Genomic DNA, 56,987 nt, shown 5'->3' with positions numbered 1-56,987 from the left:
CCAGCGCAGAGGAAAAAGAAATCTTCAATGGCAAGGACCTCACCGGCTGGGAAGGCAACAAGGACCTCTGGAGCGTGCAGGACGGCGCCATCACCGGCAGGACGCCCGCGGCCCCTGCCGACCCTGAGAAACCCGACGCCCCGGTCAAGAGCATCCTCAAGCACAACACCTTCCTCATCTGGAAAGGCGGCACCGTGGGCGACTTCGAGCTCACGTTTCAGTACCGCATCGAAAAGGGAAACTCCGGTGTGCAGTACCGCAGCAAGGAACTCCCTGCCGGCGAAAACGGCCCCATCATCAGCGGCTATCAGGCCGACTTCGAGGCCGGCAAGACCTACAGCGGCATCCTCTATGAGGAGCGCGGTCGCGGCATCCTCGCCAAGCGCGGTGAAAAAACCGTGATCAAGCCCGCCGCAGACGGCGGCAAGAAAGCCGTGGTGGAAGTCACCGGCAGCGTGGGCGAAAGCGACGCCATCCAGGCCAGCATCAAATCCGAAGACTGGAACGAGTATCGCATCGTCGCCAAGGGCAACCACGTGCAGCATTTCATCAACGGCATGCAGACCATCGACGTCACCGACGAAGACGCAGCCAACGCCCCCAAGGAAGGCCTGCTGGCCCTGCAGATCCACGCCGGCCCGCCGATGGTGGTGCAGTTCAAAAACTTCAAGCTCGTCGAAACGAAGTAGCCGTGCTTAGTTGCCCGCCGTCATGACCCGACTGCTCCTCTCCACGTTTTTCCTCCTCATCACCTGCGGCTTCGCCACCAAGGCCGCCGCAGAAACCGAATACCTCGTCGTCAGCGGCGGGCCTGCGGTGCGTGAGTTTGAAGACCTGCGCAAACCCGGGGAGCAGCATGACCGCTGGTGGGGAAACTTCATCCGCACCGCCCGTGTGCGCATGCAGGAGATCCACCAGACCGCCCCTGCGGGCACACGCATCACCTGGCTGGTGTATCGGGACGCCTACGTCCGCCGCGCCGCCTCCGAGCACCAGCCTCTGATGCAGAACGTGGAGTCCGTGACCAAGGCCTACCCCTACATCAATCTCGTCTGGTTCCGCAGCACGGACGAACTCATCCGCTACATCAATCACGGAGGCGCGGCAGGCCGCAGCGGCCTGAAGATCTCCGGCTTCGAGTACTTCGGCCACTCCAACAAGTACAGCTTCATGTTTGACTACAGCTCGGACGTCTACGCCACCTCCACCGCCTGGCTGCATGAGAACGACCTGCGCAAGATCAGCCGCTGGGCCTTCAGCGGCAAGGCCTACTGCCAGAGCTGGGGCTGCCACACCGCCGAAAGCTTCAGCAAAGCTTGGAAACGCGCCACCGGCACCAAAATGGTGGGCGCCCAGGGCAAGACCGACTACTCCGACATGCACCTGCGCAACTGGCACGTGGGCCTCTCCAGCGGCGCACGCTGGGTGCGCTAGGACAAGCCTTAGACTTGGTAGCTGGGCCACAATTCCTCCCTGGCGTTCTCCTCTGGGACAAACGCTCACCGGAACCCCTTTGTTGATCCACCAGTGGGGCGCTTCGTTAGGCAGGCCGGGCACAAGTGCAGAAGCCCCCTCCCGTCCCTTCTTGCGGATGACATGGGCAGTCATGATTCTCCCCGTTCGCTGGCAGTCCCGACCTGCACGATGAACGTCTCCCCCACTCGGCGGCACCTGATGCCATAATACCACGAGCTGTTGAAAACAGGTCAACGCTGATCCGTGGCGGCTGGACAAACAACCGCCACGCACGCACAGAGCGGCTTACTTGCCGCTCCACACAAACGTCACCGGCTTGTCGATGTCCGGATGCACGCTGTGGTGCACAGGGCAGCCGAGGGCGGTGGCTTCCAGAAGCTTGCGGTCCGGATGATCTTCCGGCAGCGGGATCTCGATGGTGATGGGCAGGCGCACGATGCGGCGCGGGCTGTCCTCGCTCATGTGCTTCTCCACGCTCACCTTCATGCCCGCGATGTCATAGCCCTTTTGCTGGGCCTTGATGCCGATGACGGTGGCCATGCAGGAGGCCAGCGCCGTGGCCACCAGATCGGTGGGGCTGAAGGACTCCCCCTTCCCGTGGTTGTCCACAGGGGCGTCGGTGATGAACTGGTTCTGGGATGGGCCATGCGTGGCCCGGCAGCGCAGGCCGCCTTCGTAATCGACACTGATGGAGACGGCCATGGCTGTAAGGAAAAGCTGAGGCTTACTGCACGGTGATGACGCCGTTCATCAGCATGAAGTGGCCGGGGAAAGTGCAGAAGAAGGGGTACTCACCGGCGGCTGGCACGGTGAACTCGATGCTCTCGCTCTGGCCGGGCTGCACCAGCTTGGTGTGGGCGAGGATGTCCGGGGAGTCGGGGATGAAGCCCTTGTCCGGGATGGTCATGCCGGCGGTGGCGATCGCGGACATCTTGTCCTTGGTGCCCGCCTTGCCGATCACCACATTGTGCGGCAGCGGCAGCGGGTGCGTGTTGTTGAAGGTCAGCTTGATCTTCTGACCCGCCTTCGCGCTGATGGTTTTGGTGTCAAAAGCCATGCCGCTGGGGCCTTCTGGCTTCAGGGTCACCTCCAGCACAGCCAGGCCGGCGGCAGGGGCTGCGGCTGGCGCGGCAGCAGCCGCAGGTGCGGCGGCGGCAGGCGCAGCAGCCGGTGCAGCAGCCGGTGCAGCAGCGGCGGCTGGCGCAGCCTCGGCTTTCGGCTTCGGACGCAGGGAGCCCAGGCCATCGAATACAAAAGCCAGCACCCAGAGCAGCACACCACCACCGATGGCAGATCCGATGATCACGTTGAGAACAGACCAGATGGAGGAGGATTTTTCCGAGGAATGGGAGTGCGCAGACATGGGCTTGGGGTGGGGATTGAGCGCTCATCAGAGCACAGCAGCGCCTGAAAGCAACCACCGTCTGATTGCGGGAAAATTCAGCCCGCTGCCAGCTCTGGCGGCACGGGGAAAAGGAGGCCCGCCGGGGGGCGCAAAAGCCCCGTTATTTCACCTGCGCCGGCTGCTGCCTGGGCGTTTCCCCGGTCACCTTCGCCATTGCCAGCCCGACCTGGGGGGAGATCAGGTCCAGCAGGTCGTTGTGGTGACCGCCCGGCACAGCTTGAAAGGTCACCATTTTCGGGTGGGCCGCCGCCAGCTCGGCCCCCATTCGCACCGGGATCACCTCATCCTCAGCCCCGTGGAATATCACAAATCTCGCCCCTGCGCGTGCGGCCATCTCTTCCAGTGTCTGGCGGTTGTTGAACCGGTGCATGTTCAGGTGGCACAGCGGCCAGCCCAGCACGATCCGGCCCATGTCCGTCATCGTGGTGAAGGGAGAGAGCAGCACACCGCGCCGGATGTCGAGATCCGCCGCCGCCATCAGGGCCGCCGCAGCGCCCAGGGAATGTCCCAGCACAGCCAGCCGCGGCTGCAGCTCAGACATGGAGGTGTGCAGGTGCACGGCCAGCGCCTCCACCGCAGCCTTGCCGCTCTCGCGGATCCGCGCCGGAGTCGGGTGGCCCTCGCACTCACCGTAGCTCGGGTAGTCCACCAGCAGGTAGGCATAGCTCGCGTCCCATTGGTCGGCCTCATACAGCCAGTCCAGCGCCAGGGCCCCGTTCCCTCCAAAGCACAGCCAGACCGTCCGCGGCAGCCCTCTCTCCGGCGCACGCGGGGGTATGTAAAACGCCGTCTGCCCCCCCTGGGAGGTCTCAAACCTCACACGCTGCCCGTGCGCGCTCTCCAGCATGGCCTCATGCTCCACCTGGTAGGCATTCGGGTGGTAGATCAGGCCGGACTGGCAGCTGAGCAGAAAAATCACAGGCACAAGGAGGAAAAGGACGGTCAGACGCACAAGGCGTTTCCAGAGCGGCATGGCATTCAGTCGGGGGAGTAGGTCTTGGACTTCAGCTTGCCCTCTTTGAAAGCCAAAATGATGCCTTCGCAATTGGGTTCTGCTGCATTTTCCGGATCCATGAAAAAAGTCAGGCTCCTGTCATCCTCGATCATGAGCAGGGGCCTCTTCCGTCCTCCCTCCGCAGGGTACTTCCGCGCCTGCCAGTCCATGATTTCTGCACGGGTCATCCCGAGCTCAATACCTTCGTAAAACTCCTTGTAGGTCCGCAGCCTCTCATCCGTCCACTCCGGATGCAGCGCCAGCAGCAGCAGTCCCGCAGGCGCCAGCGTCACGACGGAGATCAGCACCAGCAGCAGTTTCAGTCCGGCACGCCGCACCTTGCACGCCGTGATCAGCATGATCACCGTCGCCACACAGCCCAGCGCAGCCAGAACAAACAGAGGATGAGGGGAGGAACTCATGCCCGCACATGCTGAAGGGTGCCGCTGGGAAAGGCGATCAAAATCTCCACACTGCCCCGGAGCCTGGCGGCAAAAAGCCTGCCGTCGGCGCAGCACTCAGGCCCCCACCACAAAGAGGGAGGTCACCAGCCTGCGCGTGCTCACCTTTTCTGGCTTCGCGCCCCCCGCCTCCAGGCGGAAGACCCCCGAGCCATTCGAAAAAAAGATCGTCCCACCCGCGCCCACCGCATAGGCCATCACACCTTCGCAGACCACCTTCGCGTCCTCCCCGGGCACATGGCGCATCAGCTGCCAGTTGCGTGGCACCAGGTTGCTCAGCTCTTCCTGCGCCGCCTTGCGCATCGCCTTCTCCATGCTGACCCACCGCCCGTGCAGAAACACCGCCTTCGGGTCTGCCGCCTGCGGCTGCGGAGGCTTGCCCGCCGTTTGCAAAGGCTTGCCCGTAAACAGCATCGAAAACACATTCAAAAAGCCAAACACAGCCCGCACCAGCCGGAAAGGAAACAGCACGATGTCCTTCAGGATGCCCCAAAACGAAGGCGTATGGAAAGGCTCATACGGCCTGCGCAGGTAGTACAGCACCCCCTCCGGCGAAAAGGCGGGGCAGAGAAAGTCAAACCGCTCATCCTCAGCCACCGTCTCCATCGCGCGGGTGTCCAGATTCAGCCGGTGCAGAGCCGCAGGCCCCAGCCCCGCCCACTCACTCGTCCGCGCATGACGGCCGATCCCGCACGTCTGATACACCAGCGCCCGCTGCTCCCCAGGCTCCCACACTGGAAAAGTGTCCAGCGAATCCCCCTCCGTCAGCTCCACCAGACCTCCGCCCGCTTCCGGCCTGAAAAGACAGACGCGGCTCACCCCATGGTCCTGCGCCGCCGCCAGCAGCCATTCAGGCCCGTCCTCGCTCCGCCGTGTCGAGATCGACGTAAACCGGTGCTTCGGGCCATGCAGCAGGCGGCGCTCATACTTCTCTTCAGGCTGGTATTCGAACAGCGCACGCACACCGTCCGCATCGATCGCGTAGCAGACCGCCTCCCCCTGGCTCCCAGCGCACGAAAACTCACTGTGAAAAGTGTCCTCCACGCTCACCCCCTCCGCAGACGGCAGCCCCCCGCGCAGAAAGCTGGCACCACTGCCGCCGCCCCGGAAGCTCTGCCGGTCCTGCACGCTCTGCAGCCGCTTTTTCAGCTGGCTGGCAAATTCAGACACGATCTCCACCTCACCGCCATCCCTCGGTTTCAGATAAAGTCTGCCATTGGAGATGTAGCCGATTTGTCCGCTCATAAAATAAAGGCTCGAATTTCCCGCCCTCAGAAAAAATCTGCAAGCAAACATCCAGAAAAGTACACCCCCCAACCTTTTTGCACCCACCGTTTCACAAGGCTTGCCCGCAGGGCCGTTCTCTGAAACATTGCCCCTGTGAACCCTGACCCGGCCCAACCTGCACCCACCCCCTCGGACGACACGGATGCGAAGTTCATGCCGCCCGAAGAAACACCCACCGGCATGGTCACCATGGGGCCCGAGGATGTCACCATCGCCATCCCCAATCTCAAGCCAGGCAGGCCGCCCTCACCCGCGCAGAGCACTCCCCCGCCCCCCCAGGAGATCCTCACCGGCATGGTCACCCTGGGCCCGGAAGATCAGACCATCGCCATCCCCAATCCCAGCCGCACCCTCCCGGCGGCCACCATGGGGTCCGCCCCCCAGCCTCCGCCCTCCCTCGCCACCGGCAGCATCACCCTCGGCCCGGAGGATCAGACCATCGCCATCCCCACCGGAAAGCCCCGGACACTCCCAGGCGCAGCCACCCTCCCCGGTGCCGCCACCCTGCCCAGCCACGGCGGCCTCCCCGCCGCCACCGCAGCCTCCATGGCCTCCATGGGCAGCACCTCCAAGCCGAGGTCGCACATGGAGTCCCTCACCGGCAATGACGGCTGGATCGGCGACCGCTACCGCCTCCTCGACAAGCTCGGCGAAGGCGGCTTCGGCGTCGTTTACCGCGCCGAGCAGGTCAAGCCCATCCACCGCATCGTCGCCATCAAGATCGTCAAGGCAGGCGTCACCTCCTCAGACATCCTCGGCCGCTTCGCCATCGAGCAGCGCACCCTCGCCATCATGGAGCACCCCAACATCGCCCGCATCCTCGATGCCGGCGAGACGGACATCGGCGCCCCCTACTTCGTCATGGAGATGGTCAAAGGCCGCTCCATCACCAGCTACTGCAAGCAAAACGACCTCGACCTCCGCCAGCGCCTCGCACTCTTCATCCCCGTCTGCCGCGCCGTCAATCACGCCCACCAGAAGGGCATCATCCACCGCGACATCAAGCCGGGCAACATCATGGTCATGGACGAAGCCGGCAAGGCCGTCCCCAAGGTCATCGACTTCGGCATCGCCAAGGTCCTCGAAGGCGAAGGCTCCGGCCACACCATCGCCACCGGCGTCGACCAGCTCGTCGGCACCCCCGGCTACATCAGCCCCGAGCAGATCGAAAACGGCAGCTCCCACGTCGACACCCGCTCAGACGTCTACGCCCTCGGCGGCGTCTTCTTTGAGCTCATCTGCGGCAAGCCCCTCATCACCCCGGCGGACATCGCCTCCAAGCCCGTCCACATCCTCCTCCGCGACCTCGCGGAGAAAGATCCCCCCAAGCCCTCCTCCATCGAGCCCACCGTCCAGGGAGACCTCGACTGGATCGCCCTCAAGGCCCTCGAGCGCGACCCCAACCGCCGCTACGGCAGCGCAGACGATCTCGCCGACGACATCACCCGCTACCTCAGCTTCCAGCCCATCACCGCCCGCCCCCCCAGCAGAAGCTACCTCATCACCAAGTTCGTCCGCCGTCATCGCGTCGGCGTCGCCGCCGCCATCGCCATCGCCCTCGCCGTCCTCATCGGCGGCATCACCAGCACCGCCCTCTACTTCAAGGCCGAGCGCAACCGCGCCGAAGCCGAGCTCGGCCGCGAAAACCTCAAAAAATCCTTCAGCCGCTCCGACGAGCAGATGGCACGCCAGTTCACCGAGCGCGGCCAGTACAACGACGCCGTCGCCTACCTCACACGCTCCCTCCGCACAGACCCCTCCAACGAGCTCGCCTCCGTCAATCTCCTCTCCCTCCTCGCCAACGTCCACCTCATCCGCCCGGACACCGCCCCGCTCACCCTGCCCGAAGGTGCCGCAGAAGCCTCCAAAGTCGCCATCAGCCGCGAGACCGGCAAAGTCCTGGCCGCCTCCTTCATCCGACCCGCCGTCCAGCCCTCCGCCCCTCCGCCCCCCCGCCGCCAGGTCATTTCCGTCTGGAACACCAAAACCGGCGAGCGCACCGACCACCCCGTCCCCCCCGGCGTCGAAATCACCTGCCTCGACGTCACCCCCGACGGCCAGCACGCCGTCATCGCCCGCGACGACGGCAACGTCGAGCTCTGGACCCTCCAGGACGGCAGGCGCCGCAATCTCCAGCCGCGCATGCCCAGCATCGTCACCTGCATCACCTTCTCCGGCAACGGCACCAAACTCCTCGCAGGCAGCGAAGTGGACGCCAGCGACATGGGCTCCATCCACCTCTGGGACCTCCGCCAGCCCCAGCAGCCCGCCGTCGTCATGAAGCAGAAAGGCGCCGTCGGCGAGATCGCCGTGGACAACGACGGCGTCTTCGCCACCTCCATCTTCAGCGGCAGCCTCATCGACCCCACCGGCCCCGACGGCGCCGCCACCACCTGGGACCTCCGCCTCGGCCAGCCCGTCGGCGACCCCGTCGAGGTGGACAAAGGCCTCCTCCACGTCGCCATCGAGCCCGCCAAAGAGCTCATCGCCCTCGGCATGAACAACGGCGAAGTCTTCGTCGGCAGCTTCCGCAACGGCGGCGAAGTCGTCAAGCCCTTCACCCACCCCTCCTCCATCACCTCCCTCGCCTTCAGCGCAGACGGCCAGAGCATCGTCGTCGGCGACGGCGGCGGCTACGTCCACATCTGGAACCTCAACGACGGCCACCTCCGCTTCCCCACCCGCAAGCACGACGGCGAAATCATCAAAGCCACCCCCGCCGCAGACACCAGCCTCATCACCACCCTCTCCAGGCACGGCGACGTCAGCGTCTTCGACATCCAGACCGGAGCCCTCCTCTCCTCCCACATCGAATACTCCGTCAAAGACGCCCGCATCACCCGCGACGGCTCCTACCTCGTTCTCGCCCCCCGCGGCGTCCCCTCCATCCAGGTCTGGGACATTCACGAGCGCATGTCCCGCCGCAAATTCGTCGACGTCCTCGACAAAAACCTCATCACCCGCATCAAAGGCCCGGACAACTCCCCCGAGCAGCTCCGCTTCTCCGAAGCCGGCGGCGCCAACCGCCAGAAATCCCTCTACGCCGCCGCCGACCCCGACGGCACCGTCTTCATCTACGACGCCAAAACCCTCAAACCCCTCGGCAAGCCCTTCCACCATCCCCCCGCCGTCGGCGCCGTCACCCTCACCCAGGACGGAAAACTCCTCATCACCTCCGGGCGCGACCGCGCCGTCCGCGTCTGGGACATCGCCACCCGCCAGAACATCGTCACCATGCCACATCACTCCTATGTGCCGGTCCTCGCCCTCAGCCCCGACGACCAGCGCCTCGTCACCGTCACCGACGAAGGCGAACTCCGCGTCTGGGAGCTCCGCAGCGGCAACTGCCTCACCCCCGGCATCCGCGACACCCCCCGCACCACCGACGAAGAAGAAGGCATCGTCGTCGCCCGCGTCTCCGACGACGGCACCCAGGTCCTCTTCCGCGTCTCCGGCCACGGCTTCTTCAGCGCCGCCATGCCCCCCCAGGGCACCACCCTCCCCGAGTGGTTCCTCAGGCTCGCCGAAGGCCTCGCCCGCCTCCGCCTCAATCCCTCAGGCAACATCGAAGAAGTCTCCCTCGAAGACTTCCAGGCCGCCGTCGCCGCCATTCCCCAGACCCCCGCCAAAGGCGAAGAAACCGCCCACACCTGGGCCCGCTGGCTCCTCGCCACCGCCGCCACCCGCCCCATCTCCCCCCTCGAGCGCCAGTCCTTCTCAGACTACCTCACCTCCCTCAAGCAGCAGGGCTCCCCCGCCGCCGCCCGCGAGCTCCTCCGCTACCGCCCCCGCGACAAAGACGCCGCCGATCGCGCCAAGCTCCTCGTCCCCGCCCTGCCAAAGTAGCTCAGTTGCGCCGCAACTGATCCGGGAACCAATCATTCGCTCATCACATTCCCACTCACCCAGCGCGAAGTCGTCCGCACTCTCCGAGTGCGGCTCCCAGCAGTCTCAAGCAGCAGGGCTCCCCCGCCCGCCAAAGTAGCTCAGTTGCGCCGCAACTGATCCGGGAACCAATCATTCGCTCATCACGTTCCCACTCACCCAGCGCGAAGTCGTCCACACTCTCCGAGTGCGGCTCCCAGCAGTCTCAAGCAGCAGGGCTCCTCCGCCCGCCAAAGTAGCTCAGTTGCGCCGCAACTGATACGGGAACCAATCATTCGCTCATCACATTCCCACTCACCCAGCGCGAAGTCGTCCGCACTCTCCGAGTGCGGCTCCCAGCAGTCTCAAGCAGCAGGGCTCCTCCGCCCGCCAAAGTAGCTCAGTTGCGCCGCAACTGATACGGGAACCAATCATTCGCTCATCACGTTCCCACTCACCCAGCGCGAAGTCGTCCGCACTCTCCGAGTGCGGCTCCCAGCAGTCTCAAGCAGCAGGGCTCCTCCGCCCGCCAAAGTAGCTCAGTTGCGCCGCAACTGATCCGGGAACCAATCACTCGCTCGTCACGTTCCCACTCACCCAGCGCGAAGTCGTCCACACTCTCCGAGTGCGGCTCCCAGCAGTCAGCAGACTGCCCGTACGACGGGTGTGGCGACAGCCCGCCCGTCCCCGAGCGTGTCCAAAAACACTCAAAGTTAGGCCTCCCCCATTTGGACTGCGGCCGCGCAGCGAGGCACGAGCGCAGCCACCGCTTTCCGCAGGCCGCATCCGCTTACGCCCTCCACGCACCCCTCGAACGCTACCCTCGAACGCACCACCTCGCCAGCCAGCTCTCGAAGGCCAACGGCCTTCCGTATTTCAGCCCAAGGATGCCGAGCTTTAGCAAGCGCTCCCCTGCGCAAGCACGCTCCCCCAAGTACGATGGACACTCCTTGTATGATGGGGTTGTTCTGCAATCGTGATTGCGGCTAAGCTGGCCGCAGGCTGGATGCTGCGGCAGGCTGGCCCTTTACACCAACCTGCCGCAGAGCGTTCCGGGGAGCCTGCGGGCACTCAAGGCCCTTGGAGGCCGTCGGACAGCAAAGCACCCGGGACGCCAGAACAGACGGTAACTCGAACAGTTGAAAGAGCCTCCGCTTGACCTTGGTCCCGTGGAGAAGCTCGCATTGGCAAGGAAGAGTCCTCATAACCATCCATCCCATCCATCGTCATGAATGATGTCCATCCCCCGTCCGTTGTCTACGTCGGCGTTGATGTCAGCGCCAAGCATCTCGATCTCGCCGGACTATCCCGGCTCAAGCAGGTGCCTAACACTCCAGCAGGCCACCAGCGGCTGCTGCACAGCCTCCCTGCCAACGCCCACGTCATCGTAGAGGCCAGCGGTGCCTGCGAGCATGCGCTGTGGATCACTCTGCTCAAAGCCGCCGTGAAAGTCAGCCGTGTCAATCCCGCCAAGGTGCGCCACTACGCACGGGCCAATGGTCGCCTGGCCAAGACTGACGCATTGGATGCGCAGCTGCTGGTTCTCTTTGGCCAGGGGCTCTCACCGCAGCCTGACGTGCTGCCTTCGGAACAGATGCTGGAGCTGCAAAGCCTTGTCAGCCGCCGCGAACAGCTTGTCGCCGTGCATGCCACCCAGCAGGTCCAGCACCAGCAGCTGCAAAATGATGCGCTCAAAACTCAGGCCAGGCAGCTCATGGACTTCATGGAGCAGCAGATCAAGGCACTGGAAAAGAACATGGCCGTCCTGGTGAACTCAGCGGAACTGCGGGAGCGGTCTCAGCGCATGCAGCAGCTGCCCGGGGTCGGCACGGTCACCAGCGCCACCTTGCTGGCCTTGATGCCGGAACTCGGCCTGCACAGCGACGCTCGCATCTGCGCTCTGGCAGGCCTTGCACCGCATCCCTATGACAGCGGTCCGATGAAGGGCCAGCGCCACATCCAGGGTGGTCGCTGGAGAGTCAGGCGCGTGCTCTACATGACGGCCATCTGCTCCCTGAGCCACAACCCCATCCTCAAAGAACACTACAAACGTCTACGTCAACGCGGCAAACCTGCGAAGGTCGCCATCACAGCTCTCATGCGCAAAATCCTCTGCGTGCTCAACAAACTCCTCACCCAACCCAACTTCACACTTGCGTCGTAACACAGTTGCTGTCCGTCGGTCAGCGTCCCCGCAAACACCACCAGCCCCCGTGCTTACCCGCAGGCCTCTAACCCGCAGGCCTCTAACCCGCAGGCCTCTAACCCGCAGGCCTCTAGAGTAGTCCGCACACCGCGCAGCGAGCCCGAGGCCATCCTCTGCGCGGCTCGCCACCACCCCGCCCATCGCCCCACTTACGGAGCTCCGGGCAACCACCGCCAACAACCGCCAACGGCCCTCCGGGCCGCCTACCCCGCCACCACCGCCGCACGCGCATTCTCCTCCGCGCCCGTCTTCTGCAGGTAGTAGTCATAGTCCCCCGAGTACGCCTGCACCTTCCCCTCCGTGATGTGCAGCACCTTCGTCGCCAGAGACCGGATGAAATGCACGTCATGGCTGATGAACACCAACGTCCCCTCAAACTTCTGCAGCGCCAGGATCAGCCCCTCGATCGCCCAGATGTCCAGGTGCGTCGTCGGCTCGTCCATCAGCAGCAGGTTCGGCGGATCCACCAGAAACTTCACCAAATTGACACGGCTCTTCTCACCACCGCTCAGCACCCGGCACTTCTTGTGCACATCCTCACGCTTGAACAGGAACGATCCCAGAATGCTCCGCGCCTCATCCTCACGCAGCTCCGGCGCCACACGCTTCAGCTCCTCCAGCACACTGCAGTCCGGGTCCAAAGTATCCGCCCGGTGCTGCGAAAAATACCCCAGCTTCACATTCGTCCCCAGCCTCCGCTCACCCTTCTGAAACGGCACCTCGCCCGCCAGAATCTTGATCAGCGTGCTCTTGCCTGCCCCGTTCGGCCCCACCAGCACCGTCCGCTCTCCACGCTCGATCTCCAGGTCCAGGCCCTTGTACACCTGCTTCGTCCCATACGCCTGATGAATGTCCGTCAGCGCGATCAGGCGCTGCCCGCTGCGCTGCGGCTGCGGGAAGTTGAAGCGGAAGCCCTTCCGCAGCGGCTTCGGCTTCTCCAGCTTCTCCATCTTCGCCAGCTGCTTCTCACGGCTCTGCGCCTGCGACGCCTTCGACGCCACCGACCGGAACCGGTCAATGAAATCCTGGATCTGCTCGATCTCCTTCTGCTGATTCTTGTACGCCTGCATCGCCCGCTCGTAGTTCTCCTCCCGCTGCTTCAGGTAGTCACTGTAGTTCCCCTGGTAGGAAAGCAGCTTGCTCTCCTCGATCTCATACACCTGCTGCACCAGCTCATCCATGAAGTCACGGTCGTGCGAGATGATCAGCAGCGCCCCCGGGTAGTTTTTCAGGTAATTCCGGAACCACATCAGCGACAGCAGGTCCAGGTGGTTCGTCGGCTCATCCAGCAGCAGCAGATCCGGCTCCATCACCAGCAGCCGCGTCATGTGCGCACGCATGATCCACCCCCCGCTAAACTCCCGCGCAGGCCGGTCAAAATCCCCCTCCTTGTAGCCCAGTCCCTTCAGAATGCGCTTCGCCTTCGCCTCCGTCTGCGGGTCCTGCAGCGCATCATGCTTCGCATGCGCCTCAAAATACTCCGGGCTCGAAACATCCCCCGCCGCCTCAAAGGCGCTCAGCGCCTTCTCCAGCGCCTCAATCTCCCCCGCCTTCCCCGTCGCCACCTCCAGCACCGTCTCATCCCCCACCGGCTCGCTCTCCTGCGGCAGAAATCCCACCGTCGTCCACTCATCCCGGATCACCTCCCCCGAATCAGGAGTATCCTCCTTCAGGATCAGCGAAAACAGCGTCGATTTCCCCGCCCCGTTCGGCCCCACCAGCGCCACGCGCTCTCCATAGTTGATGGTCATGGATGCCGCGCTGAACAGCGTGCGGGCATTGAAAGTCTTGGTGACGTCGCGAATGGTAAGCATGGGGGCAGATCAGCTACCTCACCCCACGCCACTTGCAAGGCCAACCATGCCGCGGCGCGGCATGGTTGGCCTTGCCCTTCGTAGCTTTAGCGAAGTAGGGTCCGGCCTGCCACCCCGGCCCACCAACCACCACCGCTCTACCCTCAAGCTTCTCCACAAATAAGAGGCCAAGCATGCCCCACCCCTGCGACTCCCAGCGCCTGCGCACAGCGTGAAAGTAGGGCGGTTGGTCCCCCAACCGCCGTCGAACGTCCCCGCGCGCCCTATTCGCAAATCAGTTTCGGAATTCGCTTGGGCCAGTCAGCGCTCAAAAAAGAGACTTAGGCTCTGCAAAGCCCAGCATGCAGTGGTCCGCACATTCCATGTGCGGTTGGCTCCAACGGCGCGCCCTTTTGCAGCCCATGGCAACGAGTCGGGTGCATCCATCACCCCTTCCGAAAGATGACGGGCTCCCGAGTCAAATAATGGCCAACGGTGACCCACGATCCACCTAAATGTCTTGACGTTATTAAACACATTAATACATTTATATACTAATATGTTTAAAGAAAAGATCATCCAAAGGCATGTCGAAAATTTAATAAAGAAGGAGGGCTTTTTCGAAGCAATTCACGGTGTGGAAAGTGCGGATGCTTCAATGTACTCTATTGAAAATGAGTCCTTCATTCCCAACTTTCCAATCGATTATCTAATGAGAAAGCGTTGCCTTGAGGCAGCCGAACACGTTTTAGGACAATTAAGTTCGCTCCAGATAGTCTCAGCAAGTGCCAACAACATTTCATTGCATGTCGGAGAGAGATTGTTTCCAGACGTGATTTGCTGTGATGTCGAAAGTGGATCACTTGTTTTGATAGAAATTAAACGAAGCAAAAAAACAGAGCGTGAAACGGCAACTGAAATACTTGCTTACGAGCATGAAGTCCGTAATCATTTTCCATTTTTGTCTAATTTAGATATTTGCCATGTAATTATTGCATCTAATTTCGACTCTTTATTAGATCATTCAGTGGCTGGCATGATCACTTGGGGTGGAAAGCAAATTCTATGTCTGCGAGCCAGTTACAAGGGCGGAAAACTAGATTTGTCTGTCCACATCCCAAATGTTTGGACTTCAATAGGGCAGAAGCCAATTCCAGAAGTAGCTCTTGTAACTGTAGATCTCTATCTTTACCCTCTTCTTGAGAAAGAAAACCCAAGTCCTCGTGATATATTACGTGTAGCGGAGACGGCGCTGAATCTTTTTGCGCGAGATGGAGACCGGTACCAATCTCATGGGTTCGTTATGCTTTGGCAAGATCTCTTACAGTCAAGAGAGAATAAGGACCGGCTAGCTTTGACCATAGGCTTTATCAATCCTTACCACTTCATGGGATCGGCACTTGCTAGCAACTTTGTTAAAGCAGGTAGAACGAAGTTGGTAGATTATATAAGCAAGGCGCTCACGGACTTTAATATCTGCCCAACCGACTCGGTATTGGGAATGGTCTGCAAGCAGGGGAAATCTATTCTTGAAGAAGTTAGTGACCCCTGTTGGGAAACCTTCTCGACATGGCAGGAAATACGAACTCCAATACTTGATCCGAATGCAAGAATGCAGGGATTACATTATAGAGCACTACCAATTCAGTTCGAATTTTGGGGGGCTATTGGAGATTTTGCCCGCCAGTATATAACAATGCCCGCCGTTCGGCAGTCCTTCAATCCGTTGATTGGAAAAAGAAAATTAGATTGGCGCGATCCTATCATCGCAATTGAAATACTTGATCGCCTCATAGGTTCTGAAGTCGTCAAAAATGGACGATTCACATGTTCAGCTATGTTTTGGGTAGGTATTGAGCTGGGGTCATTTGCAACTATCGTATCAACCATCCAGCACAATACTGAAGAGGGATTGTCTGCTGGGAACATGCCCGCGCTGTTGACCTGGTACGGTGCCTCATTCGCGTCGGCAATGCGAGAGTTTGGTTTTCGTTGGGAATCAATCGTGGACGATATGCCAGCTCCGCCGACTGTAAAAGTATCAGAAGAAGGACTTGCGAAAGTGGAAGAGATAACGGCCTTAGCAAACTGGATTTGCGCGGTATTTCTTGAGGGTAATGACCTTCATCAAAATTCCTTCAATATAGGACTCCAAGCGCATGCATTGCTGAATCCGTACTTTGTGACAGGTGTCGATGAAGAGACCGCATATTCGGTAAATAAGTCCATTGTAGACTATGGTCGTGCAGCTCTTAATTGCGGTGCTAAATATTACAATGAAGCTCTTAAATCTGGCTACGAGATCACTGAACTGCAAAGAGCCTTGGAGTCCTTTGGAGTAAAAAGAAATACACGGGGATTCAATATAAGCCGTTTTGACGAGGTAACAGATTCTCAGATCATCGAAAGCCTTACAACCCACATAATCGACATTTTCGACCGCGTTAGCCATCCAGTGGCACATCACTTGGCAAGTATCGCCAAAGTTGAAGTAGATTGGGAATGGATGAAGTCACAGGCCAAAGAGATGAGATTGAAAGGGTGGCATCCCGCTGTCCTACTAACTGGAGATGGCGGATTTTCCGTGCACGATGCTGGCGTAATTGGAGCTATGTTTTCCTACGACACTGAGACGGAGATTATTTTTACTAATGAGATAGGAGGTTCGATGCCACTCACCATTGTGACAACTTGGGATAAACTTATGGAGAACATGGGGGATATTGAGCAATTATTTACAAAGTAGTGACTGCCAAATATTCCCGTGAGCATATAGCCTCAATAAAATCATGAAAGTATTGAAATGCCTCGCTATCTCGATTGTCATATTAGCGTTTTTGCTAACTCCACTTTTGCCTTTTATCCCCGAAGAGTGGAGCTTTCAACTCCCATGGGTGCCATTGTGGGGAAATGTGCTAAAGCTGGAGCAAGCTGGCATATATGGCGATTTCGTGGGTGGGTTCATCGGAACGATTGCCTTCATGGTGAGCGTGGTCATCTTGTTTATCTCTTATCAAAACCAGAAAGAGACCAATAGACAAAACTTGGATGACCAGAGGCAGTCTAGCAAACAGACTGTATTCGATGTTCGCTTTTACGATATGCTCAAGTGTCACAGGGAAAACACTGCTGAGCTTGAAATTGAAGGAAAAGTAGGGAGGCGTGTCTTTGTCTCCTTTATTCGAGAATTTCGAAAGGCGCTTAGCATCGTTAACGCGCTCCCGGAAACCGATTCTGCTCAGCAACTGACTACCACGTCAAAAATCGATCTTGCTTATTTGGCTTTTTATTATGGGGTTGGGCCAAATTCGACACGTTTATTAAGAGCTGCTACAGACCATCTTCCAAAAGCGAGCGTCGAAAAGGTGATTCTTGAAATGGGGGGCGCGCAAGTCGCGTATAGAGAGCTACTTAAAAAGCCAGAAGACAAAGGAGACTTGGCTTCGCGGTATCTTGCCAATTTGAGCAAAGCGGAATGGGAGTTAGTACGAATTACGTATCAGCCGTTTGATGGGCATCAGTCACGCCTAGGGCACTATTACAGACATCTCTACCAGATGATGAAATTTGTAGACTCACATCCTGATAAAAAGATGCGACGCAGTTACGCAGCATTAGTGCGAGCGCAGCTTTCTAATCATGAACAAGCTCTTTTGTGCCTTAACTCTATTTCAAAAATTGGATCGGCATGGAGTGGCGAAAACGGATTCCTGCAAATGTACTCAATGATTAAGAACATACCGAAATGCTTCTTTGACAGCGAGGCGGAAATCGACCTAGAGCACCAATTTCCCGACATGGAATTTGAGTACAAAGACGTCGAGAGAGCAAATAAGATGCCAGGCAAAAGGTGAATGATCACCCGCAAGATGCTGACGGTCAAAAGAGTGCAGCCCTCTGGACGCTAATGCTTGGCGCGTACTTCCCCTCAAAACTAACTGTCAGCGTCCCGCCACACGTCATCTCAGCCGTTAAAATCCGGCTCATTCTCCAGCAGCCTGGATCAATGAGCGACAGGTTGGAATCGCACTCACGGAACAGGAAAGACGAAACCAAGAATGACACGACCATCACGGATCAAAGCCTTGCGCAGGTCCGCTTGAGGTTCAGTCATCTGTGTCAATCCGAGTGATCCGTGGTCAGAAATTCTGAACGAAAGGGACGGGCTGCAAAGCAGTAACAAAACAACCGTCTCCCCAAGCTCGAACTGCGAAGGCGGATCAGCGAAGAACGGGCTCACACGCGGTGCCCAGCCACAGAAACAACACTCCAGAAATCAGGATTTCTGGTCCTTTTATGAGTGTCCCATTAGTGTGAGATGAGTGGTTAAAAAATATGCACTTCTGGCCGACCCTCTGCTGCTTCCCGCGTTCTTCGAACGATAGGCATGCTGGGTGGTCTTCGAGATGCCAAAGAACAGTCCCTCATTCCCGCCTTCGCTCCCCTCCTCGACCGCTTGGAGAAAGAAGCCGAATTCTGGATCAGCCCCTCTCTGCGCAACATCATCTTGAAAGCGACCGGTGAAATTTCCTGACCTCTTGCCACCGCCGCGCTGTCGATGAGACATGAGGAACGCCGGGCGCAGGATTTGCAATCACTCCGCGCCCGGCGCAACTCAGCCTTCAAGCATCAATAACCGCGGTAGTACCCCGGATAGTAGCCCCGGCCGTAGTAGGGCCGGTTGTAATAGACGTTGTTGTACCGCCGCTGGTCCTGTGAGTTGCCGATCGCGTTTCCGGCCAGGGCACCCAGGCCCGCGCCAATCGCCGCGCCTTCCAGGCCCCGTCCACTTTGGCTGCCAATGATGCCGCCCGCAGCCGCGCCGCCAGGCCCCCGATCACAGAACCGGTTTGAGCGTTGGGCCCTGTTGCGCAGGAGGCCAGAGAAACCACAGCCATCGCGTTAAGAATGAATGTTTTCATAAGAGTTTAGGTTTGAGGTTTTGAGCAACGCCAGGCGCTGCATGCACTCGGAAAATCGCCCCCGGACACCCCCACGGTCGTACCTCCGCCAAATCTGATACCCCCGAAAGGCCCGCCCCTGATCCCCCCTCATAGCCCGTCTCCCGTCTCCCGTCTCCCCGCCTCCCCGTCTCCCCGTCTCCCCGTCTCCCCGTCTCCCCGTCTCCCCGTCTCCCCGTCTCCCCGTCTCCCCGTCTCATTGTCTCATTGTCTCATTGTCTCATTGTCTCATTGTCTCATTGTCTCATTGTCTCATTGTCTCTCCCTCTTCCCCTCTCACCGCGACGCCGCCACCACATCCCTCGGCTTGTGCTCCGTCAATATCTTCGACATCGGCACCCAAGCGCAGCTTGCCCTTCGAAGCTTTAGCGAAGAACGGGGCCCCTCTGGCACTCCGGCCCAACCATCGTAAACCACCGTCAACAACGGTAAACAACCGTCAACTCATCCTCTGCCCCCTCCGCATCTTTCTGCCTCTCTGCGGCAAACCCAAACCTCCCAGCGCCAACATCTTCCCCTTCACTTCCCCATCTGATGGTCTCATTGTCCGACTGTCCGACTGTCTGATTGTCTTCCCCCCTCTGGCTCTCCCTCAACCACGGCAAACCACTGCCAACAATCGCAAACGCTTCTACTTAGAAGCGAGCACCTCACGCGGCTTGTGCTCCGTCAGAATCTTCGACATCGGCACTTCCACCGCGTTCTCCCGTCCCAGAAACTCCAGCAGAATCCGCACACGCTCCACACCACTGAGCATCGCATTCACGATCCCCTTCATCCCGCGCATCGGCCCTTCCGTCAGCTCCACGGTGTCGCCCACCTTCACACCCACCTCCACCTCGCAGATCTCGACGTCCTTCATCTCCGCCTTCAGCTCCTCAATCGCCGCATCCGGCACCGGCGTCAGCGTATCCCCAAAGTCCACCACCTTGATCACACTCTGCGAGTAGTTCACCGCCCGCAGCGACTCGATCGGCACAAACCGCGCAAAAAAGTAGCTCGGAAACAGCGCCTCCACGAACCACACCTTCCCCCGCCGCGTGTTCTTCTGAAAGCGGATGCGCGGGCAGTACGTCTCCACCCCCTCCAGCCCCGCCATCAGCGACGCCGCGATGTGCTCGCACTTCGGGCGAGTGTGCACCACGTACCAGGCCAGGGTGGATTCTTGTTTGGGTTTCATCAGAAAATCGTCATCTCAAACTGTCCCACCCTCACGCCGAGGCAACCACAATCCACCACGCCTCACAACAAGCACGCAGAAGCACACGCGCACAGGCGCAGCACGAGCGGAGCGCGGGCACTCTTGCCCGCCTCATCCGGTTCCCCTTCTGAAAAACCTCTGCGGTCTTCTAATCTCTCGCGGTGTCAAATCAGTCTCCTGCTCCGGCCAAACCACCGTCAACAACCCTGACACACCTCTCCAACTCCGCGTTTGCGTCCCCGCACGCCCTGCGCCACCTGTGCCGCCCGTTTTCCCGCACCCGCCGCATGTTTCCAGACCTCTACGACTACCTCTACCATCTGGCCCCAACCGGCGGCATTCCGTTGAAGGGCACAGGCATCGTCGTGGCTCTCGCGCTCATCCTCTCCCACGGCTGTGCCCTCAAAAACACCGCCAAAACCCAGGCCTTCCTCAAAGCCTTCCCCCGCACCTACTCCTGGGGCGTCATCCTCCTCACCATCGACCTCCTCTGGGCCGAGTTCGCCCTCGTCAACATGGACATGGGCGAGTTCTACAACATGCGTGACAAGTTCATGATGATCGTCGCCGGCGGCTACGTCGCCGTGCTCATCTACGTCAAGGAATTCCTCTCCGTCCGCGCCCTCGGCTCCCTCATGCTCCTCGTCGCCGGGCCCGTCCTCAGCGCCGCCTTCCTTCAGCCCCAGACCAGCCGCCTCCTCCTCCCCATCCTCGCCTACGTCTGGATCATCGTCGGCATGTTCTTCATCGGCATGCCCTTCCTCATGCGCGACTGGGTCAATGCCCTCCTCGCCAAACCCCAGCGCTGGAATCTCGCCGTTTACGGCGGCATCGCCTACGGCGTCGTCCTGCTCCTCGCCGCCATCCTCTTCTACTGATCTCAGCAGCACCGGCCTCTGACTTCGGGCCGCTGATCAACGACCACTGGCCACCGACCACTGCTCACCGATGCCCACCCAGCCCCGTGTCCTCGTCATCCGTGGCGGTGCGATAGGCGACTTCATCCTCACGCTGCCCGTCATGCGCCTCCTGCGCGACATGATCGCCGACAGCCACATCGAGGTCCTCGGCTATCCCGCCATCGCCGAGCTCGCCCGCGCCGCCGGCCTTGCCGACTCCATCCGCAGCCTCGAGCACCGCACCATCGCCCCGCTCTTCGCCAAGACCGCCCCCATCGACGAAGCCCTCGCCGGGCACCTCCGCAGCTTCAACCTCATCGTCTCCTTCCTCTACGACCCCGACGGCCACTTCCGCGCCAGCCTCGAACGCATCGGCGTCAAAACCCTCATCGAGTGCTCTCCCCTCGTTAAACCCGACGGCCCCCACGCCTCCCGCCAGCTCGCACGCGGCCTCGAAAAGATCGCCCTCTTTCTGGAAGACGAGCACCTCCTCCGCGCCCATTTCCCCCACAGCCCCCTCAATCACCCTCGCATCGCCATCCACGTCGGCAGCGGCTCCGAAAAGAAAAACTGGCCCCTCGACCGCTGGCAGCAGGTCGCCGACTCCCTCGGCCCCAAAGAGGTCATCTTCATCACCGGCGAGGCCGAAGCCGAGCGCGGCATCCACCCCGCCGGCCGCGACACCTGGCACGCCCTGCCCCTCCCCGAACTCGCCGCCCGCCTCGCCACCTGCACCGCCTTCCTCGGCCATGACAGCGGCATCTCCCATCTCGCCGCCGCCTGCGGCGTCCCCTCCCTCCTCCTCTTTGGCCCCACCGACCCCGCCATCTGGGCCCCGCCGCAGCCCTGGGTGCACGTTTTGCGGAATCCGACACAAGAACTGCCCCATTTGTCGGTCGATCAGGTAAAATTGGCAGCCACGCAAGTTGTCGCAAATTCGTAACGTGCTAGTTCTCCCCACTTAAAAAAATCATGTCCGACCACCTTACCCAAGAACGCATCAAAGCCTTCCTCATTCTCGGCGCGCCCGGCAGCGGCAAAGGAACGCAGGGCAAGGTGCTTGGTTCCATCCCGCGCTTTCACCACCTCGCCTGTGGCGATGTCTTTCGCTCCCTCGACACCCGCACTCCCCTGGGGCAGAAGTTTGTCGAATACTCCAGCCGTGGCGAGCTCGTGCCAGATGACGTCACCGTCCAGCTCTGGCATGCCAATCTCAAGCAGCGCATCGACGCCCACCAGTTCAAGCCCGAGATCGACTTCCTGGTACTGGATGGCATTCCACGCAACGTGGAGCAGGCCAAGCACATGGAGTCCCACATCGAAGTGCTGAAAGTCTTCCACCTTTCCTGCCCCGACCGCACCGAACTCGCCCGCCGCCTGCGCAAACGCGCCCTGAAGGACAACCGCTTTGACGACGCCAACGAAAGCGTCATCCAGCAGCGTTTTGCCACCTACGAGGCCGAAACCAAGCCCATTCTGGAATACTACGCCGGCGACCGCATCCTCGACATCGACGCCAGCCAGGCCCCCGCCAAGGTCCTCTACGACATCATCGGCGGTGTCATGGAGCTCAAAGAGTGGAAGGAACTGGAAAAGATGAAGGTCTAGCCGCACACAGATGCGCGTTCTTTTCATCGGCACCGGAGACATCGGCCTTCCATCCCTGGAGTGGCTTCTCAGCACGCCCAGGCACCAGGTGGTGGGCGTCGTCACCCAGCCTGACAAACCCGTCGGCCGCAAGCAGGTCCTCACCCCGCCGCAGGTCAAGGTGCGTGCCCTTGCAGCAGGGATCACCGTCATTCAGCCCCTCAAGATCCGCCACGCCGTCGAGGAGTTGCAGGCCTTCAATGCCGACGTCGCCATTGTCATCGCCTACGGCCAGATTCTCTCCCGTGCCGTCCTCGACGTGCCGCCACTCGGTTGCCTCAATGTGCACACCTCCCTGCTGCCCCGCCATCGTGGTGCCGCCCCCATCCAGGCCGCCATCCGCGATGGCGACACGGAGACCGGTGTCACCATCATGTTCATGGATGAAGGACTCGACACGGGCGACATCCTGTTGATGAAGCGCACTCCCATCGCAGCCGATGAAACTGGCGGCAGTCTTCATGACAGACTGGCCCTTCAGGCCCCCGCCGCGCTCGAAGAAGCGCTCGATCTCCTTGCCAGCGGCCATCCACCCCGTGTGAAGCAGGATGACTCCCAGGCCACCCATGTGCGCAAACTCACGCGCCAGGACGGCCGCCTCGACTGGACACGCCCTGCAGTGGAGCTCGACCGCCTCATCCGCGCCTTCACTCCCTGGCCCGGCACCTCCTGCCTCCTCAAGGAAACGCAGATGAAAATCCACCGCGCGCAGGTCATCACCAATGCAGATGCCTGCCCTGCACCGGGTACGATTGTGAGCGCAAATGCCGGCGGAATTTTGGTAAGCTGTGGCAATGGACTGCTCAATTTGAGCGAGGTCCAAATAGAAGGCGGCAGACGTTTGTCTGCCGCCGACTTCCTGCGCGGACACCCGCTGCACGCGGGCGATGTGTTGCGCTGAGCTGCTTATTCCTGCAGGAAGACAAACACGCCCTTCTTGTTGCCGACGACGACGTCCATTTTGCCGTCCTTGTTCACATCGCCGGGGGTCACCTGGGTGCCCACGCCGCTGTTGTCGTCGATCTGATGAGGGATGATTTTGGCTTCGCCGCCTTCGCGTTTGATCTCGAACCAGTAAAGCACCGGAGCAGCGTTGGGTTCGTCATCTTTCAGCGGGCCGTGGGCCCAGCGGCGCTTGCCAGTGACAATATCCAGCACGCCGTCGCCATTCATGTCAGCAAGCTGCATCGCGTGAAGCTGGCTGAATTTCACACCCGCCGGGCTCTCTTCCAGCGTGGCGCCCATCAGCTTGTGCTCGGCAAAGCTGCCGTCCGCCTTCTGCTCAAACCAGCCGAAGCCGTAGCCATGCGCATCGTAGCTGGTGATCACATCGTTGCGGCCATCGCCATTCACGTCATAAACGAGAATGAATGAGCCGCCACGGCCTCCAGGAACCGTAAACAGCTGCGGGTGGAAAACCCAGTCGCTGTCGGCCTTGGTGTCTGCGGGCTGCTCGCGCCAGCCTTCCTTGTCCAGGATGTCCGGGCGGCCGTCGCCATTCACATCGCCCACGCCGTAGCCGTGGGTGTAGCGGAAGTACTTCTTGTCGTTTTCGGGAGACTTCGGCGTGATCGGGCGGAAACGGGCCTTTCCGAGCGGGTTTTTCCAGTCGATCTCGGCATAACCCAGCTGTCCGCCGGTGTGGCAGATCAGCTCCGGCTTGCCGTCGCCGTTCAGGTCCTTGAAATCAGGAGACTCATTGTCCGTGACATCAAAGATGGTGGTGCGTTTCCATTCGCCGCCCTTGTTCTGCGGATTCTCAAACACCCAGGTATCCTTGCCCGGCCAGGAGTAGGCCAGGATGTCGCTCCAGCCGTCGCCGTTGAAGTCGTAGGTGTAGGTCAGGAAGAAGTCGCTGTAGCCCTTGGCCGGATCATACGGCTCTTTTTCGAATTTGGGAGCAAACTCCACCCTCTCCTTGAACTCCGGGCCCTTCCAGATGAAGCGGCCGGAGCAGATGTCATTGTGCCCGTCATGGTCAAAGTCGGCAAAGTGCGCGCCTTCAGCCACAAACTCCTCGGTGAGCGTGTATTTTTTGAACTTCAAATCAGCAGCGCAAAGCGGCAGCGCCAGCAGCAGGGTCGGGATCAGCAGTTTGGTCATGGTGGTGGAAGGGAACAGAGTTGAATTGCGTGATCTTGCATGGCGCTGGCCTCATCCCAGAAACTTTCCGGGATTGAGAATGCCATTGGGGTCCAGTGCAGCCTTCAGGCGCAGGTGAGTCTCGTGCGCGGCGGGGGTGACGGCATCGCGCCACCAGCGTTTTTTGGCCACGCCGATGCCATGTTCGCCAGTGATGGCGCCATTCCAGGCGATGACCTGATGGAAAAGCTTGTCGAGTGCGGCCTCGGCGCTTTCGCGCACCGCCGGGTCGTCCATGGTGGGAACCATGATGTTCACGTGGATGTTGCCGTCTCCAGCGTGACCAAAGCAGGCCACGGGGAAACCGGTTTCGCTTTGCAGTTTTTCGGCAAAATCCACCAGGTCCACCAGACGGCCGCGCGGCACGACAATATCTTCGTTGAGCTTGATCAGGCCGGTGTTGCGCAGGCTGTAGCTGAACTCCCGGCGCAGTTTCCAGAAAGCCTCGCAGGCTTCGTCTCCCATCGCTTTGTTCAGGCAGATGCTGCCGAGGCTGGTCACCAGCTTGGCAAGCTGCTCGATTTCTCCCTTCACCGACTCAGGCTGGCCGTCGATCTCCACCAGCAGGTGCGCATCGCCTTCCGGAGTGACGGAGGCGCCAAGATACTCACGTGCGGCGCGGAGGGTGAATTTGTCAGCAATTTCCAGCGCGCTGGGGAGAAAGCCGCTCCCGAGGATGCGCTGCACCGCATGGGCCGCTTCGGCGAACGATTTGAAACCAGCGGAAAGCATCGCACGCATGGGGGGGTGCGGGATGAGGCGCAGCGTGGCCTCGGTGACGACACCCAGCATGCCCTCGCTGCCCACCATGAGTCCGACGAGGTCGAAGCCTGTCTTGTTTTTGTGGCAGCGCCCGCCCGCCTTCACGATGGAGCCGTCCGCCAGCACCGCCTCAAGGCCGAGCACGTAATGCCGCGTGACACCGTATTTCAGGCAGCGCGGGCCGCCTGCATTCGTGGCGATGTTTCCGCCCAGGCTGCATTCCTTGAGGGATGCCGGGTCAGGCGGATAAAACCACCCCAGCTTGCGCACCTCATTCTGCAGATGACCGGTGATGACGCCCGGCTCGATCACCGCCACGCCGTCTTCGAGGGTGATCTCCTTGATCTTGTTCATGCGCGCCACGGAAAGCGCGATGCCTCCCTGCAGCGGCACGCAGCCACCTACATAGCCCACGCGTGAGCCCTGCGGGGTCACGGGAATGCGGTTCGCATTCGCAAAGCGCAGCACTTCGGACACTTCAGCGGCCGATTCCGCATGCACGACGACTTCGGGCGGGTTGGAGGCGAACCATTTGTCCGTGCTGTGCGTGGCGAGGTCCGTTTCTGTGACAGAAACACGCGAGGGTCCGAGAAGAGCGGTGAGTTGATCGGCGAGGGCGGCCATGCGCATTCTTGGGGCCGGATGCCCGGCCTTGCAACTTGATGCCCTGCGCCTCATTTGTTTTCCATGCAGCACAAACCTCTCTGCGATTCAGGGGGCTGACGGCAAAATCCATTCGTGACGCGTTAGAATGAAGCTGCTGGCATCTGCGTGCAGGCGTAAATCTTTCCACTGCCGCGCATGCCCCCATTGATCCAAGTCACCCACCCCAACGGGATCTACCTGCCTGAGGCGGATCTGTGGCTGGATCCGCATTTTCCTGGCAAGCGAGCTTTTATCTCCCATGCGCACAGCGACCATGTGGCGCGGCACGAGATGACCTTCTGCTCCGAGGTGACGCGGGATCTCATGAAGACCCGCTACGGTTACAAAAGCGAGGGTGAGATGCGCGTGCTGCCCATGCGAGAGGCCGTGGAGTGGGAGGGCTGGGAGCTGCGGCTGCTGCCTGCGGGGCACATCATCGGCTCCGCCATGCTGCACCTCACGCGCAAGGCCGACGGCGCTACGCTGCTCTACACCGGAGACTACAAGCTGCGCCAGGGGCTCAGTTCGGAACGCTGCGAACTGCTCCATGCAGACACGCTCATCATGGAGTGCACTTTTGGCCTGCCGCAGTTCACCTTTCCGCCCACGGCGCAGGTGGTGGAGCAGGTGCTCAAGTTTGTGCAGGAGACGCTGGAGGACGGCGGCATTCCCGTGCTGCTGGGCTACTCCCTGGGAAAGGCGCAGGAGATCCTCTGCGCGCTGGCGGAGGCGGGGCATCCGGTGATGGTGCACAAGTCCATCTGGGACATGACACGCGCCGTGGCTCCGCTGCTGGGCAGGCTGCCTGAGTACCGCCTGTTTGACGCCGCGCAGGCTCCCGGCCATGTGCTGCTCTTCCCGCCCAGCAACGGGCGCTCCATCGCCATCAAAAAGCTGAAGGTCTGCCGCACGGCCATGATGACCGGCTGGGCACTGCAACCGGGTGCCAAGTTCCGCTACCAGGTGGATGAAATCTTTCCGCTGAGCGATCACGCCGATTATCCCGAGCTGGTCGAAACGGTGCAGGAGGTGAAGCCGCGCTGCACCTGGCTGGTGCATGGCTACACGCGGGAGTTTGCCGCGGATTTGCGGCAGCGTGGATTTGAGGCCTGGACTCTGGAGCGCGCGGACCAGCTGGAGCTGACCCTGCAAAACGCAGCGTCAGCAGCCCGGCCTGCGGTGGTGAAAAATGACGATGACTGGGGAAACGGCAGCTTTGCACAATGGGCGGAAGCTTGTGCACAGACTGCCGAAGTGGCCTCGCGCCTGAAGAAGGTGGAGAGACTGGCATCCATGCTGTGCAGTCTGTCTGACAAAGCAGAGCTGGCGCTTGCGGCGCGCTTTGCCTCCGGCAGCACCGGTGACGCACCGCTGAACACGGGCTGGTCTCTGCTGAAGCGCGCTCTAATTGAACTCAGCGGTGTGAACGAGGCGGAATATCGCACCATCTCGCGCTCGCAGGCGGACACAGGACGCACGGCCTTCCTGGTGTTGCAGCGTGCGGCACTTTCCCCGGCCGAGTGTTCTTTGAGTGATGTTGCCGCGCTTTTTGCCCAGCTAAGCAGGGCCGGGGGGCAGATAGAGCGTGTGAAACTGATCAAAAACCGGCTGCAGCAGCTCACTGCCGCCACGGGTGCCTGGCTGGTGCGGCTGATGACGGGGGAACTACGCATGGGCTCCAAGGAAGGTCTGATCGAAGAGGCTGTGGCGGCGGCGTTTGATGTGGGCGCTGATGCCGTGCGCGAGGCCGCCATGCTCTGCGGAGACATCGGACAGGCAGCCACCCTGGCCAGCACGCAGAGCCTGCACGAGGCAAGGCCGCGCCCGCTAGTGCCCATCAAGGTCATGCTTGCGTCTCCAGAAGAAACTGCGCAGGACATTTGGGAGAGGCTCAATGCGGCGGAGGTCTGGCTGGAGGACAAGTATGACGGCATTCGCGCACAGATGCACCGGACCGCGCAGCGTGTGGAGATCTACACCCGTGATCTCAAGCCTGTGGGTGCGCAGTTTCCTGAGATCATGAATGCTGCTGCTGCGTTGTCGTCGGAGGTCATTCTGGATGGTGAAATCATCGCGCATGCGGAGGACAAGAAGCTCTCGTTCTTCGATCTGCAAAAGCGCCTCGGCCGCCGCGATCAGGCGGATCTTTTTCTGCCCAGTGATGTGACGGTGAAGTACGTGGTGTTTGACGTGCTGTGGAAGGACGGCGTCTCGCTGCTGGAAAAGCCACTGACAGAGCGGCGAGTGGAGCTGGAGGCGATTTCGCTGCCTGCCGGAATGGGAGTGATCGAGGTGATGAAAGCGGCCAGTGCGGATGACATCGAGGCCGCCTTTCATGCGGCACGGCGTCGTGGCAATGAGGGGCTCATCGCCAAAGATGCTCTCAGCCACTACTCGCCTGGGAGACGGGGCAAGTCATGGCTCAAGCTGAAGAAGGCCTTTGCCACGCTCGATGTGGTGGTGGTGCGGGCCGAGCAGGGCCACGGCAAACGCAGCCATGTGCTGAGCGACTACACCTTTGCCGTGCGCGATGAAGAGGCGGACAACAGCCTGCGCATCATTGGCAAGGCCTACAGCGGGCTGACCGATGCGGAGATCGAAGAGCTGACCGAGCACTTCACCCAGAGCACGCTGAGCCAGCGCGGACGGGTACGCACGGTAACGCCGGAGATCGTGCTGGAGATCGCGTTTGATTCCATCCAGGCCAGCAACCGCCACGACAGCGGCCTGGCGATGCGCTTTCCCCGCATCAAGGCCATCCGGCGCGACAAAAGCCCCGCAGAAATCGACACCCTGGCCTATGCCCGCAAGCTGGCCGGAGTGAGCGTGTGAGACGCTGTTATTTCTTCAGCTTGGCGAAGAAGACACGGGCGCTTTCCATCACGCCGTAGGCGGTCTCCTGCGGAGTGAGTTCGGCGGTCTGGATTCGGAGATCGGCCAGGCCTTTGTAGAGCGGTTTGCGCTCGTTGAGCAGGCGCTCCAGCTTGGCCTTGGGATTTTCCTCACCATGGAGCAGCGGGCGGTTGGTGTTGGCGGCAGTGCGGCGGGCGAGGCGCTCGGGATCGGCGTCCAGCCAGACGATGTAGCCGAGATGGCGCAGGATGGCCAGATTGCGCGGCTGGGTGACGATGCCACCGCCGGTGGCGATAACGCAGCCTCGCCTGCCGAGCAGGGAGCGTAGCGCAGCGGACTCATGCAGGCGGAAGGCGGCCTCGCCCTCCGTGGCGAAAATCTCAGGAATGCTTTTCCCAGTATTGTCCGAGATGAGGTGATCCGTATCGACGATCTGGAAGCCGATCATCTGCGCGACGATGCGGCCCACCGTCGTTTTGCCCGAGCCCATCAGCCCGATCAGCACAATGTTGGGCTGGCGGGGCGAGGGGCCTTCCCCCGTGGTTTGCACGAGATCAAGGATGGAAGCGGCGAGGTCGGGATCGTCACGCAGCGCATCAAAATAGCTGGCATAACGCGGCACCCACCCGGAGGCGTGCAGCTTGGTGTTGGAGACGCGCTTGTGGCTCCAGCCACGTTTGCGGTTGGGGTCAGGCTCACGCGTTCCAGGCATTTTGACACCAAAGATGGCGCACAGCCGTTCCAGGCACTGCCGTTGCGTCATCTGAGCGTCATCGACAATGTTGTAGATGCCGCTCAGCCGCCGCGTGGCGAGGTGCGCCAGCGCTGCGGCCGCGTCTTCGGCGTGGATTTGGTTGAGGATGCGCCCCTGCCCGTTGTTGCCCTCAATGGCAGCCTTCCCCTCCAGCAGGTTCTTCAGCACAAAGGAACGCCCGGGGCCGTAAATGCCCGCAAGGCGCGCGACAGCACCGCCGGCGGCGAGGGCGATGCCCTCAGCCTCCCGCAGCAGGCGTCCGGTATCGCGGTCAGGATCAGCAAAGCTGGTTTCATCGACCGTTTCACCGTTCACCTGCGGGTACACGCTGGTGCTGCTGGTGTACAGCGGATAAGCGGTGGGAAACGCCCGGGTGAGGTGCCTCATGCCATCGACATAGACGGCCTGGTACATTTCAGCGCCGCCGCGGCTGGAGCTGGCACAGTGAATGACGGCGTCGATGCTCCCGGCATTGACCCGGGCGGCAAGCTCCATCACGGCGGCGCTGTTTGAAATGTCACAGGGCTCCGTGCGCCACGGCTTGGCCATGGCGAGCCGTGCCGCAGACTCCGGCGAATGCGTGAGGCCGATGACTTCATGCCCGGCGGCATGAAGAAGATCGGCGGCACGCTCGCCGACGAAGCCACATCCTGCGATGATCACCTTCATGGCTGGCGGTGTTTTTGGTAATAGGCGGTGACGCCCTTGACGACTCCCTGCACATAGTCCTCGATGGCGCTGCTTTGCAGGCGTCCGGCGATGAGTGTGCGTCCGCGAAAGTGGCCGCGCAGCAGGCGCTGGTAGGTCTCCTCGTGGTTCATGACGTAGGGCTCCAGGTACACCACAGGGCAGTCATAGAGACGGTTTGCCAGCAGGTTCCGTGCATAGACATAGGAGTTTGTTCCGACGTGGCGCGCATTCGCCGTGGTGTAAACGTAGGCCGGCAGTCCGGTGCTCAGACGCATGCCGTTGGCGACGGCCTCGGCAAGCGGCAGCTCCTCCTGGTGAATGCGTGAAAACAGACGGTGAAACATCTCATACCTCACATCCTGCTGCTCCAGCTCCAGAGGCGAGTAGCAGCCGTTGATGAGCACATGCATGTGGTTCATCGGCGAAAACTGCGGCGCTGTGGCATCGCCCCAGGCCTCTGCGTTGTAGTGCAGGCAGAGCACCACGTCCGGCTTGATGGTGTTGTTCACCTTCTCTCCGCGTGCGTGGATCTCGCTCACACGGTAAAAGAGCTTTTCCGTCTGCCACTGCACCGTGAGGATTTTGGCATCGCCCGTGACGCCGCTGTAATTTTCCTGCGCCTGCGGAAACCCCGCCTCGGCCAGGATCTGCTTTGCCTGGATCACAAAATCAGAGGGGCGCTGCTGCGTCACCGGTTCGGCACGGTCACGCACGAGCGAGACGTAGGCCCCCAGGGCTTTGAGCCGTTCGGCCAGCACCTGGGCGGTGGTCAGCGTGAGGTCACCCTCCTGGATGGACTCCCCCGGAGCAAAACTGAGCATGCGCTCCTCCATCCTGGCATAGCCGCCGCCGATATGCCCGGGGTCGATGGCGATGTGGATGTCACTGAGCAAAGGGCGGCCCTTGAGCGGCGGCATTTCGGCGGCAGTGCGCCAGGTGCGTGTGCCTGGCAGCGGCGCTTGGGAGCGGGGCGCAAAGGCGATGCGCACCTCCGGTTTCACGGGATCGCCCGTCTTGATGACCACGCCATCGGCCTCCAGAGTCCACGGCGGCGGGAATGGGGAGCCGTCGGAGTAAACGTCCCGCATGGCCACTTCGAATTCACTGCGGGAGAGCACCTGATGAAACGACTGCAGCTTGAGCCAGTCGGGCTTGGTGCCCAGCGCGCTCAGCCGGTCCAGACGTGCTGGAGCGGCGGGTGCTGGGGCAGGCGGCGGAGCGGCGGGCGCTGGGGCGGGCGGGGCGGGCACTTCAGGTGCAGCCGCGACAGTCCCTGGCTTCACCTGGGCCGGGGTCAAAGGTGCCGCGGTGGGCGCAGCCGGTTGGGAGCCCGGTGCCTCCTGCGCGGGACTGGCAGGCGCAGGCGCGGGCACGATCGTCTGAGCCATGCCCGCAGTCTCCATCAGGGACATGAGCATGACCGGCAGCGCACAGCCGCACAGCATTCGTTTCATCATCATAAAGTGCATCCTAGACTTGATCCCCGCCTTCATCATCTACTAAGTAGCGCCACGATGAATGACAACACGGCTGACAGCGCGGACGGACTTTTTCGCCTGCTTTTTTTGGGTGATGTGGTGGGTGAGCCGGGGCGCAAGGCGGTAGGCCTGCTGCTGCCTGTGCTCAAAGACGAGCTCAAGCTCGACTTCATCGTCGTGAACGGCGAAAACTCCGCCGGAGGCCGCGGCATCACCCCCAAGATAGCCATCAGCCTCATGCGAGCCGGCGCCGCCGTGGTGACCAGCGGCGACCACATCTGGGACCAGCGGGAAATCGTGCCCTATCTGGCTGATGAGCCGCGCATGCTCCGCCCCATGAACTACCCTGAAGGCACACCTGGCAGCGGCTTTGTGGTGCTGGAGTCCAAGAAGTGCAAGGTGGCCGTGGTGAACCTGCAGGGGCGCACCTTCATGAACCAGCAGCTCGACAACCCCTTCCCCGCCATCGCCGCTCTGGTGGAAAAGCTGCGCGAGGAAACACCGGTCATCTTTGTCGATTTCCACGCCGAGGCCACCAGCGAAAAAGTAGCCATGGGCTGGCATCTGGACGGCAAGGTCTCCGCCGTCGTGGGCACCCACACCCATGTGCCCACGGCTGACGAGCGTGTGCTGCCCAAGGGCACCGCCTTTCAAAGCGATGCCGGCATGTGCGGCCCCATGAACAGCGTCATCGGCAGCCAGGTCGAGCCTGTGCTGGAGCGCTTCCACACCATGATGCCCACCCGCTTCGGCGTCGGCAGCGGCCCCGTGCGGGTGAATGGGGCGCTGATCACGATTGATCCTGCCACCGGGAAGGCGCTCAGCATCGAGCGCGTGGCGCGGACGTGGCATGAGTGACCAGCCACTCAGACGATGCCTTCGCGCTTGCGCTGCCGGACGATGAAATCCACGCCGCAAGCCAGTTTTTTGGCCATGGGGGATTTCAGATCCACCACACGCCAGAAAGGCGTGATCTTGTCCAGAGGCGTGCCGTTTTGATGCTGCTCCCAGGCGAGCTCTGAGGCGATGCGCAGGAAGATGCCTGCGGTGAGCGGACAGGTGAAGTCGGCATGATGAGCGGTGGCCAGGTCCTCGCGCATCTGCGGCATGGTGCGGGATGCCCCAGGAGGAATCTCGGCCACATAGGCGGCCACCACGGCGGGGGTGGGGATGAGCATCTTTTCACCTTCGCCATGGCCTGCATACGGCTTTCCCAGCCGCGAAACACTGGGCTTGGGCGGATGGGCAAATTTTTCAGTCCAGGACTTGGGCATGGCGTGCGTGGAGTTACTTGAGCTTGGCCAGGGCCTCCTCAGCGAGCCTGCGGGCCTTGAGCTGCTTGTATTTGCTGCTGGCGGCTTCGGTGAAGTCGGCTTTGGCCTCGGTAGTCTTGCCAAGGGCCAGGTGGGCACGGCCGCGGTTGTAGAGAATGTAGGAGTCCTCGGGGGTGAGCGGCAGCGCGGCATTGTAGGCGTCGAGCGCCTCTTCGGCGCGCCCCAGCAGCAGCAGGGCATCGCCACGCCGGTTCAGCGCCTTCGCGGTAAAAGGGATCTTTTGCTCATGGTCAGGCGGCAGGCAGTCACGCAGGGCATGCAGGATGAGCTCGCATGTGACGGCGGCGGCATCGACGGAAGGCGAGGCGGTGGTGGCCTCCTTGAGGTCTTCCTTCACCTTTTCCAGCAGCACCCCAATGGGCTCCGCCGAGTACGCACCCGGGCCTTTGGCCTTCGCGTACTGCTGCAGGGCCTCGACACACTCCCGCGCCTTGCCCGCAGAGGCCTGTTTTGCGATTCCCCTGAGGGAAGGCAGCGCAGGCTCTGGCGGTGCTGCGGGCGGGGGCATGGGTGCAGGCTCCGTGGTCAGCGCGGGCGGGGCAGGCGCCTGCCCCGCCAGGAAGATGTCCTCGCCGACGAGGCGTGAGTACTCGGCCGGAATCTGCCCGCCATTTGAGCGCTCCAGAACTCCCGCACGTGTGCGCTTGAAGACCTGCTCCACAGTGAGGCCGGGCGTGCGCAGGTGCTTGAGCAGCTCCTCGGTGTAGAGACCGTTGGTGCCATCGCCATCGAGGGCGGTTTGTCCGGCATCCGTGGCAAAGGCGATGAGTGAACCGGCGGGCGGCTTCATCTCGCTGAGACCGCCGGGGTTTGTGGCATCGCGCGTGCGGCCGGTGCGCGCCACGGCGGTGGTGCGGCAGGCGTCGAGGATGACGAGGTTGCAGCGCGCGCCGGCGCTTTTCATGTCTGCCACGGCCTGCTCCACATTGAAGAGTTTGGTTTCTGCCAGCAGGCGCAGTGTCACATCATCTGCACCTTCGCTGGTGTAGCCGGACTTCACCGGCAGCAGGTAGTTGGAGCCAGCCACGGAGATGCCATGACCGGCGTAGTAGAAGAGGCCGACCTCCGCATCCGTCAGTGTGGCGCGAAACTCCACCACAGCCTTGAGCAGCTGATCGCGGGTGACGTCGTGTTTTTCGATCACGGCAAATCCAAGGTCGCGCAGGGTTTTGGCCACCGCCTTGGCGTCGTTGACGGTGTTGCGCAGCGGGCCCACGGCGGCTTCGTATTTGGCATTGCCGATGACGAGGGCGGTGCGTGCGGCGGGCTTGGGTGCGGCTGCGGCGTGCAGCGAAAACACCGCCAGCAGCAGGCAGAGGCAGCCGGTATGGAGAAGGCGGAGGGGCATGGGCGGACAGTCTGCAAAAAGCAGCCCGGCGGTCAACTGCATGCGCGGACTAAGCAATGGGTTGAACTGTTTGGCAGAACCCGCATCATCCGCGCTATGACGCGCGCCCTTTCCGCCCTGATGCTCTTGCTCACAAGCTGCAGTTCAGCCCTGAAACAGGGAGCTGCACCACAGCTCATCCCGGGAGATCCCACCGCGCCTTCGCAGGTCACCCCGGCCGAGGCCATGGAGATCGCGCAGCAGTACACCCATCACACCTGGCGCCCCTTTGCACGCAACATCCTGCACGGCAAGGACAAGGCGGGCGTCCTCGTCAACACACCTGACGTGACGCACGCACCGCAGCAGGACCGCAAGGGCTGGTGGGTGCCAGGGGAGATGAACAGCGGTGTGCCCTACAAGTGGGGCGGCTTTGATAATCCGGCCTCGTTTGATCTTGCCATCGCGAATGGCAGCGCCGGTGGCGATGTGTCCTCGCCGGAGAAACGCCGGGCCGACAACGCCGCCGTGAGCAGCCAGGCGGCGGGAGTGGACTGCTCGGGGTTTGTGTCGCGCTGCCTGAAGCTGCCAAGTGTGCATGATACCAGCAAGCTGCCGGAGGTGTGCACAGAACTCGGCAGCGCGCAGGAGCTGCAGCCGGGAGATGTGCTGAACATCCCGCACCGTCACGTCATCCTCTGCGCCGGATGGTATGACCCGCAGCACACCTGGATCTACTACTACGAGACCGGCGGCGCGCCGGACTACTGGAAGCCCGGACTCAAGCAGGCGCCGCTGGATGCCCTGCTGGCGCTCGGCTACAAGCCGCTGCGCTACAAGGGCATGGCGCATGAGCTGGTGCCCAGCGGCAAACAGCCGAAGGAAGTGCTGACGCGCGCGGTCAAGGCGGGCGCGATTGTGGTGGAGAATCCTACGGTGGGAGAGCCGTGATGGAAAGTTTGAGGGGTTGACGTTGAGTCAGGCCGCGTGGCAGCATGCGCGCTTTCCCAACCCGACCATGGAATCCACCCTCCGCCCCACCCGCACGCGCTATGGCGTGATCGTGTTTGCCGTGATGCTCGGCATCATTCATTACATCGACCGGGTGTGCATTTCCAAGGCGCGGCCCTTCATCCAGCAGGATCTGGGGTTTGATGACACACAGATGGGCTATGTGTTCTCGGCCTTCACGCTGGCGTATGCGCTCTTTGAGATTCCGGGAGGGTGGCTGGGGGACAAATGGGGGCCGCGGCGGGTGCTGCTGCGTGTGGTGATGTTTTGGAGCGTGTTCACGGCGGCCACAGGCTACGCATGGAATCTGGCGTCGATGACCGTCTGCCGTTTTCTGTTTGGCGCTGGTGAGGCGGGCGGGTTTCCGAACATCGCCAAGATGTTCAGCGTGTGGCTGCCGCAGCGGGAGCACGGCGTGGCGCAAGGCATCACCTGGCTGGCAGCGCGCTGGGGCGGGGCCTTCACACCGCTGCTGGTGGTGTGGATTTTGGGCTTTGTGAGCTGGAGGAACACCTTCGTGCTCTTCGCCAGCCTGGGCGTGGTCTGGGCGCTGTGTTTTTACGTGTGGTTCCGGGACAATCCGAAGGACCACACGGGTGTGAATGCGGCGGAATGCGAACTGCTGGAGGAAGCGCAAAAAAATCTGAGCGGCGGGCATGCATCGATCCCCTGGAAGCGGCTTTTCACGACCAAGTCGGTGCTGCTGCTGTGGGTGTATTACTTCTGCATCAGCTACGTGTGGTACTTTTACATCACCTGGATGCCGCAGTACATGGAACTGGAGCTGAAGATGGACATGAAGGACACGTGGACTTCGATCCTGAACGGTCTGCCGCTGTTTCTGGGCGGCATCGGCTGCTTCATCGGGGGCATCATGGCGCGCCGCATGTCGGCAAGGTCAGACAGCCTGAGCCGCGCCCGGCGCACCATCGGCGTGCTGGGCATGCTGGCTGCCGGGGGCATGATTCTCCTGGCCACCACCCTGAACGACCCCACGTATGCGATGCTGGCATTGGGCTTCTCCGGGTTCTTCAATGATCTGTCCATGCCGGGAGCCTGGGGTGCATGCATGGAGGTGGGTGGCAAGCTTGCGGGATCGGTCTCAGGCAGCATGAACATGATCGGCAATCTCGGTGGTGCGCTCGGTGGCGTGGCGGTGCCCTGGCTGATGAACCTGACGAACCAAAGCTGGGACAAGGTGATGTATGTCGCCGCGGCCACTTACCTGCTGGCGGCACTGTGCTGGATGTTCATCGACAGCGATGAACGGCTTTAAGGCGCCGCCGGCTGCTTCTTCTCCGTTTCCTGCTTCCCGCCTTTGATCTTCCTGAGCTCCTCCTCGATGCGCTTGCGGGCTTTCAGGTCAGGGGTCTTGAGCCCTTCGGCGCGTTCGAGATAATTCAGCGCCTTTGCCTTGTCCCCCAGCGACTGATGGGTGAGGCCGATGTGCTCGAGGATCTCCGCATCTTCAGGAGCGACAGGCTCCAGCAGGGCTTCGGCACGCTGCAGTTCCTTGAGCGCCTGGGGGTAGTTGCCCTTTTTGTAGTGAAACCAGCCCAGGCTGTCAATGTAGGCGGGCTGGTCGGGCATGAGCTCGTTGGCCTTGGCGATGAGCTCGCCGGCTTTGTCCAGATGGGTGCCGACATCCAGCCACATGTAGCCGAGGAAGTTCATGGTGTTCGCAGCCGCCTTGGCTTCCTCACGCGGGGTCAGCGTGATGGATTTTTCCAGCATGCGTGAGGCGTCCTCATAGCGTGCCAGACGCTCCAGCGTGATGCCGTACTGGTAGTAGAAGAGGTGGTCCAGCAGCTCGCTCTGGCTGGAGCCGGCAAACCGCTCGGCCTCGGCAAAGTGCTGCACGGACGGCCCCCACTCTTCACGCGCACGATGGGCGATCGCCAACTGATAATGCACCAGCGGGTGGTCGGGGAAGAGGCGCACGCTGCGCTGGCCCACGCGCACCATGTCGTCAAATTTTTGCGTCTGATAAAGCTCCCAGCCGAGCTTCACATAGTCGCCGATCTCGCCTCCGCCGTTTTGAATGGCTGCCTCAAGATGCACGATGGCCTTCTCCGGCTGCTTGAGCTTGTCATATTCACCGGCCAGCAGGCGCTGCATCTCGGCGTCATCGGGCGCCTGCTTGACGATCTGCTCCAGCGTCGCCAGCGCCTTGTCCTTCTGCTCGGCGGCTGCATAGAGCCGGTACAGCAGCTTGCGGGCATCGAGGTTGCCGTATTCGGCCGCGAGTTTTTCACAGAGCTGCCGGGCACGGTCGGGATCGTTGGTCAGGAGGTACTGACGGGCGACTTCAAGGGTGACCTGCTCGGCATCGGCCTTGGTGGCGGCTTTGAGGGCGTTTTCAAAAAAAGGGGCCACGCGCTGGCGGTACTCGGCGCTGAACTCGGCCTGCCCCAGCGGCCACACGCGCTCGGCAGTGCGTCCTGTGGCCAGCCAGTACTGCGGGTCACGGCTTTGCTGGTTGGCCGCCTGGTTCATGACCTCGACGGCCTTGTCACGCTCGTTGTGCGTGAGGTGCAGCATCACCGCCACCTCATACACCTCGGCATGCGCGGGAAATTTCGTCAATGCCTCGGCGATGGCCCTGGCGGGCACCTCGTCTTTCTCAAACAGGTCCTCCGGCGGGTAGGTGCTGGCAAAACGTGCCAGATTGAGCAAGGGGGCCGGTGTGCGCGGACTGGAACGCACGGCGTCCTGCAGGATCGTGATGGCCGCTGCACGGCCCTGAAACTGCATGGCGAGCTTGGCGGTATGCGCAGCCAGATCCGAGTTGCCCGGATCTGCTTTGAAAACAGCCTGATAGTGCTCGAGCGCCTGCCGCAGCTTCCCGGAAGCTTCAAACTGGAGCGCCGCGCTGAAATGCGCCAGGACATCCGCCCTGGAGGCGGAGCCCGGAGATAGTTGCAGGTCGGATGCGTCAGCCGCCCTGGCTCCCAGTGACAGGTCTGCCGTTGTGGCAGCGAAACCTGTCAGGCAGGAGCCGATGAAGGCGGCAAGACCGACCGTCAGGCAGGGCCGCAAAGCCCTGCCAACCGAGCCGTACCCGGGCATGACAAAGCCTCCTGCGTCTCGATACCATCGAATCGCACTGCGGAAAGGAGCCATGCCGGGAAGGCTAGCGGTTACGACTTGTAGCGCAAACGCTTCTTGTGACGGTTCGCACGCATGCGCTTCTTGCGCTTGTGCTTGTTGATCTTCGTTTTTCTCCGCTTTTTGAGCGATCCCATGTTCGTGTTCTCCTGTGTGTTGGCGTTGATCTAGTGGACGACTTTGTTCAGAGGGTATTCGACGATACCCTCGGCCCCCAGCGACTTGAGCTGCGGGATGATGACCCGCACGGTGGCTTCGTCGATGACCGTTTCCACGGCCACCCATTCCTGGCTGGCGAGCGTTGAAACGGTGGGCGAGCGCTGGGACGGCAGGCAGGCGACCACTTCCTGCAGCTGCTTCGCGGGCACGTTCATCTTGAGCCCCACCTTGTGGCGGGCCTCAAGGGCACCTTTGAGCAGCAGCACGAGTGTCTCCATCTTCTGCCGTTTCCATTCATCACGGGCGGCAGTTTTGCTGGAAACAAATTGGGGGTAGCTTTCCATCAGCGTGTCCACAATGCGCAGCTTGTTCGCGCGCAGGGACGAGCCGGTTTCGGTGATGTCCACGATGGCATCCACCATTTCGGGCACCTTCACTTCCGTGGCACCCCAGCTAAACTCGACTTCGGCCTCGACGCCGTTTGCAGCGAGGTATTTTTTCGTCATCTCGACCGCTTCGGTGGCGATCCGCTTGCCCTGCAGGTCCTTGACGGTCTTCACAGGGGAGTCATCTGGCACCACCAGCACCCAGCGCGTGGGCCAGGAGGTCGCCTTGCTGTAGCGCAGGTCCGTGATGACTTCGACATCCGCGCCGTTTTCCACGATCCAGTCACGACCTGTGATGCCGCAGTCCAGAAAGCCGTGGTCCACATAGCGGCCGATCTCCTGGGCGCGCAGCAGGCGCAGCTCCAGCTCTGAGTCATCCACCGAGGGGCGGTAGGAACGGGAGGAGACGACGATGTTGAACCCCGCGCGCTTGAACAGTTCAAGCGTCGGCTCCTGCAGGCTGCCTTTGGGCAGGCCAAGGCGGAGGATGTTCTTTGGTTCGGACATGGTTGGGGTAAGGGGGCGCGCATCCTAGTGGCATTTTCTCCGCTGGCGAGGGGAAATTTCACGGCAATGCGGCCCGCCACTCCAAAGCGGCCTTTTTCAGTCGCTCGGCGGTCTCTTTTTCGGCCTCTGCCAGGTTGGTGGTCTCGTTCGGGTCTCTGCCGAGGTGGTACAGCTCGGTCTGCGTGCCGTCCGCATTCACCAGAAGCTTCCAGCCCCCCTCGCGGATGGCAACGTTGGGAGATTTAGAGTCCGGCTCCTTGGGATAGGGAAAGCCGCCTTTCACTTTGCCTGCCGCGCCTGGCTTGCGGCCATATTCCCAGAAGAGAGGCTTCTGGCGCAGCACTTTTTCCCCGCGCAACGCGGCGCTCATGTCCTCCCCGTCCTGGGCGGCCTTCGGGGGCGTGATCTTGGCCAGCGAGCAGAGGGTGGGCATGAAATCGACGCTGCTGACGACGGTGGACTCATTCACACCGCCTGCCGGCACCACGCCAGGCCAGCGCACGATGAGCGGTGTGCGGATGCCACCTTCATAGAGGCTCCACTTCATGCCGCGCAGCCCCTTAGTACGCGCACGGTTCAGAGTGGGTTCCGGGCCATTGTCACCACAGAGCAGCAGGAGAGTGTTGCGCGGGAGCGCATCTGCGAGGCGGCCGATCTGGCGGTCCGTCTCCACCAGCACATCCCTATATTTCTCCGGCAGGCCGCGCTCATCCCGGCCCTCCACAGGCCGGTAGGGCGTGTGCACGTCATCGAGCCACAGATTCACAAAAAAGGGCCCGGAGGCATGCTGCTGCATGAACTTCAGCACCTCGTCTACCATCCAGCGCGTGCGTTCATGCCGCTCCACCTGCTGGGGCTCGCGCCTGGTTTCCCACGGCATGGTTTTCAAGCCGAGGGCTGCGGCAGGCTCCGGGCTCTCATAAGTGCCCAGGCCCAGGTCGTAACCATAGGCGGCAAATTGGGGAGCGTCTGCCACATCGCGCCCTCCGCCCAGGTGCCATTTGCCGATGTGGGCCGTGGCATAGCCAGCCTCATGAAAGGCACGCGGCAGCGAGGGGGCCTGCGGGTCCAGGAAATCCGCCTGCTCACATTCGCGATTGCCCGCCCGCGTTTGCAGGTAGCTGGTGATGCGCCAGCGCGCAGGAAACTGCCCCGTGAGCACGCCGCACCGTGAGGCCGAGCAGATGGGTGAGGCCACATAAAACTGCCGGAACTGCATCCCCTCCCCCGCCAGCCGGTCCATGTGAGGCGTCGGCACCTGCCCGCCAAAGCAGGAGGCGTCCCCCAAGCCCATGTCATCCACGAGGATGAAGACGACATTGGGTTTTTCAGCAGCCCAGGCATTGAGGGCGCAGACGAGTGCCAGAAGAAAACAGCGCATGAAGGCAGAACGTGGGCGCCGCCCTGCTTATCTCCTCATTTCGACTCCCCCAGCGTCGTCAATGGCCGGTCGGTGAGCAGCAGGGTAAAGCCCTGTCTGGCCGCAGCTTCAAATGCGGCGGAATGAATGGCCGACGACTTCGGATAATCGATCACCAGCACAGGCTTGCCGCTTGGCTGCAGCTGTTTGAGAAAGCCCACGACGTAGCGTGACTGCTTTTCGGTGCGCAATTTCCTGTCTGCGACGAACAAATCCTCCACACCGATGGCGCTGATGATTTCACGATAATCTGCGTGGGCGAGGAGCTGGGGGGCGTTCTGCGGGATGACAAGGAAGCCGGGCTGCCTGGCACGCGCCCTCTGGGCGATGGCGGCGACCCATGCGATCATGTCTTCCCGATACGTTTTGCCGGTATCAGGATTGGGCCGGTTGTCGAGCCAGCTTTGGGTCGCTGCATCGTATTCGTAGAATTCAAAGGCATCGACGATGTCGAGATAGATGCCGTCAAACCCCTGGGCCACAACTTTGTCCACCGCTGGGAGCATGATCTGCTGCCATTCGGGCTGCCAGTAACGCACGCGGTAGTTGCCCTTCCAGTCGGGGTTTTCAATGTTGAGGAACTTGGGGGCGGCGGCGTCCGGCTGGCCATTTTTGTCTGCATCCCAGCTTTTCTGCCAGTAGGGCCGGTAGTCTTCGGCCTCGCCAATGGAGACGTAGGCGACCACACGACGGCCTTTTTTGCCAGTGCGGATGGTTTGGATCTCTGCGGGTGTCCAGTCACCCTCGCTGCTGAAGGCGGCATCGATGACGATAAGGTCGCGATCGGAGGAGGCGAGTTTTTGCACCGCAGCTTCGCGGCTGCTGGCGAGGTTTTCGGCTTGCAGGACGTAGGCCATCGACTTGGGCGCAAAAGGCGGGGCGTCTGCCGCCAGGGGCAAAGAACTGGCAAGCAGGAGGAGGCAGGTGGTGATTTGTTTCAAGGCTGGGAGGCATCGTACAGAAGTGGGCATGCCGCTGTCACCCCGAAATCCACATTGACGCCCCCGTTTTGGGGAATACTCTGCCGCCTTTCCAAGACGCATCATCAAATCATGATTCGTCAATATAACCCACACGACCACCATCATGTCCCGTAGCTACATCTTCTCGTCCGAGTCCGTCGGCGAAGGCCATCCTGACAAAGTTTGCGATACCATCTCTGACGCCATCCTCGACGCCTGCCTTGCGATCGACCCCAAGAGCCGCGTCGCCTGCGAAACCTTTGCCAAGAGCAACGTCGTCGTCGTCGGTGGCGAGATCACCATCCCCAAGCTGCAGAACAAGAAGCTTGGCACCACCAAGCCCATCGATGAAGTGATCAACGTCGGCAAGGTCATCCGTGACGCCGTGCGCGGCATCGGCTACGTGAATGACGACGACGTCTTCCACGCCGACAAGCTCTTCATCAATAACTACCTCACCATCCAGAGCCCCGACATCGCCCAGGGTGTGGACGCCGCTGCGGCTGAAGGCAAGAAGACCCAGGAACAGGGCGCTGGCGACCAGGGCATCATGTTCGGCTTTGCCTGCGACGACACCCCTGAGCTCATGCCTGCTCCGATCATGTACGCCCACCGTCTGGGTCGTGAGCTGACCCGCATCCGCAAGGCCGGCAAGCTGGCCAAGTGGCTGCGCCCTGACGCCAAGAGCCAGGTCTCCGTGGAATACGTGGACGGCAAGCCCACCCGCATCGTGAACGTCGTCATCTCCACGCAGCACGCTGCGGACGTGAGCCACGCCGAGATCGAAAAATTCTGCATCGAGCAGGTCATCAAGAAGGTGCTGCCGAAGGAAATGCTCACCAAGGACACCGAGTACCTCATCAACCCGACCGGCAAGTTCGTCGTTGGCGGTCCTCAGGGCGACAGCGGCCTCACCGGACGCAAGATCATCGTGGACAGCTACGGCGGCATGGGCCGTCATGGCGGTGGCGCCTTCTCCGGCAAGGACCCCTCCAAAGTGGACCGCAGCGCCGCCTACATGGGCCGCTGGGTGGCCAAGAACGTGGTGGCCTCCGGCCTCGCCACCCGCTGCGAAGTGCAGTTTGCCTACGCCATCGGCCATCCTGAGCCTGTGAGCGTGCACATCGACACCTTCGGCACCGGAACCATCAGCGACGACAAGATCCTTGCCGCCGTGCTGAAGGTCTTCTCCTTCAAGCCAGCAGACATCGTCAAGCAGCTCAACCTCCTGCGCCCGATCTACAGCAAGAGCACCAACTACGGTCACTTCGGCAAGATCGACGACGCCGACCTCACCTGGGAGCAGACCAACAAGGCCGACGCCCTCAAGAAGGCTGCGAAGTAAAGTTGTCCAGCTGCGCCGCAGCTGGCCGCTTTAGGCCGTCAACCCAGTTAAGATAAAGATCAAGCCGCGCAGGTTTTCCTGCGCGGCTTTTTTTGTCAGCTATGGGTGTCCCTCGCGTTAAACAACACACTCCAAACCCGTCTGAACCATGTCTGAAATGCGCTTCAACCCCATCACGCTCGACTGGGTCGTCATGGCGCCGGACCGGGCTCTGCGTCCGGATGATTTTCATGGGGACCGGGTGCAGCCTGCGCCACGGGCGGCGCACCGGGATGACTGCCCTTTCTGCACCGGCAATGAGTCGATGACGCCGGGGGAGACCGCGCGCATCTCCGCGCCGGATGGCTCGTGGCTCGTCCGTGCCTTTCCCAACAAGTATTCGGTCTTCGATCCTGGCTGCGAGCTGCAGCGGAAGAAAAACGGCACTTTCAGGTCCATGGCCGCCGCAGGTGTGCACGAGGTGGTGGTGGAGCACCCGCGGCATGACCTGGACCTCTGCGACATGGAGCCCGCGCACCTGGCGCTGATGCTGCGCATGTACCGGGAGCGCTACCAGGCGCTGCGCCATCATCCGCTGGCGGAGAGCATCGTCATTTTCAAAAACCAGGGCAGGCGCGCAGGCAGCTCGCTGGAGCATTCGCATTCGCAGATCACGGCCGCGCCGGTGCTTTCCTCCCAGGTGATCATGCGCCTGCAGGAGGCGCGGCGCTTTCATGAGCTGGAGGGCGGCTGCCTCTACTGCGCGGTGCTGCATGAGGAGCTGCTGGCCGAGGAGCGCGTGATCGAGGAGGGGGGCTCGTTTGTCGCCTTCATGCCGTATGCGGCGCTCTCGCCCTACCACACCTGGGTTTTTCCGCGCAAGCACCAGTCTTCGTATGATGAGATCAGCGATGCAGACATCGCGGAGCTGGCGGGCATCCTCAGCCGCCTGCTGCGCCGGCTCAGGTCCGCCGCCGGCGGGCCGGACTACAACATCACCATCCGCTCCGCCCCTGTGGGCGAAGTGTCATCAGGTTGCTTTCACTGGTATCTTTCGGTGGTTTCCCGCATCTCCCAGCTTGCCGGGTTTGAGCTCGGCAGCGGCACCTACATCAACAGCATGCGGCCCGAGCGCTGCGCCGAGCTCCTGCGCAGCGTGGCCGTTTAGCCTAGCGCGGCACCAGCCAGGTGCGTGCCAGGCGGTCGTGCAGCCCGCGCCCGCGGGTGGTGCCAACGGCCACGGCAAGAGCCGCAAAAAGCACCAGCATCAAACTCAGCCCTGCCCCTTGTACCAGGTTTTGAACACCGGCCTTTTGCATGAACCGTGTGAGCAGCATGAGCACAACAGGCACCAGCAGGATGGGAGCCCAGGCGATGAAGCTGCGCCACAGCATGCGCAGGCGTGAGGCGTCCATGCCATCCTCCCTGACCACCGCGATGCCTAGCAGGCGCATCATCAGGCCGCCGCGAAAAACCACGGCGCAGAACAGGCTCAGCAGGGCGGTGAGCAGCAGATAGACGCACAGCACCGAAGCAGTGACGAAGTCCACGCTGTGCAGCTTGCCCGCCATGCCAATCTCTTTGGCCCGCTCCGCGACACGGGCGTCCAGCAGCGGTTTCAGCAGCGCCCTGGCCTTCTGCACGTCCTCCGCCGTGGGCTGCGGGTGATCCTTCACGATCTTTTCCACGGCGGCACGGATGGGCGGCTGCAGGATGCTGCGACCGAGAGGTGTGTCCCACTGGCGCGGATCCCGAACGATGGGGCCGTAAGTGCCAGCGATGTAGATCTCCATGGCGCTGCGTGCTTCGGAAACGGGAATGTTTTCCAGCCCCGGCTGCTTCACATCTCTGAGCATTTCCTGGTAGGACCTCATGCAGCCGTGGATGGCGGAGAAGGCGGGATTTTTCGCCGCCCAGCTTTCATAGTAGGACATGCCCAGGGCCATGAAGGCGCTGAGAAACAAGGAAGGCAGCAAGGTGGCGAAAAACAGAGCAAACCGCCGCCAGCGCGAGACCTCCGCAGGCTGCAGCGTCTGAGCCTGAAACTGCAACGCCAGCGTGTGCAGATCTGCCGTGTCTGCCAGCCCCTTCAGGATCTGGCGCGCCTGCAGGGGCAGCGGTGCGCGGACCTCGCGTCCGGACGTCTCCTGCACCGGGAGCAGGCGGCCTTCCAGTGCAGAGATCGCCACCTGACGCAGAAAAGCCTGCGGTGACGCAGCGGCATCTCCGGCGCCGCTGCTGCCGGGCGCTGAAAAGTCCAGCAGCTTGGCGCGGCCTTCCGTGGTGATCCAGATGCGGTCCAGCGCGAGCGCCTCAGGAAGCGAGGCTGTTTTGCCTGCGACCTCCAGCTCGGCTGCGAGATCAGTCAGCCAGTGCCTCACCTCGCGCCAGGATGGATGCCGGCCGATGAGCTGCGTCAGGGGCGTGCCGTGGGCGGCTTCATAGACATCCCAGGCCTCAAGCTCGGAACGCGCTCCCTGCAGCCAGCGCAGGCGGCCGGGGCGCGCGAGGTTGCGCACGGCATGAGACACCGGCGGGGCTCCGGGAGACATCTGATGAATCCAGACCTGGCGCAGCAGGCGCGTGTCATACCCGAGCAGCACCCTGCGACCGTCAGCCTCACACAGCGTGGAGATGATGTGAAACGGGCCAACTTTGAGCATGCCGTCCGTGGTGGGAACGGTGGCAGCGGCTTGCATCACGGCCACACGTGGCTGAAACGCGGCCTTCTGGATGACCCGCGTGCCCGTCCATAGGTCGTGCAAGCCCGCAAAGCCGTTCTTTCGCCGGGCCGTCGCAAACATGATGAAGAAGAACAGGATCTGGATGCCCAGCCACACGTAGCTCCAGACGGTGACCTGTGACATATCCGGAATCTGATAGCGGACGAGCTCAATGACCATGACCGCCTGCAGCAGCAGCGAACGCACGAAAGCCCGCGGAATGCCCGGTGCGCTGCGGTTCAGCGTGGCGACTCGAAGCCCCACCAGCGCCTTGCCAATTGAGGCGCCCCAGAGCCCCTCGGCGATGCCGAAGTAGAGATGCCTCAGCACAAACAGCCCGACCATGAGCCAGTAGAACTCCCTGGAGCGAAGGATCTCGGGATTCAGGATGTCCATGGGCGAGCTGATCAAAAATAACGGGGCAACGAAATTCACCGCAGAGAGGATGAAGTGATCGAGCACCGCAGCGGCAAACCGAAGCCCAAGTGTGGCAGGGGTGGGCGCGATGGACGCAAAAGGCTGCAAGGCCTGCCGCAGCTCCTGGTAGCTGCCGTAGCGCTCCGTGGGTTGCTTGTTCAAGCAACGCAGCACGATGCGGGCGAGCCCCTGGGGAATGTCCGCCCGGAACTGCACCGGGGACGGCGCCGGTTTTTCCAGCGAGTTTGCCAGCAGCTGCACCATGTTTTTCCCCTCAAACGGCGTGCGTCCGGTCAGCAGGTAAAACAAGGTGACGCCCACGGAGTACATGTCCGAGCGCACATTCAGCTCCTGGCCGCGAAGCTGCTCCGGTGAGCAAAAGGCCGGGGTGCCTAGAAAGGTGCCTTCGATGGTTTGCAGAGACTCTCCCCGGCCCGTGGTGGAGATGGACAGACCGAAGTCACCGATCTTCACCGTGCCGTCCGTGTCCTCAAAGCAGTTCGCGGGCTTGATGTCGCGGTGCAGGATGCCCACGGAATGCGCGGCCTCCAGACCGGCGATGATCTGCAGCACGGCATCCACTGCAGCACCTGCGGACAGGGGGCCACCGCGCTGGATGCGGTCCTGCAAAGTGCCGCCCGCGATGAGCTCCATGGCAATGACCGGCGTGCCTTTGATCTCCTCCGTGCCGAAGACATAGACGCTGTTGGGGTGATTGATGGACGCCGCCAGCCGCCCTTCGCGCAGGAAGCGCGCGCGTGCATCGGGTGAGTCGAGCTGGTGGCTCAGCACCTTCAGCGCCACGCGACGTCCGCTTTCCAGATGCTCCGCCGCGTAAACGGCACCCATGCCACCACGGCCCAGCTCATGCTCGATGCGGTAGCCGCCATACAATGCGCCCGCACGTGGCAGCGCGTGGGGCTCTGGTCTTGGCATCAGCAGAGTCGCGTCCGGGTCTGTGGCAGACGGCAGGGCGCCGCTCATCAGGCAGGCCGGGCAGAGGGAGGCAGGAGCATCGGCAGGCAGTATGGTGCCGCAGCGGGGACAGGTCGGGGAAGGAGTCATGACAGGAGGTGGCTGGTGGTTCACTGACTTCCTGAAAGCTCCGGCTGCGCGGGTTACAAAAAAACTTCAGCTCCGCAGCACCGCCACGAGGTGGCGCATCTCAGCATCCACTTCCTCCGGCGAATCCACCGTCTCGGCGATCTCGGCGCGCAGCATCTCGCGGTAGCTCTGCCGCAGACGATGCACGGCCACCTTCAGAGCCCCCTCGCTCATGCCGAGCTGCTCGGCGATCTGATCTCGCGGCAGCCCGGCGCCGCTGAGCGTGCCTTTCAGCACCTCAAATGTTTCCGCCTCACCTTTGGCCGCAAATTCGACGCGCAGCTTTTCCACCGCGCGCGCCAGCAGCTCCATGGCCCAGCGGCGGTCATAGAGGGTGTCGGCGTCGGCCTGCTCTGCGGGCTCCAGCGCGTAGCGTGCCTCCGCATCCAGCGCGTCCCATTCCACCAGCTTTTGCCCGCCGCCGCGTTTTTGCGTCTGCCTGCGGTGCCAGTCGTTGGCGAGGAAGTTTTTCAGCGCGCCCAGCAGGTAGGAGCGGAATTTGCCACGTGCAGGATCAGCAGCCGCCGGGGTCTCCAGCAGCGAGAGAAAAAAGGCCTGGGTCAGATCCTGGGCATCGTGCGGTGAGTGGCCGCGCCTGCGCACAAAGGCGTAGAGCGGGTACCAGTAGTCCTGGCAGAGCGTGGACATGGCCCGGCGTACCCGTGTAGCATCGCCGCCGTTCTGGGCGTCGAGCACAAGGCTCCAGCGTGTGGTGTGAAACTCGCGTGCGCCGGGTGCGATGGAGTCGTTCATGCTGCTTCATACCACGCCGGTCCGGCGCGGCACAAGCCGTTCACCAGTCATTTGTTATTTTTTTTGAATCCAGAAGAAGGGCACAGGCGCAATAGGAGGCGTGAAATCCGCAGACCCCGCGCAGTCACCTCCAAAACACAGCTTCTCCTGGCAGATCATAGTCATGCTCAGGCAGTGGTTTGACTCCGACTACCGGCCCCCAGGCTGGCAGGGAGATGACAAGCTGACGGACGGCATTGACTGGCGGCGCTGCATTCCCTTCATCGTGCTGCACCTGGGCTGCCTCTCGGTGCTTTGGGTGGACTTCAGCTGGGCGGCGCTGGTGGCTGCGCTGCTGCTGTATGCGGTGCGCATGTTTGCCATCACGGCCTTTTATCACCGCTACTTTTCTCACCGGAGCTACCGCACCTCTCGCGTGATGCAGTTTATCTTTGCCGTGCTGGGAAACACCTCCTGCCAGCGCGGCGCGCTGTGGTGGGCCTCAGTGCACCGGCACCACCACCAGCACTCGGATGAGGTGCCGGACGCGCACTCGCCACGCGTACGCGGATTTCTGTGGTCCCACATTGGCTGGCTGACGAGCCCCAAAAACTTCCCCACGGACTACAGCCGCATCCGGGATCTGGAAAAATTTCCCGAACTGGTGTTTCTCAACCGCCACGACCAGCTGGTGCCGATAATGTATGGTGCTCTGCTCTGGTATGCCGGGGCCTGGATGGAGAAGCATGTGCCGGGTCTGGGAACCAACGGGCCGCAGATGCTGGTGTGGGGCTTTTTCATCAGCACGGTGCTGCTGCTGCATGCGACGTTTTTCATCAATTCGCTGGCGCATGTGTTTGGCTCCCGTCGCTTCAAAACGGAAGATGACAGCCGCAACAGCCTGCTGCTGGCTCTGCTGACTCTGGGAGAGGGCTGGCACAACAACCATCACCGCTACGCCGGCTCGGCTCGGCAGGGCTTTTTCTGGTGGGAGATCGACATCTCCTACTACGTGCTCAAGCTGCTCTCCTGGACGGGGCTGATCTGGGACCTCAAGGTGGTGCCAGCCAGCGTCTACCGTGAGGCGCAGCAGCTCAAACTCTCAGCCGGGAGGAATCCAGCATGAGCCGCCCACGTCTTGCCATCGTCGGCACCGGGGTCGCAGGCCTGGGCTGCGCGCATTTTCTGCATCCGCATTTTGATCTCACCATCTTCGAGCAGAACGACTACGCAGGCGGACACACCAACACGGTCACGGTGCCGGAAGACGGCCGCGAGCTGCCGGTGGACACAGGATTCATGGTCTTCAACCATGTGACGTATCCGCTGCTGACCCGTCTTTTCAGGGAGCTGGATGTGGCCACCAAGCCGACCTCCATGTCCTTCAGCGTCGCGCACCTGCCGAGCGGCATCGAATACAACGGCACCTCGCTGAACCACCTCTTCGGCCAGCGGCGCAATCTCATCAGCCCGCGCTTCTGGCGCTTCATGCTGCAGATCAACCGCTTCAATGCCGAGGCAGTGGCCGCGCTGGACGATGCGCGCTACGCACGCATGACACTGCGCGAGTATGTGGAGGCGCGGGGCTATGGCTCCGACTTTCTCAACATCTACATCATCCCCATGAGCTCTGCGGTGTGGTCCACACCGCCGGAGCTGATGCTGGAATTTCCTGCGCTCACGCTCATCCGCTTCTGGCACAACCACGGCTTCCTCGGCCTGCACACGCAGCACCCCTGGTGGACGGTGACGGATGGCGCGCGATCGTATGTGAAAAAGCTCACCGTTCCCTTCCGGGACCGCATTCGCCTCGGATCTCCCGTGGTGCGTGTGGAGCGGGGTGCCGATGGCGTGAAGGTTTACCCACGCGATGGGGCCGCAGAGACCTTTGACAAGGTCGTCTTTGCCAGCCATGCCGACCAAACCCTGCGCATGCTGGCGCAGCCTACCGAGCGCGAGAGCGCACTGCTCGGCTGCTTCAAATACCAGCCCAACATCGCCACGCTGCACACAGATGAGCGCTTCATGCCGCGCACCAAGAAATGCTGGGCCTCGTGGAACTACCGCATCCGTGAGGGTACGGGCGGCTGCATCGAGCCGAGCACGCACTACTGGATGAACAGCCTGCAGGGTGTGTCTGACAAGACGAACTACTTTGTGGCCATCAATGCGGCGGATGAGATAGCGCCGGAGAAAGTGCTCAAGCGCATCAACTACGAGCACCCGCTTTTTGATCTGGCCGCGATCGACGCGCAGAAGCAGCTTCCCGAGCTCAACCGAATTTCGCCCGACCAAAGCACCTACTTCTGCGGCAGCTACTTCCGCTATGGCTTCCACGAGGACGCCTTTGGCTCGGCGGTGGCCCTGTGCCGCGATCTCCTCGGAAGGGAACCCTGGTGATGCCTGACTCATCCGCCATCTACGAATGCAAGGTCATGCACCACCGGCTGCAGCCCAAGGTGCACCGGTTCAGCTACAATGTTTTTTACCTCTGGCTGGATCTCGATGAGATCGACAGCCTCTCCAGCAGGCTGCACTTTTTCAGCCGCAACCGCTTCAATCTCTTCTCGTTTTTCGACCGCGATCACCTCGATCTCGGTGCGGAGGGCGTGAAGGCCAACATCCTGCGCTACCTGGCGGAGAACGACGTGGACACAACGCGCATCGCCACCATCCGCCTGCTCACGTTTCCGCGAGTGCTGGGCTACATCTTCAATCCGGTGTGCTTCTACTACGCCTACGATGCCGCCGGAAATCCGGTGTGCGCGGTGGCGGAGGTGACGAACACCTTTCACGAGCAGAAGCCCTACATTCTGAAGACGGTCGAAGATGCGCAGCGCTTCCGCCTCATCACTCCCAAGCACTTTTATGTATCGCCCTTCTTCGCGCTGGACCTGAGCTTTGATTTCAAGCTCCGTCTCCCGGATGAAAAGCTGGAGATCCACATCGACGACCGTCAGCAGGACGATCGTGTGCTCCTCACTGCGCTGACAGGCACGCGCAGGCCGCTCACCGATGCCGCGCTGCTGCTCTGCGCGGTGAAGTATCCGCTGCTGACCCTGCGCGTCATCTTTCTCATTCACTGGCATGCGCTGCTGCTGTGGCTCAAGCGCATTCCCTGGCATCGAAAGGCGGCCAATGCCGCGCTGCAGCTCGGAGTGCTGCGGCCTCATGCATCCATTTCACCCGGAAAATCATGAACGACACCATCACCTGCGACACTCCCCTCCTGGTATCGAATGCGGCTGCATCCAAGCAAGGCTTTTACGAGCGGCTCTTCATGCTTTCGCTCAAGCCTTTCGTGCATGGAGGCATGCGCCTGGTGCATCCCGATGGCCGGGCTCAGACGCTGGGAGCGCCCGGCGCACCCATCACGGCTGAGATCCGCATTCGCAGCCGTGAGTTTTTCAAACACTGCGTGCTGTTTGGCAATGTGGGCTTTGGCGAAGCCTACGTGGAGGGCGACTGGGACACGGACGACATCGCGGCGGTGATCGAATGGTTCATCCTCAATCTCTCCAAGACCCAGGGCGGAAGCTCCTCCTCCAGCAAGGTGGCGTTTGTGAACCTGCTCAATGTGGTGAACCGCGTGCATCATCTGCTGCGGCCCAACAGCGTCACCACCAGCCGGCGCAACATCTCCGAGCACTACGATCTTGGGAACGAATTCTACTCCCTCTGGCTGGATGAGACGATGACGTACTCCGCCGCACGCTTTGAGTATCCCGGGCAGCCGCTGGCAGAGGCGCAGCACTCCAAGTATGAGGCGCTGTGCCAGAAGCTGCAGCTCCAGCCGGGAGACCACGTGCTGGAAATCGGCTGCGGCTGGGGCGGCTTCTCCTGCCATGCGGCCAAGCATCATGGCTGTCGTGTCACGGCGGTGACGATCTCTCAAGAACAGCACAAGTACGCCACCGAGCGCGTCGCGCGCGAGGGGCTGGCAGACCGGGTGGAAATCCGCCTGCAGGACTACCGCCACATCACAGGTCAGTTCGACAAAATCGCCTCCATCGAAATGCTGGAGGCCGTGGGCGACAAGTATCTGGAGACTTACTTTGCCAAGTGCGCCGAGGTTTTGAAGCCTGAGGGGCTGCTGGCCTTTCAGATGATCACCGTGGCCGACTGCCAGCACAAGGACCTGCGCAAAGGCGTGGACTGGATCCAGAAGCACATCTTCCCCGGCTCCCTGCTGCTGAGCGTGGGGCGTGTGAATGAGGCCATCAACCGCACCAGCGAGATGTTCATGCACGGCCTCGAGGATCTGGGCGCCTCGTATGCAAAAACACTGCGCCTGTGGTTTGAGCGCTTCAATGCCAAGGCCGCCGAGGTGAAGGCACTGGGCTTTGACGAGCGCTTCATGCGCAAATGGAACTACTACCTGCAGTACTGCGAGGCCGCCTTTGCCACGCGGAACATCAGCGTGGTGCAGGCCGTCTATACCCGCCCAAACAACGCCACCCTTCACCGCGCTTTCTAAAAGATCATGATCTGGTTTCTCCGCGTGTTTTTCATCATCGTTCTGGTGTCCATGCTCGGAGTCACGAGCTGGGCCTCGACCCAGTGCGCGCTGTGGGCCATACCCGGCTCGGTGGGAGGTCATCCGTGGTTCATTGCCACGCTGTTTGACACCTACTGGGCCTTCCTCACCTTCTACTGCTGGCTGGCGTACAAAGAACGCTCGTGGCTGGCACGCCTCGGCTGGCTGGTTGGCGTCCTCCTTCTCGGAAACATCGCCATGGCTGTTTACATGCTCATCCAGCTCTTCCGTGTGCCCGCCACGGCGCGCATGGAGGACATTCTTCTGCGCAAGGCATGAATGCCCCCGTCCAGCATGAATCTCTCTGGCACCGCTGGGTCGTAAAGCCGGTCGTGGCGCAGCTGAAGCAAGGGACGACACCGTCCAAGATCGCGCAGGCCATCGCGTTTGGAGTGGCTGCAGGGGTGTTTCCCTTGCTGGGCACCACGACGGTGCTTGGACTGGCGCTGGGCGTTTGGCTGAAGCTCAATCAACCGGTGCTCCAGGTGTTTCTTCAATTGGTGTATCCGGTGCAGCTGGCCACCATTCTGCTCTTCATGCGCGCTGGTGAGTCGTTGTTTGGCGCGGAACATGTGCCGCTTTCCATTCCCATGATGATGGAGCGCTTCTTTGCCGATCCGATGCAGTTTCTGGCCGATTTTGGCATGATCGGTCTCTACGGTGTGGTGGTGTGGCTGCTGCTGGCGCCTTTGCTCATCGCCTTGGTCTATTTCATCAGCAGGCCCTTCGTGGAGAAACTGCACAAACACATCCGCTTTCCCCATCATGACACATGACTTCTGGTTTCTGACCGCCGCTGGCACGGCAGTGGCCGTGGGCCTCTTTGCCCTCACCTGGCTTCTCAGTCTGAAGCTGGACAACTTCAGCTTTGTGGACGTGACGTGGTCCTACGCGCTCGCCGTGGTGGCTCCGCTCTATGCGTGGCTGGCCGGTGGCGGGTGGACGCAGCGCAAGATCATCGCCGTGACGATGGCGGTGGTGTGGAGCGTGCGGCTTGGGACCTATCTTTTCTTCCGCGTGAAACGCCACCATCCGCACGAGGATGTGCGCTACGCCGTGCTGCGCGAAAAATGGCGCGATGCCCTGGCGCGCAATTTCTTCTTTTTCTTCCAGGCGCAGGCAGTGCTCATCGTGCTGCTGGCGGTACCCGTGCTGCTGGCATGCCTGAACCCCGCACCGCAGCTTAACTTGATCGAAATCGCCGGCGCGCTGCTATGGCTGACCGGCATCTGCGGCGAGGCGCTGAGCGATGCACAGATGCAGCGCTTCAAGGCGGACCCCGCCAGCAAGGGCAAGGTCTGCCAGGTGGGCCTGTGGCGCTACTCGCGGCATCCGAATTACTTCTTTGAGTCCGTGGTGTGGTGGGGCTTCTGGCTCTTTGCCTGCGGCTCGCCCTGGGGCTGGGTCACGCTCTACGCTCCGCTGCTCATGCTCCACTTTTTGCTCCGCGTCACCGGCATCCCGCTCACGGAGGAGTGCGCGGTGAAGAGCAAGGGAGACGCCTACCGCGAATACCAGCGCACCACGAGCGCCTTTGTGCCGTGGCCCCCAAAAAGCTGAATCCATTTTCCATCACCGGCCGCATAACCCACCACACGCATGAGCACCATCAACGCCATCCTCGCCAGGAACATCCTCCCCGATCCCATGATCCGTCTGGGCATCCGCCAGCGGCTGGCGGAGACGCTGCGGGAAAACAAGCAGCCCACCGTCGAGGCCCAGCGCGCAGCCCTCATGCGCTACGTGCAGGATCTCAAGCAGATGCCCGTGGCCATCGCCACGGACGAGGCCAATGAGCAGCACTACGAGGTGCCCACGCGCTTCTACCAGCTCGTGCTTGGGAAGCACCTCAAGTACAGCTCCGGCTACTGGCCGGATGAGAGCACCACCTTTGATGAATCCGAGGCCGCCATGCTGAAGCTGACCTGCGAGCGCGCCGAGATTCAGGACGGCCAGCGCATTCTGGAACTCGGCTGCGGCTGGGGCTCGCTCTCCCTGTGGATGGCAGAGCATTATCCGAATGCGCAGATCACCAGCGTTTCGAATTCACGCACGCAAAAGCTCTTCATTGATGCCGAGGCGCAGAAGCGCGGGCTGAAAAACCTCACCATCATCACCGCCAACATGGTGCACTTCCAGGGCGTCGGAGACGGCATCTTTGACCGCTGCGTCTCGGTGGAGATGTTTGAGCACATGAAAAACTACCAGGAGCTGCTGCGCCGCGTCTCCACCTGGCTCAAGCCTCGAGGCAAGCTCTTCGTGCACATCTTCACCCACCGCGAGTACGCCTACCATTACGAGGTGCGCAGCGATGACGACTGGATGGCCAAGTACTTCTTCACCGGCGGCCAGATGCCCAGCGACGACCTGCTGCTCTACTTCCAGGACGATCTGAAAATCGAGGACCACTGGTGCGTCAGCGGCCTGCATTATTCCAAAACAAGCGAGGCCTGGCTGGCCAACATGGATGCCCACAAATCGGAGATCCTGCCTCTGTTTGCCGAGACCTACGGCAAGGACCAGGTGACCAAGTGGTGGGTCTGGTGGCGCCTGTTTTTCCTCGCCTGCGCCGAGCTCTGGGGCTACCGCGGCGGCGAGGAGTGGATCGTTTCACACTATCGTTTCATCAAGCCATGAAAGCCATTCTGACAGCGGCGGCCCTCCTGCTGGCGGGGCCTGTGTGGGCAAACTTCGCAGAGTTGGTGAAGCAGGGAGATGCCTACGATGCGCAGTACAAGCCGGAGGCTGCGCTGCAATATTATCTCCCCGCCGAAAAGCTGAATCCGAACGACGCTGCGCTGCTGGTGAAGATCGCGCGGCAGTATGTCTATCGCATGACCGGCCTGCCTGACAATGCAGCCCGGCTCAAGTCAGGACGCACCGGCCTGGCCTACGCTGAGCGCGCGGTCAAAATGGCTCCCAATGAGTCGGACCCGCATCTCGCCGTCGCCATCTGCCTGGGCAAGCTCACCCCCCTCGTTGGCAACCGCGAAGGCATCGAAGCCTCGCACAGGATCAAGGCCGAGGCGGAGGCCGCTGCCCGGCTCAATCCCAAAAACGACTTTGCCTGGCACTTGCTGGGCCGCTGGCATCAGGAGCTGGCGCAGATTGGCGGCATGACGCGCGCCGTGGCCAAGATCGTCTATGGCGCCCTGCCCAGCGCCTCTTATGCCGAGGCGGAAAAGTGCTTTCAAAAGGCCATCGCGCTCAAACCTGATCGTCTCATACACTACATTGAACTCGGCCGCACCTACGCCCTCATGGACCGCAAGGCGGAGGCCCGGAAGTTCATCGAGCAAGGTCTGGCGATGACGAACCGCGACCAGGATGATCCGGAGACCAAGGCGCGCGGACGCAAGACTCTGCAGAGCCTTGACTGATCCGCCCGCACTCTGCACCCGCACGCTCTCAGGGGCGCACCTGCTCTTCCGTTTCCACCTCCGGCAGAAACACCGTCAGCAAACCCAGCAGCGGCAGAAAGGCGCAGGCGTGGAAGACGAAGTCGATGCCACGCATGTCGGCCACTTTTCCCAGCACGGCGGAGCCGATGCCGGCGATGCCGAAGGCCAGGCCAAAGAACAGGCCTGCGATCATGCCCACCTTTCCGGGCATCAGCTCCTGCGCATACACCAGGATGGCGGAGAAGGCCGAGGCCAGGATGAGACCGATGATGACCGTCAGCACCGCCGTGAGCCACAGCCCCGCATGCGGCAGCCATAGCGAAAACGGCGCGGCTCCCAGGATGGAGAACCAGATGACGCGCTTGCGCCCGATGCGGTCGCCCACCGGCCCGCCCACGATGGTGCCCACCGCCACGGCAAAGAGGAAGAGGAAGAGATAATACTGCGAGGTCTGCACCGAGACGTCGAAGCGGTTGATCAGGTAAAAGGTGTAGTAGTTGCTCAGGCTCACGAGATACACGTATTTGGAAAAGATCAGCATCACGAGGATGGCCATGGCAAAGGCCACACGGCCTGATGACGGATGCGCGTGTACGGCAGCCGATGAGCGCGCAGGCTTGCGCCGGATGCGATGCAGATTCCGCGCCTGCCACAGGCCGATCTGCCACAGCACCACCACCCCCAGCAGCGCGATGACGGAGAACCACGACAGCGCAGTCTGGCCATGCGGCACGATGAACCACGCCGCCAGCAGCGGTCCGATGGAGGAGCCAGCATTTCCACCCACCTGAAACAGCGACTGCGCCAGCCCACGCCTCCTACCCGCCGCCATGTGCGCGATGCGCGAGGCCTCCGGATGAAAGATCGCCGAGCCCGAGCCTACCAGCCCGGATGCAAACAGGATGGCGGGAAAGCTCTGCGCCCTGGAGAGCGCCAGCAGGCCCATCAGCGTCAGCCCCATGCCGACTGGCAGAGAATAGGGCAAAGGACGCTTGTCCGTGATGTAGCCCACCAGCG

General features: G+C 61.7%; 48 protein-coding genes (2 of these 48 cut by a window edge). 26 read left to right on the top strand and 22 right to left on the bottom strand.

The annotated features are described in order from the left end of the window. Window positions 1-689: the 3' portion of a 3-keto-disaccharide hydrolase gene (locus ACZ5WW_RS18350; RefSeq protein ID WP_377168633.1), read on the top strand. Its footprint begins 49 nt before the window's first position; 689 of the gene's 738 nt are visible here — the last part of the coding sequence; its start codon lies beyond the left edge, outside the window; it ends in the stop codon at window positions 687-689. Between the two features lie 22 nt (window positions 690-711). Next, window positions 712-1,434 carry a hypothetical protein gene (locus tag ACZ5WW_RS18345; RefSeq protein WP_377168631.1) on the top strand — a complete coding sequence of 241 codons (723 nt, stop codon included), beginning with the start codon at window positions 712-714 and terminating at the stop codon, window positions 1,432-1,434. Between the two features lie 327 nt (window positions 1,435-1,761). On the opposite strand, the gene ACZ5WW_RS18340 is transcribed toward ACZ5WW_RS18345, so the two are convergent. From ACZ5WW_RS18340 to ACZ5WW_RS18320, 5 genes are all read right to left on the bottom strand, one after another. Beyond that, window positions 1,762-2,178, bottom strand: coding sequence for an OsmC family protein (locus tag ACZ5WW_RS18340; protein WP_377168629.1), 417 nt, complete (start codon window positions 2,176-2,178; stop codon window positions 1,762-1,764). Between the two features lie 22 nt (window positions 2,179-2,200). Next, a complete protein-coding gene (locus ACZ5WW_RS18335) occupies window positions 2,201-2,839 on the bottom strand; it encodes a plastocyanin/azurin family copper-binding protein (RefSeq protein WP_377168627.1) in 639 nt (212 codons plus the stop codon). A gap of 142 nt (window positions 2,840-2,981) precedes the next feature. Then, window positions 2,982-3,854, bottom strand: coding sequence for an alpha/beta hydrolase family protein (locus tag ACZ5WW_RS18330; protein ID WP_377168625.1), 873 nt, complete (start codon window positions 3,852-3,854; stop codon window positions 2,982-2,984). A 5-nt stretch (window positions 3,855-3,859) separates the two neighbouring features. Continuing rightward, window positions 3,860-4,297: a hypothetical protein gene (locus ACZ5WW_RS18325; RefSeq protein WP_377168623.1), complete on the bottom strand. Its 438-nt coding sequence runs from the start codon at window positions 4,295-4,297 to the stop codon at window positions 3,860-3,862. Window positions 4,298-4,393: 96 nt separating this feature from the next. Continuing rightward, the gene (locus ACZ5WW_RS18320) at window positions 4,394-5,581 is read right to left on the bottom strand and encodes a TolB-like translocation protein (protein ID WP_377168621.1); all 1,188 of its coding nucleotides are present in this window, start codon (window positions 5,579-5,581) and stop codon (window positions 4,394-4,396) included. A 135-nt stretch (window positions 5,582-5,716) separates the two neighbouring features. Here ACZ5WW_RS18320 and ACZ5WW_RS18315 point away from each other — a divergent pair, with 135 nt between their 5' ends. Continuing rightward, window positions 5,717-9,469 (top strand): WD40 repeat domain-containing serine/threonine protein kinase, encoded by a 3,753-nt coding sequence (locus ACZ5WW_RS18315; protein WP_377168619.1) that lies wholly within the window; start codon window positions 5,717-5,719, stop codon window positions 9,467-9,469. A gap of 1,246 nt (window positions 9,470-10,715) precedes the next feature. Beyond that, a complete protein-coding gene (locus tag ACZ5WW_RS18310) occupies window positions 10,716-11,651 on the top strand; it encodes an IS110 family RNA-guided transposase (RefSeq protein ID WP_377172271.1) in 936 nt (311 codons plus the stop codon). Window positions 11,652-11,896: 245 nt separating this feature from the next. On the opposite strand, the gene ACZ5WW_RS18305 is transcribed toward ACZ5WW_RS18310, so the two are convergent. Then, window positions 11,897-13,507 carry an ABC-F family ATP-binding cassette domain-containing protein gene (locus ACZ5WW_RS18305; RefSeq protein WP_377165571.1) on the bottom strand — a complete coding sequence of 537 codons (1,611 nt, stop codon included), beginning with the start codon at window positions 13,505-13,507 and terminating at the stop codon, window positions 11,897-11,899. A 538-nt stretch (window positions 13,508-14,045) separates the two neighbouring features. Between ACZ5WW_RS18305 and ACZ5WW_RS18300 the strand changes: the two genes are divergently transcribed. From ACZ5WW_RS18300 to ACZ5WW_RS18290, 3 genes are all read left to right on the top strand, one after another. Beyond that, window positions 14,046-16,232: a hypothetical protein gene (locus ACZ5WW_RS18300; protein ID WP_377165573.1), complete on the top strand. Its 2,187-nt coding sequence runs from the start codon at window positions 14,046-14,048 to the stop codon at window positions 16,230-16,232. Window positions 16,233-16,275: 43 nt separating this feature from the next. Continuing rightward, window positions 16,276-17,340 carry a putative phage abortive infection protein gene (locus ACZ5WW_RS18295; RefSeq protein ID WP_377165575.1) on the top strand — a complete coding sequence of 355 codons (1,065 nt, stop codon included), beginning with the start codon at window positions 16,276-16,278 and terminating at the stop codon, window positions 17,338-17,340. Window positions 17,341-17,819: 479 nt separating this feature from the next. Next, complete coding sequence (locus tag ACZ5WW_RS18290; protein ID WP_464694259.1) at window positions 17,820-18,020, top strand: DUF3368 domain-containing protein; 201 nt, start codon at window positions 17,820-17,822, stop codon at window positions 18,018-18,020. A gap of 95 nt (window positions 18,021-18,115) precedes the next feature. Here the strand turns inward: ACZ5WW_RS18290 and ACZ5WW_RS18285 are convergent, their stop codons facing one another. Both ACZ5WW_RS18285 and nusG read right to left on the bottom strand, forming a co-directional pair. Beyond that, entirely contained in the window at window positions 18,116-18,265 is a 150-nt protein-coding gene (locus ACZ5WW_RS18285; protein WP_464694258.1) for a glycine zipper domain-containing protein, read from the bottom strand. Window positions 18,266-19,078: 813 nt separating this feature from the next. Then, the gene (gene nusG, locus ACZ5WW_RS18280; protein WP_377165579.1) at window positions 19,079-19,627 is read right to left on the bottom strand and encodes a transcription termination/antitermination protein NusG; all 549 of its coding nucleotides are present in this window, start codon (window positions 19,625-19,627) and stop codon (window positions 19,079-19,081) included. Window positions 19,628-19,935: 308 nt separating this feature from the next. Here nusG and ACZ5WW_RS18275 point away from each other — a divergent pair, with 308 nt between their 5' ends. The 4 genes from ACZ5WW_RS18275 to fmt all read left to right on the top strand — a co-directional run bounded on the left by ACZ5WW_RS18275 (window position 19,936) and on the right by fmt (window position 23,095). Then, the gene (locus ACZ5WW_RS18275) at window positions 19,936-20,526 is read left to right on the top strand and encodes a hypothetical protein (protein WP_377165581.1); all 591 of its coding nucleotides are present in this window, start codon (window positions 19,936-19,938) and stop codon (window positions 20,524-20,526) included. Between the two features lie 70 nt (window positions 20,527-20,596). Further along, window positions 20,597-21,490, top strand: coding sequence for a glycosyltransferase family 9 protein (locus tag ACZ5WW_RS18270; protein ID WP_377165583.1), 894 nt, complete (start codon window positions 20,597-20,599; stop codon window positions 21,488-21,490). A gap of 29 nt (window positions 21,491-21,519) precedes the next feature. Continuing rightward, on the top strand, window positions 21,520-22,155 hold the full coding sequence (locus tag ACZ5WW_RS18265; protein WP_377165585.1) for an adenylate kinase family protein: 636 nt from the start codon (window positions 21,520-21,522) through the stop codon (window positions 22,153-22,155). 10 nt (window positions 22,156-22,165) lie between these two features. Further along, window positions 22,166-23,095, top strand: a complete 930-nt coding sequence (gene fmt / locus ACZ5WW_RS18260; protein WP_377165587.1) for a methionyl-tRNA formyltransferase — start codon at window positions 22,166-22,168, stop codon at window positions 23,093-23,095. A 5-nt stretch (window positions 23,096-23,100) separates the two neighbouring features. Here the strand turns inward: fmt and ACZ5WW_RS18255 are convergent, their stop codons facing one another. Further along, window positions 23,101-24,297 (bottom strand): FG-GAP repeat domain-containing protein, encoded by a 1,197-nt coding sequence (locus ACZ5WW_RS18255; protein WP_377165589.1) that lies wholly within the window; start codon window positions 24,295-24,297, stop codon window positions 23,101-23,103. Window positions 24,298-24,348: 51 nt separating this feature from the next. Beyond that, window positions 24,349-25,722: an FAD-binding oxidoreductase gene (locus tag ACZ5WW_RS18250; protein ID WP_377165591.1), complete on the bottom strand. Its 1,374-nt coding sequence runs from the start codon at window positions 25,720-25,722 to the stop codon at window positions 24,349-24,351. Between the two features lie 177 nt (window positions 25,723-25,899). Between ACZ5WW_RS18250 and ACZ5WW_RS18245 the strand changes: the two genes are divergently transcribed. Next, a complete protein-coding gene (locus tag ACZ5WW_RS18245; RefSeq protein ID WP_377165593.1) occupies window positions 25,900-28,575 on the top strand; it encodes an ATP-dependent DNA ligase in 2,676 nt (891 codons plus the stop codon). 7 nt (window positions 28,576-28,582) lie between these two features. On the opposite strand, the gene ACZ5WW_RS18240 is transcribed toward ACZ5WW_RS18245, so the two are convergent. Both ACZ5WW_RS18240 and ACZ5WW_RS18235 read right to left on the bottom strand, forming a co-directional pair. After that, window positions 28,583-30,019, bottom strand: a complete 1,437-nt coding sequence (locus ACZ5WW_RS18240; RefSeq protein ID WP_377165595.1) for a shikimate kinase — start codon at window positions 30,017-30,019, stop codon at window positions 28,583-28,585. Beyond that, window positions 30,016-31,500: a hypothetical protein gene (locus ACZ5WW_RS18235; protein ID WP_377165597.1), complete on the bottom strand. Its 1,485-nt coding sequence runs from the start codon at window positions 31,498-31,500 to the stop codon at window positions 30,016-30,018. The genes ACZ5WW_RS18240 and ACZ5WW_RS18235 overlap by 4 nt, the downstream gene beginning before the upstream one ends. A gap of 54 nt (window positions 31,501-31,554) precedes the next feature. On the opposite strand from ACZ5WW_RS18235, the gene ACZ5WW_RS18230 reads away from it, so the two are divergent. Beyond that, a complete protein-coding gene (locus tag ACZ5WW_RS18230; protein ID WP_377165599.1) occupies window positions 31,555-32,376 on the top strand; it encodes a TIGR00282 family metallophosphoesterase in 822 nt (273 codons plus the stop codon). Window positions 32,377-32,384: 8 nt separating this feature from the next. Here the strand turns inward: ACZ5WW_RS18230 and ACZ5WW_RS18225 are convergent, their stop codons facing one another. Continuing rightward, window positions 32,385-32,792: a hypothetical protein gene (locus ACZ5WW_RS18225; RefSeq protein ID WP_377165601.1), complete on the bottom strand. Its 408-nt coding sequence runs from the start codon at window positions 32,790-32,792 to the stop codon at window positions 32,385-32,387. Window positions 32,793-32,805: 13 nt separating this feature from the next. Then, window positions 32,806-34,200, bottom strand: coding sequence for a caspase family protein (locus ACZ5WW_RS18220; RefSeq protein ID WP_377165603.1), 1,395 nt, complete (start codon window positions 34,198-34,200; stop codon window positions 32,806-32,808). Between the two features lie 96 nt (window positions 34,201-34,296). Between ACZ5WW_RS18220 and ACZ5WW_RS18215 the strand changes: the two genes are divergently transcribed. Both ACZ5WW_RS18215 and ACZ5WW_RS18210 read left to right on the top strand, forming a co-directional pair. Then, window positions 34,297-35,130 (top strand): NlpC/P60 family protein, encoded by an 834-nt coding sequence (locus tag ACZ5WW_RS18215; protein WP_377165606.1) that lies wholly within the window; start codon window positions 34,297-34,299, stop codon window positions 35,128-35,130. Window positions 35,131-35,197: 67 nt separating this feature from the next. Further along, window positions 35,198-36,466 carry an MFS transporter gene (locus tag ACZ5WW_RS18210; protein WP_377165608.1) on the top strand — a complete coding sequence of 423 codons (1,269 nt, stop codon included), beginning with the start codon at window positions 35,198-35,200 and terminating at the stop codon, window positions 36,464-36,466. Here ACZ5WW_RS18210 and ACZ5WW_RS18205 read toward each other — a convergent pair. From ACZ5WW_RS18205 to ACZ5WW_RS18185, 5 genes are read right to left on the bottom strand one after another with little or no spacing between them, the layout of a single operon-like run. Beyond that, the gene (locus ACZ5WW_RS18205) at window positions 36,463-38,313 is read right to left on the bottom strand and encodes a tetratricopeptide repeat protein (protein WP_377165610.1); all 1,851 of its coding nucleotides are present in this window, start codon (window positions 38,311-38,313) and stop codon (window positions 36,463-36,465) included. The genes ACZ5WW_RS18210 and ACZ5WW_RS18205 overlap by 4 nt on opposite strands. Window positions 38,314-38,330: 17 nt before the next feature. Further along, window positions 38,331-38,435: an AURKAIP1/COX24 domain-containing protein gene (locus tag ACZ5WW_RS18200; protein WP_133796641.1), complete on the bottom strand. Its 105-nt coding sequence runs from the start codon at window positions 38,433-38,435 to the stop codon at window positions 38,331-38,333. Window positions 38,436-38,465: 30 nt separating this feature from the next. Continuing rightward, complete coding sequence (gene hisG / locus ACZ5WW_RS18195; RefSeq protein ID WP_377165612.1) at window positions 38,466-39,350, bottom strand: ATP phosphoribosyltransferase; 885 nt, start codon at window positions 39,348-39,350, stop codon at window positions 38,466-38,468. 58 nt (window positions 39,351-39,408) lie between these two features. Further along, a complete protein-coding gene (locus tag ACZ5WW_RS18190; RefSeq protein WP_377165614.1) occupies window positions 39,409-40,731 on the bottom strand; it encodes a sulfatase-like hydrolase/transferase in 1,323 nt (440 codons plus the stop codon). Window positions 40,732-40,766: 35 nt separating this feature from the next. After that, complete coding sequence (locus ACZ5WW_RS18185) at window positions 40,767-41,711, bottom strand: MJ1477/TM1410 family putative glycoside hydrolase (RefSeq protein WP_377165616.1); 945 nt, start codon at window positions 41,709-41,711, stop codon at window positions 40,767-40,769. A gap of 145 nt (window positions 41,712-41,856) precedes the next feature. Here ACZ5WW_RS18185 and metK point away from each other — a divergent pair, with 145 nt between their 5' ends. Then, the gene (gene metK, locus ACZ5WW_RS18180) at window positions 41,857-43,077 is read left to right on the top strand and encodes a methionine adenosyltransferase (protein WP_377165618.1); all 1,221 of its coding nucleotides are present in this window, start codon (window positions 41,857-41,859) and stop codon (window positions 43,075-43,077) included. 148 nt (window positions 43,078-43,225) lie between these two features. Then, window positions 43,226-44,224 (top strand): galactose-1-phosphate uridylyltransferase, encoded by a 999-nt coding sequence (locus tag ACZ5WW_RS18175; protein ID WP_377165620.1) that lies wholly within the window; start codon window positions 43,226-43,228, stop codon window positions 44,222-44,224. A gap of 1 nt (window position 44,225) precedes the next feature. Here the strand turns inward: ACZ5WW_RS18175 and ACZ5WW_RS18170 are convergent, their stop codons facing one another. Both ACZ5WW_RS18170 and ACZ5WW_RS18165 read right to left on the bottom strand, forming a co-directional pair. Continuing rightward, a complete protein-coding gene (locus ACZ5WW_RS18170) occupies window positions 44,226-47,261 on the bottom strand; it encodes a protein kinase domain-containing protein (RefSeq protein ID WP_377165622.1) in 3,036 nt (1,011 codons plus the stop codon). Between the two features lie 66 nt (window positions 47,262-47,327). Beyond that, window positions 47,328-48,053, bottom strand: coding sequence for an RNA polymerase sigma factor (locus ACZ5WW_RS18165; protein WP_377165624.1), 726 nt, complete (start codon window positions 48,051-48,053; stop codon window positions 47,328-47,330). Window positions 48,054-48,216: 163 nt separating this feature from the next. On the opposite strand from ACZ5WW_RS18165, the gene ACZ5WW_RS18160 reads away from it, so the two are divergent. Genes ACZ5WW_RS18160 through ACZ5WW_RS18120 form a run of 9 tightly spaced genes read left to right on the top strand, consistent with a single transcriptional unit; the run spans window position 48,217 to window position 55,949 of the window. Next, window positions 48,217-49,158, top strand: coding sequence for an acyl-CoA desaturase (locus ACZ5WW_RS18160; RefSeq protein ID WP_377166577.1), 942 nt, complete (start codon window positions 48,217-48,219; stop codon window positions 49,156-49,158). Continuing rightward, window positions 49,155-50,432, top strand: coding sequence for an NAD(P)/FAD-dependent oxidoreductase (locus ACZ5WW_RS18155; protein ID WP_377165626.1), 1,278 nt, complete (start codon window positions 49,155-49,157; stop codon window positions 50,430-50,432). Before ACZ5WW_RS18160 ends, ACZ5WW_RS18155 begins: the two co-directional genes overlap by 4 nt. Beyond that, window positions 50,432-51,232 carry a DUF1365 domain-containing protein gene (locus ACZ5WW_RS18150; protein ID WP_377165628.1) on the top strand — a complete coding sequence of 267 codons (801 nt, stop codon included), beginning with the start codon at window positions 50,432-50,434 and terminating at the stop codon, window positions 51,230-51,232. The genes ACZ5WW_RS18155 and ACZ5WW_RS18150 overlap by 1 nt, the downstream gene beginning before the upstream one ends. Further along, a complete protein-coding gene (locus ACZ5WW_RS18145; RefSeq protein ID WP_377165630.1) occupies window positions 51,229-52,509 on the top strand; it encodes a class I SAM-dependent methyltransferase in 1,281 nt (426 codons plus the stop codon). Before ACZ5WW_RS18150 ends, ACZ5WW_RS18145 begins: the two co-directional genes overlap by 4 nt. A 6-nt stretch (window positions 52,510-52,515) precedes the next feature. Then, window positions 52,516-52,848, top strand: coding sequence for a DUF1475 family protein (locus ACZ5WW_RS18140; RefSeq protein WP_377165632.1), 333 nt, complete (start codon window positions 52,516-52,518; stop codon window positions 52,846-52,848). After that, window positions 52,845-53,345: a DUF2062 domain-containing protein gene (locus tag ACZ5WW_RS18135; RefSeq protein WP_377165634.1), complete on the top strand. Its 501-nt coding sequence runs from the start codon at window positions 52,845-52,847 to the stop codon at window positions 53,343-53,345. The genes ACZ5WW_RS18140 and ACZ5WW_RS18135 overlap by 4 nt, the downstream gene beginning before the upstream one ends. Further along, window positions 53,335-54,129, top strand: coding sequence for a DUF1295 domain-containing protein (locus ACZ5WW_RS18130; protein WP_377165636.1), 795 nt, complete (start codon window positions 53,335-53,337; stop codon window positions 54,127-54,129). Before ACZ5WW_RS18135 ends, ACZ5WW_RS18130 begins: the two co-directional genes overlap by 11 nt. A gap of 39 nt (window positions 54,130-54,168) precedes the next feature. Next, on the top strand, window positions 54,169-55,206 hold the full coding sequence (locus ACZ5WW_RS18125; RefSeq protein ID WP_377165639.1) for an SAM-dependent methyltransferase: 1,038 nt from the start codon (window positions 54,169-54,171) through the stop codon (window positions 55,204-55,206). Continuing rightward, window positions 55,203-55,949: a tetratricopeptide repeat protein gene (locus ACZ5WW_RS18120; protein WP_377165640.1), complete on the top strand. Its 747-nt coding sequence runs from the start codon at window positions 55,203-55,205 to the stop codon at window positions 55,947-55,949. The genes ACZ5WW_RS18125 and ACZ5WW_RS18120 overlap by 4 nt, the downstream gene beginning before the upstream one ends. 28 nt (window positions 55,950-55,977) lie before the next feature. Here ACZ5WW_RS18120 and ACZ5WW_RS18115 read toward each other — a convergent pair whose 3' ends face one another. Beyond that, window positions 55,978-56,987 carry the 3' portion of an MFS transporter gene (locus ACZ5WW_RS18115; RefSeq protein WP_377165642.1) on the bottom strand. It continues 238 nt past the right edge of the window, so only the last 1,010 of its 1,248 coding nucleotides appear in the window; its start codon lies beyond the right edge, outside the window; it ends in the stop codon at window positions 55,978-55,980.

This window comes from Prosthecobacter fluviatilis (genome assembly GCF_055388355.1).
The sequence above is the reverse complement of the archived record's forward strand: the minus strand, read 5'-3'. Positions and strand labels throughout refer to the sequence as shown.

Coding starts and splice junctions, on each gene's coding strand:
- ACZ5WW_RS18345 (WP_377168631.1), top strand. CDS start 712: ATGACCCGACTGCTCCTCTCCACGTTTTTCCTCCTCATCACCTGCGGC.
- ACZ5WW_RS18340 (WP_377168629.1), bottom strand. CDS start 2,178: ATGGCCGTCTCCATCAGTGTCGATTACGAAGGCGGCCTGCGCTGCCGG.
- ACZ5WW_RS18335 (WP_377168627.1), bottom strand. CDS start 2,839: ATGTCTGCGCACTCCCATTCCTCGGAAAAATCCTCCTCCATCTGGTCT.
- ACZ5WW_RS18330 (WP_377168625.1), bottom strand. CDS start 3,854: ATGCCGCTCTGGAAACGCCTTGTGCGTCTGACCGTCCTTTTCCTCCTT.
- ACZ5WW_RS18325 (WP_377168623.1), bottom strand. CDS start 4,297: ATGAGTTCCTCCCCTCATCCTCTGTTTGTTCTGGCTGCGCTGGGCTGT.
- ACZ5WW_RS18320 (WP_377168621.1), bottom strand. CDS start 5,581: ATGAGCGGACAAATCGGCTACATCTCCAATGGCAGACTTTATCTGAAA.
- ACZ5WW_RS18310 (WP_377172271.1), top strand. CDS start 10,716: ATGAATGATGTCCATCCCCCGTCCGTTGTCTACGTCGGCGTTGATGTC.
- ACZ5WW_RS18305 (WP_377165571.1), bottom strand. CDS start 13,507: ATGCTTACCATTCGCGACGTCACCAAGACTTTCAATGCCCGCACGCTG.
- ACZ5WW_RS18300 (WP_377165573.1), top strand. CDS start 14,046: ATGTTTAAAGAAAAGATCATCCAAAGGCATGTCGAAAATTTAATAAAG.
- ACZ5WW_RS18295 (WP_377165575.1), top strand. CDS start 16,276: ATGAAAGTATTGAAATGCCTCGCTATCTCGATTGTCATATTAGCGTTT.
- nusG (WP_377165579.1), bottom strand. CDS start 19,627: ATGAAACCCAAACAAGAATCCACCCTGGCCTGGTACGTGGTGCACACT.
- ACZ5WW_RS18275 (WP_377165581.1), top strand. CDS start 19,936: ATGTTTCCAGACCTCTACGACTACCTCTACCATCTGGCCCCAACCGGC.
- ACZ5WW_RS18270 (WP_377165583.1), top strand. CDS start 20,597: ATGCCCACCCAGCCCCGTGTCCTCGTCATCCGTGGCGGTGCGATAGGC.
- ACZ5WW_RS18265 (WP_377165585.1), top strand. CDS start 21,520: ATGTCCGACCACCTTACCCAAGAACGCATCAAAGCCTTCCTCATTCTC.
- fmt (WP_377165587.1), top strand. CDS start 22,166: ATGCGCGTTCTTTTCATCGGCACCGGAGACATCGGCCTTCCATCCCTG.
- ACZ5WW_RS18255 (WP_377165589.1), bottom strand. CDS start 24,297: ATGACCAAACTGCTGATCCCGACCCTGCTGCTGGCGCTGCCGCTTTGC.
- ACZ5WW_RS18250 (WP_377165591.1), bottom strand. CDS start 25,722: ATGGCCGCCCTCGCCGATCAACTCACCGCTCTTCTCGGACCCTCGCGT.
- ACZ5WW_RS18245 (WP_377165593.1), top strand. CDS start 25,900: ATGCCCCCATTGATCCAAGTCACCCACCCCAACGGGATCTACCTGCCT.
- ACZ5WW_RS18240 (WP_377165595.1), bottom strand. CDS start 30,019: ATGAAGGTGATCATCGCAGGATGTGGCTTCGTCGGCGAGCGTGCCGCC.
- ACZ5WW_RS18235 (WP_377165597.1), bottom strand. CDS start 31,500: ATGATGATGAAACGAATGCTGTGCGGCTGTGCGCTGCCGGTCATGCTC.
- ACZ5WW_RS18230 (WP_377165599.1), top strand. CDS start 31,555: ATGAATGACAACACGGCTGACAGCGCGGACGGACTTTTTCGCCTGCTT.
- ACZ5WW_RS18225 (WP_377165601.1), bottom strand. CDS start 32,792: ATGCCCAAGTCCTGGACTGAAAAATTTGCCCATCCGCCCAAGCCCAGT.
- ACZ5WW_RS18220 (WP_377165603.1), bottom strand. CDS start 34,200: ATGCCCCTCCGCCTTCTCCATACCGGCTGCCTCTGCCTGCTGCTGGCG.
- ACZ5WW_RS18215 (WP_377165606.1), top strand. CDS start 34,297: ATGACGCGCGCCCTTTCCGCCCTGATGCTCTTGCTCACAAGCTGCAGT.
- ACZ5WW_RS18210 (WP_377165608.1), top strand. CDS start 35,198: ATGGAATCCACCCTCCGCCCCACCCGCACGCGCTATGGCGTGATCGTG.
- ACZ5WW_RS18205 (WP_377165610.1), bottom strand. CDS start 38,313: ATGGCTCCTTTCCGCAGTGCGATTCGATGGTATCGAGACGCAGGAGGC.
- ACZ5WW_RS18200 (WP_133796641.1), bottom strand. CDS start 38,435: ATGGGATCGCTCAAAAAGCGGAGAAAAACGAAGATCAACAAGCACAAG.
- hisG (WP_377165612.1), bottom strand. CDS start 39,350: ATGTCCGAACCAAAGAACATCCTCCGCCTTGGCCTGCCCAAAGGCAGC.
- ACZ5WW_RS18190 (WP_377165614.1), bottom strand. CDS start 40,731: ATGCGCTGTTTTCTTCTGGCACTCGTCTGCGCCCTCAATGCCTGGGCT.
- metK (WP_377165618.1), top strand. CDS start 41,857: ATGTCCCGTAGCTACATCTTCTCGTCCGAGTCCGTCGGCGAAGGCCAT.
- ACZ5WW_RS18175 (WP_377165620.1), top strand. CDS start 43,226: ATGTCTGAAATGCGCTTCAACCCCATCACGCTCGACTGGGTCGTCATG.
- ACZ5WW_RS18170 (WP_377165622.1), bottom strand. CDS start 47,261: ATGACTCCTTCCCCGACCTGTCCCCGCTGCGGCACCATACTGCCTGCC.
- ACZ5WW_RS18165 (WP_377165624.1), bottom strand. CDS start 48,053: ATGAACGACTCCATCGCACCCGGCGCACGCGAGTTTCACACCACACGC.
- ACZ5WW_RS18160 (WP_377166577.1), top strand. CDS start 48,217: ATGCTCAGGCAGTGGTTTGACTCCGACTACCGGCCCCCAGGCTGGCAG.
- ACZ5WW_RS18155 (WP_377165626.1), top strand. CDS start 49,155: ATGAGCCGCCCACGTCTTGCCATCGTCGGCACCGGGGTCGCAGGCCTG.
- ACZ5WW_RS18150 (WP_377165628.1), top strand. CDS start 50,432: ATGCCTGACTCATCCGCCATCTACGAATGCAAGGTCATGCACCACCGG.
- ACZ5WW_RS18145 (WP_377165630.1), top strand. CDS start 51,229: ATGAACGACACCATCACCTGCGACACTCCCCTCCTGGTATCGAATGCG.
- ACZ5WW_RS18140 (WP_377165632.1), top strand. CDS start 52,516: ATGATCTGGTTTCTCCGCGTGTTTTTCATCATCGTTCTGGTGTCCATG.
- ACZ5WW_RS18135 (WP_377165634.1), top strand. CDS start 52,845: ATGAATGCCCCCGTCCAGCATGAATCTCTCTGGCACCGCTGGGTCGTA.
- ACZ5WW_RS18130 (WP_377165636.1), top strand. CDS start 53,335: ATGACACATGACTTCTGGTTTCTGACCGCCGCTGGCACGGCAGTGGCC.
- ACZ5WW_RS18125 (WP_377165639.1), top strand. CDS start 54,169: ATGAGCACCATCAACGCCATCCTCGCCAGGAACATCCTCCCCGATCCC.
- ACZ5WW_RS18120 (WP_377165640.1), top strand. CDS start 55,203: ATGAAAGCCATTCTGACAGCGGCGGCCCTCCTGCTGGCGGGGCCTGTG.